Source organism: Bradyrhizobium sp. Arg237L (assembly GCF_029990105.1).
GTDB lineage: Bacteria > Pseudomonadota > Alphaproteobacteria > Rhizobiales > Xanthobacteraceae > Bradyrhizobium.
Genome location: NZ_JAQMIL010000006.1, coordinates 57,089 through 113,566 on the forward strand (window position 1 = coordinate 57,089; position 56,478 = coordinate 113,566).

Genomic DNA, 56,478 nt, shown 5'->3' on the forward strand with positions numbered 1-56,478 from the left:
GGTCGCTGGCTTGGGGCGACATCAAGAGGTGATCGATCCGCAGGCCCCAGTTCTTCTGCCAGGCCCCGGCCTGATAGTCCCAGAACGTGTACTGGCCGGGCGCGTCGGTGACGGCGCGCAGCGCGTCGGTCAGGCCGAGGCCGAGCAGGGACTGGAACGCTTCGCGGGTGGTCGGGCGGAACAGGGCGTCTTCCACCCAGGCCGGCGGGTTGTAGACGTCCGACGCCGCCGGGATCACGTTGAAGTCGCCGGCAAGGATCAGTGGCTCTTCCGCTTTAAGTCGCTCCCTCGAATACTCAAGAAGCCGCGACATCCATTTGAGCTTGTAGGGATATTTGTCGCTATTCGCCGGGTTGCCATTGGGCAGATAGAGGCAGGCGATCCTGAGCACGCCGTGCTTGTGGGTGACGACGCCTTCGAGGAAGCGGGCGTGGGCATCCTCATCATCGCCGGCGAGGCCCGACTTGGTCTCGTCGAACGGCAGCTTGGAGAGCAGGGCGACGCCGTTGAAGGTCTTTTGTCCGTGGGTGACGACGTTGTAGCCGAGCGATTCAATCTCCAGCCGCGGAAACGCTTCGTCGGTGCATTTGATTTCCTGCAGGCAGACGATGTCGGGGGAGCACTCCTTAAGCCAAGTGAGGAGGAGCTCGAGCCGCTGCCGGATCGAATTGACGTTCCACGTCGCGATGCGCATGAAGGGGACCTAAGTCGTAGCCACAATTTCGGCCGTTGGCATACCATGTGCCGCAGGGCTGTGATAACGATTTAAGAATTAATGGCGCAAAATGCGCCGTCGAGGGGCTGGCAGGGGCAGGATTGGGTCGTCACGGCCGTTGCGGGCCGGCGGACGAGCAAAAAGCATGAAGAAAAGAAATTTGATCCTCGTTGCAGGCGTCATCGGCATCGTTGCCGTGGCCGCCTACGCCACCCGCTCTTCGTGGCTCGCCGGTGGTGGCGCGAGCGCGCAGGCGCCGCAGCGGCCGCGCGCGGTTTCGGTCGAGCTCGCCAAGGCGGAGCGGCGTTCGGTGCCCGTCGATGTCGACGCCATCGGAACAGTGACGCCGATTGCCAGCGTGGCGCTGAAGTCACGGCTGGAGACCACGATCATTGGCGTGCATTTCGAGGACGGCGCCAAGGTCAATGAGGGCGACCTCTTGTTCACGCTCGACGCGCGGCAAATCGACGCCCAGATCGAGCAGGCGGAGGGTGTGCTGGCCAAGGACCAGGCCCAGCTCGAGGGCGCGCAGCGCGATCTCCGCCGCTACAACGATCTCGTCGCCAAGGGCGCGACCACCCAGGTCAATGTCGACAACGCCAAGACCCAGTCCGACATCCTGATCGGAACCATCAAGGCCGACCAGTCGGCACTGGAGAATTTGCGGGTCCAGAAAAGCTACACTGTCATCCGCGCGCCGTTCGCGGGCCGCATCAGCGCCGCCAATGTGAAGGTCGGCAATTTCGTGCGCCCCGCCGACACCCAGCCGCTCGCCACCATCAACCAGATGGCGCCGGTCTACGTCACCTTCGCGATTCCGCAGCGCGTGCTGGTCGACCTCCGCGACGCGATGGTGAAAAGCGATTCCAAGGTGATCGCGACCGTCCCCGGGCACAAGCGCTCGGAAGAGGGCAAGGTCGCGATGGTCGAGAACACGGTGGACTCGACCACGGGCATGGTGACCGTCCGCGGCATCATGGACAATGGAAATGAGACCCTGTGGCCGGGCATTCTGGTGCAGACCAAGCTGATCATCCGTAACGAGGATGCCGTGGTGGTTCCGACAGTCGCGGTCCAGCGCAGCCAGAACGGCAACTATGTCTTCGCCGTGAAGGACGGCGTGGCCAAGGTCATGCCGGTCAAGGTCGACCGCACCTTCGGCGGCTTCTCGGTGATCGCCGAGGGGCTCTCCGGCGGCGAGGACGTCGTCGTCGACGGCCAGTTGCTGTTGTCGGACGGCACGCGGGCCGAGCCGCGCGCCCGCAAGGCCGGGGCGTGAGCGATGTCGCTGCCCGAACTTTGCATCCGGCGACCGGTGATGACGACGCTGATCACCGCGGCGATCATCGCCTTTGGCATCTTCGGCTTCCGCCTGTTGCCGGTCTCGGCGCTGCCGAAAGTCGATTTCCCGACCATTGCGGTGACCGCGACGCTGCCGGGCGCGAGCGCCGACACCATGGCGGCCTCGGTCGCCGGCATCATCGAGCGGCAGCTCTCGACGATCGCGGGCATATCCTCGATGTCCTCGAACTCCTCGCAGGGCACGAGCGTCATCACCATCCAGTTCGATCTCAACCGCAACATCGATGCCGCGGCGCTCGACGTGCAGACCGCGCTGACGATCGCGCAGCGCCGGCTGCCGATCGAGATGACGACACCGCCGAGCTTCCGCAAGGTGAACCCTGCGGACTTCCCGATTCTCTTCATCTCGCTGAACTCGGCGACGCTGCCACTCTCGGCCGTCAACGAGTATGGCGACATCACCGTCGGCCAGGCGCTGTCGCAGCTTCCGGGCGTCGCCCAGGTCCTGATCTACGGCGCTCAGAAATTCGCGATCCGGGTCCAGGCCGACCCCGTGGCCGCGGCGGCGCGCGGGGTGTCGCTCGAGGACATCAGGACCGCGGTGTCGCGCGCGAATTCCTCGACCCCGGTCGGAACGCTGAACGGGCCGAAGCAGGACGTCGCGCTGCAGGCCTCCGGCCAGATGGACAAGGCAGCCGACTACCGGCAGATCTATGTCGCCTGGCGTAACGGCTCGCCGGTCAGACTCGATGAAATCGCAAAGGTCTATGACAGCGTCGAGAACGACAAGGTCGCGACCTGGCTGAACGACGAGCGTGCGATCGTGCTCGCGATCCAGAAGCAGCCCGACGCCAATACGGTTGCGGTGGTCGATTCCGTATTGGCGAAGCTGCCGGCGCTGCGCGCCTCGATCCCGCCCTCGGTGACCATGCAGGTGATGATGGACCGCTCGGTCTCGATCCGGCAGGCGGTCAGCGACGTCGAGGAAACCCTGTTGATCGCGATCGGGCTGGTCATCCTGGTGATCTTCCTGTTCCTGCGGTCGCTGTGGGCCACTTTCATTCCGGCGCTCGCGGTTCCGATCTCGCTGCTCGGCACCTTCGCGGCGATGTATGCGCTGGATTACTCCGTCAACAACATGACGCTGCTGGCGCTGACATTGTCGGTCGGCTTTGTGGTCGACGACGCCATCGTCATGCTGGAAAACATCGTCCGCCACATCGAGCGCGGCAGGCGACCGTTCGAGGCGGCACTGAAGGGCGCGCGCGAGATCGGCTTTACCATCATCTCGATCACCTTCTCGCTGATCGCCGTGTTCATCCCGGTGCTCCTGATGGGCGGCATCGTCGGCCGCGTATTCCGTGAATTCGCGGTGACGATCTCGATCGCGATCATCGTGTCCGGGTTCGTCTCGCTGACCTTGACGCCGATGCTGTGCGCGCGCGTGCTGCGCGCCCATGACGAGACCAAGCGCCCGAATGTCGTGCTGCGGGCGTTCGAGGCGATGTTCGACGCCTTGCTGCGGGCCTATGAATGGGCGCTCGACTGGGTGCTGACGAAAAAGGCGCTGATGCTCGCGGTCACCTTGGCGACGCTCGCCGGCACCTTCTATCTCTACATGATCGTGCCGAAGGGCTTCTTCCCGCAGGAGGACACCGGCTTCCTGATCGGCGTGACCGAGGCTGCGACCGACACGTCATTCGAAGCGATGAAGGTGCGCCAGCAGGCGCTGGTCGACGTGCTTCGGACCGACCCTGCGATCGACTACGTCAACTCGACCGTTGGTTCCGGCGGGCCCAACCCGACAGCGAATTACGGCCGCCTGTTCATCGCGCTGAAGCCGCAGAAGGAGCGCGACAACGCTAGCGTTGTGATCGGACGGCTGCGCCAGAAGGCCCGCGCCATCCCGGGCATGCAGGCATTCTTCCAGAGCGTCCAGAACCTCAACATCGGCGGCCGCGTTTCCAAGAGCCAGTATCAATATGTGCTGCAGAGCGGCGATACCGAGTCGCTATACCGGATCGCGCCTGAGATGCGCGACAAGATCGAGAAGATTCCGGGCCTGCTCGACGTCACCACCGATCTCTACATCAAGAATCCGCAGATGACGGTCGACATCGACCGCGAGAAGGCCGCGGTCTACGGCGTCACCGTCGATCAGGTGCGCAACCAGCTCTACAACGCCTATGGCGCACGCCAGGTCGGCACCATCTACATGCCCTCAAACGACTACCAGATCATCCTGGAGGTGCAGCCGGAGTTCCGGGTCGATCCGTCCAATCTGTCCAAGCTCTACATGAAGACCGGGAGCGGCCAGACCATTCCGCTCGATGCCGTCGCAAGACTGGTGCCGTCGGTCGGGCCGTTGCAGATCAACCACCAGGGCCAGCAGCCGGCGGTGACGATCTCGTTCAACCTCGCGCCCGGCACTTCGCTGGGTTATGCGGTCGACCAGATCACGGCGCTGGAGCAGAGCTCGAACCTGCCGGCGACGATCGCGACCGGCTTCTCCGGCACCGCGCAGGTGTTCCAGGATTCGCTGCGGGGGCAGGGCGTGCTGATCCTCGCCGCGGTGTTCGCGGCCTTCGTGATCCTCGGCATTCTCTACGAGAGCTTCATCCACCCAATCACGATCATCTCCGGCCTGCCGTCGGCCGGCATCGGCGCGATCCTCACCTTGATGCTGTTCAACATGGAGCTGTCGGTCATCGCGATGATCGGCATCGTGATGCTGGTCGGCATCGTCAAGAAGAACGCGATCATGATGGTCGACTTCGCGCTCGAGCGTCGTCGCGTCGGCCTGAGCGCCGAACACGCCATACGTGAGGCGGCGTTGCTGCGCTTCCGCCCGATCATGATGACGACGTTTGCCGCGATCTTCGGCACGCTGCCGATCGCACTCGGTGCCGGCGCCGGCGCCGAACTGCGCCAGCCGCTCGGCGTCGCCGTGGTCGGGGGGCTCTGCGTCTCGCAACTGCTGACGCTGTTCATCACGCCGGTGATCTATATCTATCTCGACCGCATCGACCGTCGGCTGCGCCGCAGGCTCGAGCCGCAGGAGGAGGGTGGCGAGGATCGGCCGCACGTGGTGGCGGCGGAGTGATGATGTCTCCCCGTGCAATGTGGGCGGCGGGATTTGCCGCCGTCGCGTGGCTCGCAACGATCGGCCCGCCCGCCCGCGCGGCCGAGCCGATCGAGATCTTCGACGCGCATCTGCACTACAATTGGGAGCCGACGCCCACCTACAAGCTCGATGAAGTGCTGGCGCTGTTCAAGAAGCACCGTATCACCGGCATCATTGCCACCAGCCGTCCCAATGCCGGGACGCATGTACTGGTCGATGCCAAGGCTGATGGCCTCGAGGTGGTGCCGTTCCTCCGGCCCTACCGCGTGCGTGCCGACATCCAGACCTGGTTTGGCGATCCCGCGATCTTCGACCTCGTGCAGCAGGAGTTCAAGCGCGGCTATTATCGCGGTATCGGCGAATTCCATTTGTCGGGCAAGGCGGCTGATACCGAGTGGGTGAAGAAGACCGTCGATTTCGCCGTCGACCACGATCTCTATTTGCACGCGCACGCCGATCAGGAAGCCGTCGAGATCCTGATGCGGCATAATCCGCGCGCCAGGATCATCTGGGCGCATACCGGCTTTGGCCTGCCGACCGATCGCGTCGCCGCCATGCTCGGCAAATATCCGAACCTGTGGGGCGAGCTGTCCTATCGCGGCGGTATTGTCGACGGGGCAGGCAAGCTGACGGCGGAGTGGCGCGCGCTGTTCGAGCGCTATCCGAACCGCTTCCTGCTGGGCTCCGACACCTGGGTGCCGGAACGCTGGGCAAGCTACGGCGACATCATGGCCGCCTACCGCGCCTGGCTCGATCAGCTACCGCCCGATATCGCCGCAAAGATCGCGCACGGCAATGCGCGGGCGTTGTTCGCCAGCCGCTGAGAGGAAAATCAGATCGAGAAGCTGGTGCCGCAGCCGCAGGAGGCGGTAGCGTTCGGATTCACGACGCGGAACGACGCGCCGATCAAATCGTCGACAAAATCCACCTCGGACCCCGCCAGGAATGGCGCAGAGGCTGAATCGACCAGCACCACCGCCTCCTCACGGGAGATCACGAGATCGTCTTCCGCCTTGGCGCGGTCGACGTCGAACTTATACTGGAAGCCGGAGCAGCCACCGCCTTCGACCGAAATGCGCAGCATCGCACCGTCACCCTCGCTCTTGAGGATTTGACCGATCCGGCGGGCGGCCCGCTCGGTGATGGTGACAGAATCAGTCATGGCAAGCTCCGAAGCCTTATCATTTGAGCATGATCTCCGCGCAGACGCTCCGCGTTTGTCGCGAGGGAAAACCGGTATCCACTTTTCCGGATCATGCTGGCAGCGTCATACCCAATTCATTTGGTATCCCGCACTCACCATAGTTAAGTGCGGAAGGAAGCGGAATCAAATGGATAAGGACTAAAATACCGTGTCGGTCGGAATGGCTGCCCCCCGCGCGCCCTATGCCTGCGACCCCGATCGCAGCCGCGGGCGGCTGTTCGCGGAGGCCCCGAGCAAGACCCGCAGCGCCTTCCGCCGGGATTGCGACCGGGTGATCCATTCCACTGCATTCCGGCGGCTGAAGTACAAGACCCAGGTCTTCGTGTTCCACGAGGGCGACCACTATCGCACGCGGCTGACCCATTCGCTGGAAGTTGCACAGATCGCCCGTGCGCTGGCTCGCCAGCTCGGGCTGGACGAGGACCTGACGGAGACCTTGGCGCTGGCGCATGACCTCGGACACCCGCCGTTCGGCCATGCCGGCGAGCGGGCGCTGGACAGGTGCCTGAAACCCCATGGCGGCTTCGATCACAACGCGCAGACGCTGCGCATGGTCACTGCGCTGGAGCACCGTTATCCGGAATTCGACGGGCTCAATCTCACCTGGGAATCGCTTGAGGGCATCGTCAAGCACAACGGCCCGCTGACCGAGCGCGACGGTGCGCCGGCCGGACGCTACCGCGAGACAGGCGGCATCCCTATCGGTATTTCCGACTACAACAAGACCTACGACCTGGAGCTGTGGAGCTTTGCCTCGCTCGAAGCCCAGGTCGCGGCCTTCGCCGACGACATCGCCTACGATGCCCACGACATCGATGACGGCCTGCGCGCGGGGCTGTTCAAGGTTGACGAACTCAAGGTGATGCCGTTGACCGCGGAGATCATCGCGGAAATCGACCGGCACTATCCGGCTCTGGACGAAGTCCGGCGTGGCGCGGAACTGGTGCGCGAGTTGATCTCGCATTTCATCAGCGCGGTATTCGCCGAGGCGAGCCGGCGGCTCGAGGCCGCACAGCCGCAATCCGCTCACGACGTGCGCCGTCACAATGGGCCGCTGATTGCGTTTCCGCCGGCCGTGGCCGAGGAGGAGGCGGAGATCAAGGCCTTCCTCTGGCAGCGGATGTACCGCCACCAGCGGGTGATGCGGGTGATGGACGACGCCGAACAGATCGTGTTCGACCTGTTCGCGCGCTACCGGCAATCTCCGGGCGACCTGCCGCCCGAGTGGGTGGAGGGCAGGGAGGCGGAGACCGAGGCGGAACGCGCCAGGCGGATCGGTAATTTCATTGCCGGGATGACCGACCGCTACGCCCTGATCGAGCATAACAGGCTTTTTGACTCGACCCCGGATTTGCGTTAGGCGGCGCCCATGGCCGACAAACCTGCTTCTTCGCACCTTTTTGCCGATGTGCTCGCGCGCGTGCGGGCGATCTGTGCCGCGCTCGCGGCTGAGGACCAATGGCCTGAAGGCACCGATTTTTCGCGCATTGTGGTCGAGCCGCCGCGGGAGGCCAGCCATGGCGACATGGCGACCAACGCCGCAATGGTGCTGGCAAAGGAGGCCAAGGCCAAGCCGCGCGATCTCGCCGAGAAGATCGCGGCGAAGCTGCGGGAAGACGAACTGGTGGCGTCCGTCGACGTCGCAGGTCCCGGCTTCATCAATCTCACCTTGAAGCCGCACGTCTGGATCGGCGAGCTGCGCACGATCCTGCGCGAGGGGGTGGGCTTTGGCTGCAGCGCGATGGGCGGCAACGAGAAGGTCAATGTCGAGTACGTCTCGGCGAACCCGACCGGACCGATGCACGTCGGCCATTGCCGCGGCGCGGTGTTCGGCGATGCGCTTTGCAGCCTGCTGGAGTTCGCAGGATTCGACGTCACGCGCGAATATTACGTCAACGACGCCGGCGCGCAGGTCGACGTGCTCGCGCGCTCGGCCTATCTCCGCTACCGCGAGGCGCTCGGCGAGGACATCGGCGCGATCCCGGAGGGGCTTTATCCCGGCGACTATTTGAAGCCGGTGGGGCAGGCGCTTGCCAGGGAATACGGCGACAAGCTGCTTTCGATGCGCGAGGCCGCCTGGCTGCCGATCGTGCGCGACAAGGCGATCGCGATGATGATGGCTGAGATCAAGGACGATCTCGCCGCGCTCAACATCAAGCACGACGTGTTCTTCTCCGAACGCTCGCTGATCGAGACCGGCAACAACAAGGTCGCCGAGACCATCGATTTCCTGCGTGACAAGGGTGACATCTACGAGGGACGTCTGCCGCCGCCGAAAGGCAAGCCGGTCGAGGATTACGAGGACCGCGAGCAGACGCTGTTCCGTGCCACCGCCTATGGCGACGATGTCGATCGTCCATTGATCAAGTCGGACGGTACCTACACCTATTTCGCGTCGGATATCGCCAACCATCGCAACAAGTTCGAGCGCGGCTTTAACAATCTGATCGATGTGTTCGGCGCCGACCATGGCGGCTACGTCAAGCGCATGCAGGCGGCGGTGAAGGCCGTGAGCGCCGGCAAGGCGGAGCTCGACGTGAAGATCGTGCAACTCGTCCGGCTGCTGCGCGACGGCGAGCCGGTGAAGATGTCGAAGCGCGCCGGCGAGTTCGTGACGCTGCGCGAAGTCGTCGACGAGGTCGGCTCGGACGCGGTGCGCTTCATGATGCTGTTCCGCAAGAACGACGCCGTGCTCGATTTCGACCTCGCCAAGGTGATCGAGCAGACCAAGGACAATGCCGTGTTCTACGTCCAGTATGGGCATGCCCGCGGCCATTCGGTCTTCCGTAACGCGCGGCAGGAGGTTTTGCCCGATCTGCCGGACGAGGACGGCGCGCGGCGGGATTATCTTTCGGGGGCGGCGCTCGAGCGGCTGTCCGATCCGGCAGAACTCAGCCTGCTCAAGCAGTTGGCGCTCTATCCGCGCATGATCGAGGCTGCGGCCGTCGCACACGAGCCGCACCGGATCGCCTTTTATCTGTATGATTTGGCCAGCGAGTTCCACGCGCTGTGGAACAAAGGGGGCGATCTGCCCTATTTACGCTTCATTATGAATAATGATGCAGAGATCACAAGGGCGCGACTGGCAATGGTTCAGGGCGTCGTCTCGGTTCTGGCATCGGGTCTAGCTGTTCTAGGCGTCCACGCCCCAACCGAGATGCGGTAGCAGCAGGGGCGAAGCCTCTCGCGATGGGGATCGTGGGGGTACTTGGCAGGGACCAACTCGTTCGCACCAGGAAGTTGCAGGCGACTTGGCGCTGTCCCGAAGGGGATGCAAGATCACGATGGCTGATCGATATCAAAACCGAACTTTTCCCGCCGATCTCGACTACGATCGCGGCACCAATGCCACGGGTCGGGCCGAAAACGACCCGCTGGCCGAACTGGCACGGCTGATCGGACAAGCCGATCCGTTTGCCACCACTCCGCCCAAGCCGCAGCCGGCGCCGCATCCGCTGCAGTCGCGGGCCAATGTCCGGCCGCAGACCTATCAGCCGCAGGCTGAGGATGAGGAGGTGGACCTGCCGGCCAGCCCACCGCCCTGGATGCAGCGCGCCCGCCATGAGGTCGCGCCGCCGCAGCAATATGCTGCGCCGTCGCAGGACTATGCTGCGCCATCGGAGGACTACGAAGAGCCGGATATTCAGCCGAGCGCCGTGCACCCGCTGCATCGCTACACCGCGCAACACGCGGCGGCGCCGGTGCCGACGCCCGAATATCGCGCGCCGGTGCCGGAATATCGCGAGGAGTTGCCGCTCGAGGAGCCGGCGCAGCAGCTTGATCCATCGCGTTACGACGATGCGCTTTATGGCCAGATCGAAGCCGGCGAGCAGGATTTTCAGCGCGAAGCGGCGTATCCCGACGATCCCTACGCCTATCAGAGCGCCGCTTACGAAGACGAGGAGCCTCCGCCGCGGAAGCGTAGCAGCGGACTGATGACGGTAGGGGCCGTGCTAGCGCTCGCGGTGGTGGGCACCGGCGCAGCCTTTGGCTACCGGACCTATGTGGGGTCGCCCCGCAGCGGCGAGCCGCCGATCATCAAGGCCGATAACAGCCCGACCAAGATCATGTCTCAGCCTGACGGTGCCGGCAAGGCGCCAGACCGCATGGCGTCCGGCAACGGCACGGAAAAGCTCATCTCGCGGGAGGAGACGCCGGTCGACGTCACCTCAAATACCGGACCCCGCGTGGTGTTTCCGCCGTTGAACCAGAATGCCAACCCGCCGCCGGTGGCGAGCGTCGCTCCCTCGGCAGCTTCGCCGCTGACCACGAGCGGTACGCTGCCGAACAATGAGCCGCGGCGGATCCGGACTCTTTCGGTCAAGGGCGATTCGGCAGATGCCGGCGTGCCGGCGTCGGCGCCGCCTCCGCCAGCCAAGTCAGCGCCTGTCATGCGGACTGCGTCGGTGACCCCGTCCCATGGCAACCCGCAATCGGCCAACGCGAGCACCAACACGCCGATGTCGCTGGCACCCGGGGCGCCGCAGCCCGATCCGGCGCCAACCCGTGTCGCTTCGACCAATCCCACCGCGAGCGTGAGCAGCGGAGGGTATGTGGTTCAGGTCTCCTCGCAACGGAACGAGGCGGATGCGCAGGCCTCCTACAAGGCGCTGCAGGGCAAGTATCCAAGCGTGCTCGGCTCGCAGTCGCTGCTCGTGAAGCGCGTCGATCTCGGCGAGAAGGGAGTGTACTACCGGGCGTTTGCCGGTCCGTTCAGCTCCCTGGATCAGGCGACGCAGGTTTGCAGCAGCCTGAAGGCTGCCGGCGGGCCGCAGTGCCTCATCCAAAGGAATTAACGGCGGTTTCCTTGACGCTCGGGATACATGCGGCCTAATCGGCCGCATGGTAAACCGAGCATTCATCACGGGCGTATCCGGGTTTGAGCTGACCGATGCCGAGCGCGAGTTCATTCGCGCCGAACGGCCGTGGGGCTTCATCCTGTTCAAACGGAACGTCGAAACCCCCGATCAAGTATCTGCACTTGTTCGTGAATGCCGTTCAGTCGTAGGTCAACCCGAGGCGCCGGTCCTGATCGACCAGGAGGGCGGCCGGGTTCAGCGGCTTGGACCGCCGCATTGGCCCGTCTATCCCGCCGGGGCGGCGTTTGGTGCGCTGTACGATCGCGATTCGCAGCTCGGGCTTGCCGCGGCGCGGCTCGGCGCGAGGCTGATTGCCGCCGATCTGGCGGATCTCGGGATCACCGTCGACTGCCTGCCGCTGGCGGACGTGCCGGTCGAAGGCGCCGACGCCGTGATCGGCAACCGCGCCTATGGAACCGATCCAGCCAAGGTGGCCGCCATTGCCCGCGCCGTGACGGACGGATTAGAGCAGGGTGGTATTTTACCGGTGCTGAAACATATACCAGGTCATGGACGGGCCACGGCGGACACCCATTTCCGGCTGCCGACCGTCGATACGGCCAGGCCCGAACTGGAACGGACCGACTTTGCGGCATTCCGGCCGCTTGCGGACCTGCCGATGGCGATGACTGCACATGTTGTGTTTAGTGCGCTGGACCCCGCCCAACCGGCGACGACTTCTGCGACAATCATTGAACAGGTGATTCGCGACGGTATCGGGTTCCAGGGTTTGTTAATGAGTGATGACGTGTCGATGAACGCGCTCTCGGGATCGATCGCCGAGCGGACCCGGGCGATCATCAGCGCAGGCTGCGACATGGTCCTGCACTGCAACGGCAAGCTCGACGAGATGCGCGAGGTTGCGCGCGAAACGCCGGAACTAACCGGCGAGGCGCTGGAGCGCGCCAAGCGCGCGCTGGCAGCACGGAAACCGCCGCTTCCGTTCGACCGGCTGGCGGCACGGGCCGAACTGGATGCCTTGATAGGACAAGTAGGTACGGCATGACCGCGGAAATTCTGTCGTTTGAGACCGGCCGGCCGGCTGAAATCAGCGAGGACGAACCGGCGCTGGTGGTCGACGTCGGCGGCTATGAGGGCCCACTCGACCTCCTGCTGACGCTCGCGCGGCAGCAGAAGGTCGACCTGTCCAAGATCTCGATCCTGGCGCTCGCGGACCAGTACCTGCAGTTCATCGAGGCGGCGCGGAAGATCCGGCTGGAGCTTGCCGCCGATTATCTGGTCATGGCGGCCTGGCTCGCCTACCTGAAATCGCGGCTGTTGTTGCCGGAGCCGCCGGCGGCGGAAGGGCCGAGCGCCGAGGAGATGGCGACCGCGCTCGCCAACCGGCTGCGGCGGCTCGAGGCGATCCGGGAAGCGGCGAACCGGCTGATGAACCGGCCGCAGTTCCAGCGCGATATCTTTCCGCGCGGCAATCCGGAGTCCATCGCCGAGATCAAGCATCCGAAATTCACCGCGACGCTCTACGACCTGCTCACGGCTTACGCCGTGCAGCGCCAGCAGCGGGTGCTGGCCAGCGTGCATCTGACCAAGCGCACGGTGTGGTCGCTTGCCGAAGCGCGCGCCTCGCTGGAACGCCTCGTCGGTGCGGCCGATAACGAGCACTGGAATTGCCTCGACGAATTCCTGATGGACTACGTCGTCGAACCGTCGCAGCGGGCGACCGTGTTCGCGTCGAGTTTCGCCGCCGCGCTGGAATTGGTGCGGGAAGGCGAGATGGAGCTGAACCAGAGCCGAGCGTTTGCGCCGCTCTATTTTCGTAAGCGTTTGCCGCAAGTGCCCGGTGCCACCGCGCCGGACATTACGGCTGAGTAAGTGGAAGAAGGAGACCGAGCCATGGCAAGCCTGGCGGAAAAGCGCATGGAAGATGCCGAGGAGCACGTCACCGATCCGCAGGCGCGGCCCGAGGAATTGCGGCTTCTGGAAGCCCTGCTGTTTGCCTCCGCCGAGCCGATCGACCAGGCAACCTTGGCCAAGCGCATGCCCGAGGGCGTCGATGTCAAGGCCGCGCTGGCGCAACTGCAGGCGGAATACGCCCCGCGCGGGGTCAATCTGGTGCGCGTCGCCAACAAATGGACCTTCCGCACCGCCGGCGATCTCGCTTGGCTGATGACGCGCGAGACCACGGAGACGAAAAAACTCTCGCGCGCGGCGATCGAGGTGCTGGCGATCGTCGCCTATCACCAGCCGGTGACCCGCGCCGAGATCGAGGAGATCCGCGGCGTGGTCACCTCCAAGGGCACGCTCGACGTGCTCCTGGAAACCGGCTGGATCCGCCCCCGCGGGCGTCGCAAGACGCCGGGACGGCCGCTCACCTTCGGCACGACGGAAGCGTTCCTCTCGCAGTTCAGCCTGGAGGCGCTCGGCGACCTGCCCGGTCTCGACGAGCTGAAGGGAACCGGTCTCTTGGATTCGCGCCTGCCGTCCGGCTTCAATGTCCCGACGCCATCGGACGATCCGACGCTTCGCGAGGATGAGGACCCGCTCGAGCCCGGCGACAATCTGGAACTGTTCCTGGCGCCGGTTGCCGAGCCCGAGGAGGGCGGCGGCAAGGATTCGGAGTCAGAGGGCGGTGGCCCTTCAGAGGGTGATGGCAAGGATTCAGCCTGACCCCCGCAGCCGGAACGCAGCAGGTTAACGGTAGCAATATTGCGTAGCCGCGACAGCGATTTGCCGCGGCTTGAGTCCTTGTTTTTGACGCCCTGCGGGCCTACTTTCCGCTCGAAGCTTCGGCCGGTGCGCCGGTCACGTTTGGAGGGTTTGCAGGATGGGTTCGCTTAGCATTTGGCACTGGATCGTCGTGATCGCAGTGGTCCTGCTGCTGTTTGGCCGCGGCAAGATTTCCGACCTGATGGGCGATGTCGCGCAGGGCATCAAGGCCTTCAAGAAGGGCATGCAGGACGATGACAAGACTGCGGAAAAGCCCGCCGAGCCGGTGAAGTCCATTGATCACAATGCGGCGCCGTCGGCAGCACGGTCGGACGTCGGCAGCAAGGCTGTCTAAGGCTTGTCTGACGCGTTTTCTTCACGCGAACCGGTGACCATGTCGCTTGAAAACGCTATGGACGTTCGTTGAGAAAAAACACGTGCGACCCCAAATCCTGTTACAAGGGCCGGGGTTGTTTGCGCGCGTGAGCGGAATCTTTCATGTTCGACATCGGGTGGAGTGAACTGGTCGTCATCGCGGTCGTCGCGCTGATCGCCATCGGCCCGAAAGAACTCCCCGGCGTGCTCCGGATGGTGGGCCAGTGGATGGGCAAGGCACGCCGGATGGCTGCTGAATTCCAGGGCCAGTTCCAGGAAGCCATGCGCGAGGCCGAGATGGCCGAGCTCAAGAAGGGCTTTGACGACGTCAGGGAAGCCGCCACGGGCATTACCAGCGGGAATGTCATGACGTCACTGCAGAAGGACGTGAACGACGCCCTGCAGATCGGCGACATCGAGAAGCCCGCGGAGGCCAAGCCTGCGGATGCGCCGGCCGCTCTGCCGCCGGCATCGGCGGGCGATACGCCGGTAATTCCAACGACGCCGGCCGCGCCTACGCCGGAGACCTTTGTCGAAGCCGAAGCGCACGCGGCGGCGAACGAGCCGCTCGCGATCGTCAAAGAGGCTGAGCCGCAACCGGCAGTGCCGCAGGACGCACCTGAGGCGCCCGACGTGCAAAAGAGCGCGAAAGCGTCATGAGCGCCGAAGACATCGAAGCCAGCAAGGCACCGTTGATGGACCACCTGATCGAGCTGCGCTCGCGGCTGATCAAGGCGCTGCTCGGATTCGGCGTGGCCTTCATCTTCTGCTTCTTCTTCGCCAAGCAGATCTACAACGTGCTGGTGTGGCCGTTCGTCTGGGTCGCCGGGCCTGAGAACTCGAAATTCATCTACACCGCGCTGCTGGAATATTTCATCACGCAGCTCAAGCTTGCGCTGTTCGGCGCCGGCTTCATCTCGTTCCCGATCGTCGCAACCCAGATCTACAAGTTCGTGGCGCCCGGGCTTTATCGGCACGAGCGCAACGCGTTCCTGCCATATCTGATCGCCACTCCCGTGTTCTTCGTGGCCGGCGCGATGCTGGTCTATTTCGTGGTGCTGCCGATGCTGGTGCGGTTCTCGCTGGGCATGCAGCAGATGGGCGGCGCGGAGACCGCGCAGATCCAGCTCCTGCCGAAGGTCGGCGAATATCTGTCGCTGATGATGTCGCTGATCTTCGCCTTCGGCATCGCCTTCCAGCTCCCGGTGATCCTGACGCTGCTTGGCCGCATCGGCATCGTGACCTCGCAGATGCTGCGCGAGAAGCGGCGCTATTTCATCGTCATCGCTTTCATCATTGCCGCGGTCCTGACCCCGCCGGACGTGCTGAGCCAGGCCTCGCTCGCGATCCCCTTGCTGGCGCTCTACGAGGGCGCCATCATCGCCGTGCGCGTGGTGGAGAAGAAGGCAGCCGCCGCCCGAACCTCGACCGGCGGCACGCCCAGCGCCACCAATCCGGCCGAGTAGGGCGTTATTCGTCATGCCCGGGCTTGTCCAGGGCATCCACGTCTTTTACAGACCGTGCAATCGAGGCGTGGATGGCCGGGACAAGCCCGGCCATGACGTAGGAATGTGGTCATGCACGACATCAAAGCGATCCGCGACAATCCCGAGGCTTTCGACGTCGGAATGAAACGGCGCGGGTTTGCGCCCCTGTCGCCGTCGCTGCTTGCGATCGACGAGAAACGCCGCGCGGCAATTCTGGCGTCCGAGCAGGCGCAGGCACGGCGCAATGCGGCGTCCAAGGAGATCGGCGAAGCCAAGAAAGCCAAGGACGAGGCGCGCGCGGCGAAGCTGATGGCTGAAGTCGCGGAGCTCAAGACCTCGCTGCCCGAGCTTGAGACCGCCGCGAAGGCGGCCGATGAGGAGCTGAACACGCAACTTGCCGCGCTTCCGAACTTGCCGGCGCAGGATGTGCCTGATGGCGTCGACGAGCACGGCAACGTGCAGCACCACGTATTCGGCGCGCCGCGTCAGTACGGTTTTGCGCCGAAGCCGCATGACGATCTCGGCGGCGCTCTCGGCTACATGGATTTCGAAGCGGCCGCGAAATTGTCGGGCGCACGCTTTGTCGTACTGAAGAAGGGATTGGCGCGGCTGGAGCGGGCGATCGGGCAATTCATGCTCGACCTGCATACCAATGAGCACGGCTACACCGAAATCAATCCGCCGCTCCTGGTGCGCAACGAGGTGATGTTCGGCACCGGGCAATTGCCGAAATTCGAGGACGATCAGTTCTGGGCGATCAAGGGCGAATTGCTGACTGCCGGTGAAGAGCGGCTGAAGAGCGAACGTCTCGGACTGATCCCGACCGCCGAGGTCTCGCTGACCAATCTCGTCCGCGAATCCATCGTCGACGAAAAAGAGCTGCCGATGCGGTTGACCGCGCTCACGCCCTGCTTCCGCGCCGAAGCGGGCGCCGCCGGCCGCGACACGCGCGGCATGATCCGCCAGCACCAGTTCACGAAGGTCGAGCTGGTCTCGATCACGACGCCGGAGACCAGCCGCGACGAACATGAGCGCATGCTGGCCTGCGCCGAGGAAGTGCTGCGCCAGCTCGACCTGCATTATCGCGTGATGACGCTGTGCGCCGGCGACATGGGCTTCTCCGCGCAGAAGACCTACGACATCGAAGTGTGGATGCCAGGACAATTTTCAGGTCAGGGCGACGGTGGCGCGTATCGTGAAATCTCGAGCTGTTCGGTCTGCGGCGATTTCCAGGCCCGGCGAATGGATGCGCGCTATCGTGCCGGCGACGGCAAGCCGCGCTTCGTGCATACGCTGAACGGCTCCGGCACCGCGGTCGGCCGAGCGCTGATCGCCGTGATGGAAAACTATCAGCAGCAGGACGGCTCGATTGCCGTTCCCGACGTGCTGCAGCCCTATATGGGCGGCTTGAAAGTGATCGAGCACGACACATGAAGTGAACCTGCAAGATGGCGCTGCATCGCGACATCTACTGGATCGGACGGCAGTGGGCCGTCACCGGTTTCGGGATGCAGCTCATCGATCAACGGCACGGCGGAAAGTTCGATATCGAGATCGCACGGCTCTGGGACGAGGGGCTCGCGGGCGATTTGGGTGCGCAGAAATGGTTCGATCCGGTCGATTTTGGCAAAGGGCTTTGGGTCGCGCGGCAGCGCCACACGAAACCGCTTGTAACCGCTGAGGTCGATTCGGCGCCCGAGCCGCTGGTCGTCGAGAAAGTGGACGTTGCGACGGCTGGAGCCATTGAGGCGCTACCGCCGAAAACCACAGGATTTCAGCTTCGGATCGCGGGCAGCGCCAAATTCCTGCGACCCTGGCGTGTCCGGATGAAGCGGTAAGAACCCGCAAATCGCCGGGGTTTGCCTCTGCGGCGTTTGCCGGTTAAGACCTTTGGCAAGACAGGCGATCGAACAGGGCATTTTGAACGGATGCGAATTCTCTGCACCAATGATGACGGCATCCACGCGCCCGGGTTGAAGGTCGTCGAGCAGATCGCGCGCACTTTGTCCGACGACGTCTGGATCGTGGCGCCGGAGCTCGACCAGTCTGGCGTGTCGCATTCGCTGTCCCTGAACGATCCCTTGCGGCTGCGCGAGATCGGCCCGCGCCACTTCGCCGTCCGGGGGACGCCGACGGACTGCGTGATCATGGGCGCGCGCCATATCCTCGGTCCGAAACTGCCGGATCTCGTGCTGTCGGGCGTCAACAAGGGCCGCAACGTCGCCGAGGACGTGGTCTATTCCGGCACCATCGCCGGCGCACTCGAGGGCACCATACTGGGCCTGCCGTCATTTGCGCTGTCGCAGGAATTCAGCCTCGAGACCCGTGAAAAGCCGCTCTGGGACACCGCGCTGCAATTCGGCCCCGACATCGTGCGCAAGGTGATGGATGCCGGCATCCCCAAGAACACCGTGATCAATGTCAATTTCCCGGCCTGCGTGCCGGAGGACGTCAAGGGCATCCGCGTCACCCGGCAGGGCAAGCGCAATCTCGGTTTCCTGAAGATCGATGAGCGCCGCGATGGCCGCGGCAATCCGTATTTCTGGATCGGTTTTGAGCGCACGGCGATGATGGACACGCCGGCGGAAGGCACCGATCTCGCGGCACTAGCGGCGCGCTATGTGTCGGTCACGCCGTTGCGGCTCGACCGCACCGATGAAGCGTTCTCGGAAACGCTGACGTCGACGCTGAAATAGGCTTCGTAGCCCGGATGGAGCGAAGCGCAATCCGGGTCCGGTGAATCCACACATGCACGCATAGTCCCGGATTACCGTTCGCTCCATCCGGGCTACGGATTCGACGCTAGACCGGCGCGCTCTTCAGCGTGCTGTCGATCAATTGGGCGAGCGTTTCAAGCTGGAATGGCTTCTGCAGCGCGGGCCGATCGCGATATTCCTCCGGCAGGCCCGAAGAGCCATAGCCGGTCGCGAAAATGAAGGGACGATTGCGCGCGTTGATCAGTTCGGCGACGGGCGTGATCACCTTGCCGTTGACATTGACATCGAGGATCGCGAGGTCGAACTCGGTCGATTGCGCGAGCTTGACCGCTTCTGAAATTTCCCCGGCCTCGGCCGCCACGCTGTGACCCAGTTCTTCCAGCATGTCGGCGACCATCATCCGGATCATGACCTCGTCTTCGACGAGAAACACAGAACAGCCCTCAGGCCGTGCGGTAGTCATGTCGGAATCCTTGCCTGTCCCCGCGCCACGTTCGCAAATATCTCCCGCAGGCGCAACGTAAACGTTCGCGCTCATGCTCGCCTCACAGAGCCTCGATCGTGCGTCGTCGCCGATCATATGGGGAATAAAATACTTGCTCGCCAACGCCGCGTCATGGCTATGGTTCCGGGGAGGGAACGCGATCGTGAGGGAAATTTTCCTCAACGCGGGATTTCGAGTTGGTGTGGCATTAATCGGCTAGGATCGTGCTCGGCAACCGTGCCGCGCAGCAAGCTTACGAGACCCGCTATGGCCAGCACATCTGAGCCGCCCGAGAAAATGATGTTTCAGCTCGCGCTGAGGCGGCGCGGCATCAGCGACCAGTCGGTGCTTCGTGCGATGGAGGAGGTGCCGCGCGAGCGCTTTGTCGCGGCCAATGACCGCGACCATGCCTACCGCGACAGCGCGCTCGGCATCGCCTGCGGGCAGACCATCAGCCAGCCCTTCGTCGTCGCCTACATGACCGAACAGCTCCAGCTCAACCGGGAGCACCGGGTGCTCGAGATCGGCACCGGCTCCGGCTACCATGCCGCGGTCCTCTCGCGGCTGTGCAAGCATGTGCTGACGATCGAGCGCTACCGGACATTGGCCGATACCGCCCGCCAGCGGCTGGAGAAGCTCGGCTACTACAATATCGAGGTCATGCTCGGCGATGGCTTCGACGTGCCCGCGGGCGCCGGCGATTTCGACCGCATCATCGTCACCGCCGCGATGGAGCAGATTCCGGAGAAGCTTTTGCAGCGGCTCGAGGTCGGCGGCATCCTGATCGCGCCGGTCGGCCCACACCATGGTACCCAGACGCTGGTCCGGGTGATCAGGACCGAGACCGGCTTCGAGCGCAAGGAATTGGTCGACGTGCGCTTCGTGCCGGCCCTGCCGGGGGTGGCGCGGGAACTGTAGAGTCTGGGGATTGCTGCCTCGCGCCAATACCTTATTCCGAAGGTTAAGCGCTTGTTTACTCGGTACGTGTTTACTCAAAACAGTATTTTGTTGCGTACGAGTGAGTAACCATGTCCGCTGTCGTCGAGTTGCTTCGCTCGCGCCGCGTCCCGCAGGTGGCGGTGCTGGCGCTGATGTCGGTCGGTTTTGCCGGGTGCAGCGGCGACATGTCGACGCGCTTCTCGCAAAACTCCTATTCCAACAATCCTTTCGCCTTCGAGCCCCAGGCGACCGGCTCGGTGCCGCAGCAGCCGGTCGAGCGGCGTGAGCTGCCGCAATATGCACGGCCGCAATCGCCGTATTCGCAGTCGCAGTCCTATCAATCCCAGCCGCTGCCGCCGCCGGTTGCTGCGCCGCAATCCTATCCGGTCTCCAACTCCGGCGTGTCAGGAGGCGGGCGGGGCGTGGCATCCTATGCTCCGCCACAACAACCGCCGCGCCTTGAGGCCACGGGGACCGTGCCGCAGTCGGTGGCGCGCGCGCCCGCAGGCCACGGCGGCACCACGATCATCGTCGGCACCAGCGATACGCTGGACGTGCTGTCGAAGCGCTACAACGTCTCGACCGCCGAAATCCTGCGCGCCAACGGCTACAAGGGGCCGCGCGCGCTGTCGCCCGGCCAGCAGCTTGTCATCCCGCGCCCGGCTGCGGTGGCGGCAGCGCCAGCACCTGCTGTCGCGCCGCCGGTGAGCAAGCCGGTCGCCGTCGCAGCCACTGCCGGAGGCGTCCATTACGTGAACAAGGGCGACACGCTGCACAGCATCGCGCGCCAGCATCACGTCTCGCCGGCCGAGCTTGCGAAGGCCAACCATCTCGATCAGTCGGCCAAGCTCAGCCTTGGCATGAAATTGACCGTCCCGGGCGCCAAGACGGCCGCGGCTGCGCCCGCAGCGCCGGCACCCGCATTGGCACCGGCTCCCGTGCCAGCTGCTCCGGCACCGAAGGTGGTTGCGACCGCGCAGCCGCAAAGCGCCCGGCTGGTCCAGCCCGCGGCGAATGTCGAACAGCCTGCTCCGGCCGCCGAACCGGTGGCGGTCAAGCCGAGCGAGACCACCAGCTCGTTGCCGACCTTCCGCTGGCCGGCCCGCGGCAAGGTGATCACCGGCTATGGCGCCAAGACCAACGGCAAGTCCAATGACGGCATCAACCTCGCAGTGCCCGAGGGCACGCCGGTGAAGGCCGCCGAGGATGGCGTCGTCGCCTATTCCGGCAACGAACTGAAGGGTTATGGCAATCTGGTCCTGGTGCGGCACTCCAACGGCTACGTCACCGCATATGCCCATGCGAGTGAGCTGCTCGTGAAGCGCGGCGATACGATCAAGCGCGGTCAGGTGATTGCCAAGTCGGGCCAGTCGGGAGAGGTGACTTCGCCGCAGCTTCACTTCGAGATCCGCAAGGGATCATCCCCGGTCGACCCGCTGCAATTCCTCAACGGGGCGTGAGGCGCGAGTTCGCGGGACTATCACTCTCCGCAGATGCGCTGTCATCGCCCGGCTTGACCGGGCGATCCAGTATTCCAGAGACAGTCGTAGTTGAGTCGAGAGGCCGCGGCGTACTGGATTCCCCGCCTTCGCGGGGAATGACGGCTGTTAGTGCCTCAAGACTTCCCGCTACTTGCCCGTCAGCCTCACGCCGAGCCGGCCGGCCAATTCCTGCGTGAACTGCCACGCGACGCGGCCGGAGCGGGAGCCGCGGGTGGTCGACCATTCCAGTGCCTCGCGCTCCAATTCCTCGCCATCGATCTTGATGCCGAAATGGTCGCAATAGCCTCTGACCATGGCGAGGTATTCATCCTGACTACAGCGGTGGAAGCCGAGCCACAGGCCGAAGCGGTCGGACAATGAGACCTTCTCCTCGACCGCTTCGCCGGGATTGATCGCGGTCGAGCGCTCGTTCTCGATCATCTCACGCGCGAGCAAATGCCTGCGGTTGGAAGTGGCATAAAGGATGACGTTCTCGGGACGTCCCTCGATGCCGCCCTCCAGCACTGCCTTCAGCGACTTGTACGAGGCGTCGTTGCCGTCGAAGGAGAGGTCGTCGCAGAACACGATGAAGCGGAAATCGGAGGCGCGCAGCACTTCCATCAGCATCGGCAGGCTCTCGATATCCTCGCGATGGATCTCGATCAGCTTCAACCGATCCGCAGGCTTGCGGTCGAGATTGATGCTGGCATGTGCGGCCTTCACGAGAGACGACTTCCCCATGCCGCGCGCGCCCCAGAGCAGCGCGTTATTGGCGGGCAGCCCATTGGCGAAGCGCTCGGTATTTTCGATCAGGATGTCGCGCATCCGGTCGATCCCCTTGAGCAGGAAGATCTCGACGCGGCTGACGCGGGCGACCTTCGAGAGCCGTCCGTCCGGATGCCAGACGAAGGCATCGGCCACGCCAAGCTGCTCGCTTGCATCCGCGTCCGGGGCGGCGGCGGAGAGGTGGCGCGAGATCGCCTCCAGGGCGTTTGCGATCCGCTCCGCGGTGTCGCCGTTGAGCTCGCTTGCCGGACCTTTTGTCGCGGTTTTGCGGGGGCCTTTGGAGGCCAGTTTGGGCATGGCGCGAGGCGCTGATTTTTTGGCTTTTTTCGACATTTGCGCAGTTCCTGACGGGGCAGGCTTTAACGGGCCTTGGCGGCTGCCGCAAGCGGCCTAAATGAGGGGCTGTTAACGTTGCAATTGGGCCGGCCGCCGCTATAGTCCGCGCGAATTTGCCCGGACCGGGCTTGACGCGCCAGGCGTCGCCGGTCCTTCTCCCGTCTCACGAGGATTGTCCGAATGCTGATTACTCCTGCGTTTGCCCAGGCCGGAGCCGGCGGCGATGCCAACAGCATGTTGATGTCGCTTTTGCCGTTCGCGCTGATCTTCGTGATCATGTACTTCCTGATTCTGCGCCCGCAGCAGAAGAAGGTGAAAGATCATGCCGAGCTAGTCAAAAACATCCGTCGCGGCGACACCATCGTGACGTCGGGCGGCCTCGTCGGCAAGGTGACCAAGGTGGTCGACGACGACCAGATCGAGTTCGAAATCTCCGATGGCGTCCGGGTGCGGCAGATGCGGCAGATGATCTCGGGCGTGCGCACCAAGGGCGAGCCGGCGAAGGAAAAGGCCGAGGCCAAGGACGAGACGTCAGCGAGCTGATTGTCGCGCCGCAATTTCCGATCTGACAGGTCAACCCGATGTTGTATTTCACGCGGTGGAAGGCGCTGGGAATCATTCTCACGGCGCTCGTGGTGTGCCTTTGCGCCGTGCCGAACTTCTTCCCGGAATCCCAGGTCAAGACCTGGCCGGGGTGGGCGCAGCGGCGCCTGGTGCTCGGCCTCGACCTGCAGGGCGGCTCCTATCTGCTGCTCGAGGTCGATTCCAACTATGTGAAGAAAGAGAAGCTCGACCAGATTCGCGACGACGCCCGGCGTGTGCTGCGCGACGCCAAGATCGGCTACACCGGTCTCAACGCGCGCAATGATGCCGTGGAAGTGCGGATCAGCCGCGATACCGACCTGCCGACCGCGCTCTCCAAGCTGCGTGAGCTCTCGCAGCCGCTCGGCGGCCTGCTCGGTTCCAGCGGCCAGCGCAGCCTCGAAGTGTCCGATGCCGGCGGCGGGCTGATCCGCCTGACCGTGCCGCAGGCCGCCATCACCGAGCGCATCCGCCAGACCATCGAGCAGTCGATCCAGATCGTCGAGCGCCGCGTCAACCAGCTCGGCACCGTCGAGCCCGTGATCCAGCGCCAGGGCACCGACCGCATCCTGGTGCAGGTGCCGGGTCTGCAGGACCCGACACGCCTGAAGGAACTGCTCGGCAAGACCGCGAAGATGGAATTCCGCATGGTCGACACCTCGGTGTCGCCCGATCAGGCCCAGCAGGGCAGGGTTCCGCCTGATTCCGAACTCCTGATGAGCGCGTCGACGCCGAAGGTCCCGTACGTCGTCAAGAAACAGGTGCTGGTCTCCGGCGGCGACCTGACCGACGCGCAGCCGGGATTCGACCAGCGCACCGGCGAGCCGATCGTCAGTTTCCGCTTCAACACCTCGGGCGCGCGGAAATTCGCCCAAGCCACGACCGAGAATGTCGGCCAGCCCTTCGCCATCATCCTCGACAATGAGGTGATCTCCGCGCCCGTGATCCGTGAGCCGATCACCGGCGGCCAGGGCCAGATCTCGGGCAGCTTCACGGTTCAGTCCGCCAACGATCTCGCGATCCTCTTGCGCGCCGGCGCGCTGCCGGCGCCGCTGACGGTGATCGAGGAGCGCACGGTCGGTCCCGGGCTCGGCCAGGATTCGATCGAGAAGGGCGAACTGGCGGCCTATGTCGGCTCGATCCTGGTCATCGTGTTCATGCTTCTGACGTATCGGCTGTTCGGCGTGTTCGCCAACATCGCCGTGGCCGTCAACGTCGCGATGATCTTTGGCCTGTTGTCGCTTCTGAACGCGACACTGACCCTGCCCGGCATCGCCGGCATCGTGCTCACGGTCGGCATCGCGGTGGACTCGAACGTGCTGATCTATGAGCGTATCCGCGAGGAATTGCGGGGCGGGCGCAACGCGATCTCGGCGATCGATGCCGGCTTCAAGCGCGCGCTCGCGACCATCCTCGACTCCAACATCACCACCTTCATCGCCGCCGCGGTGCTGTTCTACATCGGTACCGGTCCGGTGCGCGGCTTCGCCGTCACGCTCGGGATCGGCATCATTACCACGGTCTTCACCGCGTTTACGCTCACGCGGCTGATCGTCGCGTGGTGGGTGTGGTGGAAGCGGCCGCAAAAGACCGTGCCGATCTGAGAGGCCTGTTGTGACTCATTATGTTCTCATTGGCCTTGGCATCCTGATCGCCGTGCTGACCGTCGTCGCCGCGCTCGGCATCCTGCCGCCGCTGCGCATCGTCCCGGACAACACGCATTTCGATTTCACGCGCTTCCGCCGCATCAGCTTCCCGATCTCGGCGGTGCTCTCGATCATCGCGATCACGCTGTTCTTCACCCACGGCCTGAATTTCGGCATCGACTTCCGGGGCGGCACGCTGCTGGAAGTGCAGGCCAAATCGGGCAACGCCGATATCGCCGCGATGCGCGCCACGCTCAGCACTTTGAACCTCGGTGAGGTCCAGTTGCAGCAGTTCGGCGGTCCGGCCAACGTGTTGATCCGCGTCGCCGAGCAGCCCGGCGGCGACAGCGCGCAGCAGGAGGCCGTGCAGAAGGTCCGCGGCGCGCTGGGCGATTCCGTCGAGTATCGCCGTGTCGAGGTGGTGGGCCCGCGTGTCTCCGGCGAACTCCTGGCCTACGGCATGCTCGGCCTGATGCTCGCGATCGTCGGCATCCTGATCTATCTCTGGTTCCGCTTCGAATGGCAGTTCGCGCTCGGCGCCATGATCGCCAACGTCCACGATATCGTGCTGACGATCGGCTTCATGTCGATCTCGCAGGTTGATTTCGACCTCACCAGCATCGCGGCGCTGTTGACGATTCTCGGCTACTCGCTCAACGACACGGTCGTGATCTACGACCGTATCCGCGAGATGCTGCGGCGTTACAAGAAGATGCCGATGCCGCAGCTCCTCAACGAATCGATCAACTCGACGCTGTCGCGCTCGATCATCACCCACGTCACCGTGACGCTCGCGCTGCTGGCGCTGCTGCTGTTTGGTGGTAACGCCATCCACAGCTTCACCGCGGTGATGATGTTCGGCGTGGTGCTGGTCGGTACCTACACCTCGATCTTCATCGCGGCGCCGATCCTGATCTATCTCGGCGTGGGCACCGTACGTGGGGACGCGCCGGAGACGCCGGCCAAGAAGCCGGAAGCAGCGGCAAAGAAGTAGCTGGTCATGGCTCAATCCTCGGACGCTCCACATCTTCCGAGGTCGGCGCCGATCGAGGCTTATGGCAAAGGCGGCTTCGCCTTTGCCGACATGTCGCATCGCGGCTCGCTGCTCTGCCTGCCCGATGGGATCTGGGCCTGGCCGGTGACGACCCCGCAGCAGATCGACCGATACTCGCTCGAGCGTGTGTTCGCGAAGGCCAACATCATTGACACGCTGATCGTCGGCACCGGAACAGAAACATGGATAGCGCCCAAGGCGCTGCGCGACGCCTTGCGCGCGGTGCATGTGGTGCTGGATACGATGCAGACGGGACCTGCGATCCGCACCTACAACATCATGATGGGCGAGCGGCGGCGGGTGGCGGCGGCGCTGATCGCAGTGCCATGAGCGAGCCCGGCGGCACGGACGCCGCGGCGTTCTGCGCCGAGCTGGTGCGCACCCATGATTTCGCGCGCTATGCCTCCACGCTGTTCGTGCCGGCGGTCGAACGCCGCGCGCTGCTCGCGATCTACGCCTTCAACGCCGAAATTTCCCGCGTTCATGAGCTCGTCAGCCAACCCTTGCCCGGCGAGATACGCCTGCAATGGTGGACCGACATGCTCGCAGGCAGTGGCCATGGCAGCGTCGAAGGCAACCCGGTCGCTGCGGAGCTGTTGCTCGCGATCAGGAATTTCCGGCTCCCCGTCGAGCCGCTGTCGCGGTTGGTCGAGGAGCATCAGTTCGATCTCTACAACGATCCGATGCCGTCGATGGCAGCGCTCGAGGGCTATCTCAACGAGACCGCCTCGGCGCTGTTCTCGCTCGCTGCGCGCGTGATGGCGCGGCCGTCAGAAGAAATTGATCACCTCGCGCGGCACGCCGGGCTCGCGCAAGGTATCGCGCAAGTGATCGCCGCATTGCCGCGCGATGCTTCGCGGCGGCAATTGTTCCTGCCGCTGCAGTTCCTTGAGCAGCACGGCGGCGGAATCGAAGACGTATTCTCCGGCAAGCAGACGCCGCAACTGCGCGCTGCGATCGACCAGCTCATCGGCGAGGCGACGAGCCATTTGAAGACCGCGCTCTCGCTGTTGCCGACGGTTTCGCCGGCGATGCGGCCGATCTTCCTGCCATTGGCGCTCCTCGAGCGCGATCTCGCGCGGATGTCGCGGACCAGCACGGACCCGTTCGCCCCACAGGTCACATCGCGGCTGCGGGTGCTGTGGACGGTGTGGCGGGCGTCGCGGCGACGGGAGTTCGGCGGCTAGAGCATTTTCGGTTCTGATTGAATCAGAACCGAAGCTCTAGAGCGTGATGTTTTTATACGGAAACATATCCTGAGTTTTTGAGATAGTTGGCGCACTCCTGGCTTGAGAAGAGATCGAGGAGTTCGCCGACCTTTCGCCAGGTTGCCTCGACATCGCGAGGCTCCGCGGCTCGCATCAGGTGTTTGAGTTTGGCGAAGACCTGTTCGATCGGATTGAGGTCGGGACTGTAGGGCGGCAGGAAGAGCATATGCGCTCCCCTGGCGCGGATGGCGTTGCGGGCGAGCTTGCCTTTGTGACTGCCGAGATTGTCGAGAATGACGACCTCGCCCTTTGCCAGGGTGGGCGCCAATATCTTCTCGACATAGAGGGTGAAGAGTTCGCCATTGATAGGACCGTCGATAGTGCAAGGTGCGCTGATCCTATCGTGGCGCAGCGCGGCGATGAAGGTCATGGTCTTCCAATGGCCGAAAGGCGCCGATGCTTGGAGACGCTGTCCGCGCGGCCCCCAGCCGCGTAGCGGCGCCATGTTCGTTTTGATCCAGGTCTCATCGATGAAGACCAAGCGCGAGGCGTCAATCCTGCCTTGATGAGCCTTCCAGCGCGCCCGTTTACGGGCGATATCGGGGCGATCCTGTTCGGCCGGATGGATCGTTTTTTTTGAAGCTCAGCCCCTCAGCGTGAACAAAAGCCCACACCGCCCGCACGTCTGTCTTGATGCCACGCTCAGCCAGCTCCCTCGTCAGCTTCCGCAAGGTGAACGGTCCCGAGCAAATGCGCTTGCGCAGCCAGTCGGCGTTGGCGCCGGACAGAATCGGCTTCTTGTGACCACCGATCTTGCCGGGCGAAACGCCTCCGGTCTCTCGCCTCAGATTCTTCCACTTCGTCACACAGGACGGACTGATCTGAAGCGCCGCTGCAATCGAGCGAACGGTCTCGCCAGCATCAGCTCGCCTAAGCGCCAGTTCGCGGATGTCTTCCGAATAGGGTCGCGTCATCCATGCTGGCCCCGGTCCCCAGCATGGAGTTTGAATCAGAAATTCCTCCAATTGGGAATCCCGATTCCGCCAAAAAACAACATGCTCTAGATTCTTGCTTTGACGCGTTTTCTTCACGCGAACCGGCGTCCACTTCGCTCGAAAACGCTTTAGCCCGCGCGCTACTTGCCGATGTGCTTGGTAAAGATCCTGATCGTGCGGCCCTTCACGACCGGGCCGGCATCGAACAGGCCGGACGCGATTTTCTCGATCTCGTCGCGCAGCGACACAAACTGTCCCTGCCGCGCCATGCTTGGCGTGCCGCGCGTCCCGGCAAGCTCGTCCATCGCGGCGTCGCTGATCTGACACTCCACGGCTTCGCCATCGTTCAGCATCGTGAACGTGAACGCCAGTCGTTCGGAATCATGTCCGCCAATCTTGCCACGCGCCAGCGGCATCGAAACACTCTCCTTGGGGATGATTCCAAGACTGCTTCGCAACGATGGCTTTGTCGAGGTAACGAGTTGGGATGGTTAGAGCGCTTTCGAGCGAAGCATGCCCTCGGACTTGATCCGAGGGTGGACGCCGGTTCGCGTAAAGAAAACGCGTCAAAGCAAGAATCTAGAGCTTCGGTTCTGATTCCATCAGAACCGAAGCTCTAGCGCGTGAGCCGGTCCATCTCGGCGACTTCGAAATTGAAACGGTCGCGAAGATTCTTGCGCTGCTCAAGGATGTCCTTGAGGAAGGCGCGGTCGGCCTCGTTCTGCATCATCGGCTCGATCAGGTCGATCTGGTTCATCGCCACGAGCTGCAATATCTCCGTGCGCGGCTTGCCCGCGGCATCGCGCGGCAGCGCATGGACGACTTGGATATGCTCGGGCGGCTTGACACCCTTGGCTGAGGCAAGCGTGTTGCGCAGCTTCATCTCCAGCGCGACCTCGTCGGCTTCCACGAAGGCATAGAGCCCGACGCCGACCCGGCGGTCTGCGAAGGCGACGATCGCGGTGTCGCGGACTTCCGGGTTCTTCCGGATCAGATCGATCAGGACCGGCGCGTCATTGACCAGCCGCCGGCCGCCGCCTTCGCGATCGGTGAAATTGAAGAGTCCACGGGTGATCGCCTGATAGACCTTTTTGCCGGTCTTGAGCCAGACGCTGGCGACGACTGACTTGCGAGCGAGGATCTTGCGTTCCTTCGGGGTCAGCGCATCGGGCGCATAGCTGCGCTTGTGCTTCAGCAGATGCCGCAAATCCTCATAGGCCGCGATGCGGAACAGGCGGCTGCGGCGCTTGAAGCAGGCGGCGAGCTGGAAATCGGTGAGATAGGCGCGGCCGTTGCGGCCGACCAGCCAGTTCTGCTCCTTGGCGAGATCGTTGTGGCAGATGCCGGCACGATGCAGTCTGCGCAGCGCATCCTTGGCCGAACGGAAATAGGCGACATCGCCATGCGGCTTCGCCAGGTGCAGCGCCACGCCGTCGATGAACCCGCGCACCAGCGCGCGTTGTCCCGCCCAGAGCAGCTTCGGTCCGACGTCGAGGTCGCGCGCCAGCGACAGCGCGCGGCGCTCGCGCGAAAACAGGTGCAGCGCCAGTGGAAACGACCAGAACGGCACCAGGTCGAGCCGGCGCAGCACCGCATCGGTCTCGCCGGTCTCGATGCGGAAACGTCCGCGCTCGACGGTCGAGAACACGTCGCGCTTGAGCAGGACTCCTTCGCGCCATCGCGCCGACAGGGTGGCGGCGTCGTCTTTCGGCAAGCTCATGGCTTAAGCCGCCGCCGCGACGTGCAAATGGTCCGATATCCAGCGGTCAAGATCGGCAAGCGCGCGGGCTGATATCGCCTGCTTCTTCGCTACCGTCTTCTCGTTGCCGCGGAGCCGCGTGCCGTCGGGCTTCTTCGTTGGCGGGCTGGCCAGCGGCGGGAACAGGCCGAAATTGATGTTCATCGGCTGGAACGAGCGCGGACCCGTGTCGACGGTCTCGATATGGCCGCCGGTGATGTGGCCCAGCAGCGCGCCTAGCGCCGTGGTCGAAGGCGGCGGCGCCAGCGAATGGCCGCGAGCGTCCGCCGCGGCATAGAGGCCGGTGAGCAGGCCGATGCTGGCGGACTCCACATAACCTTCGCAGCCGGTCATCTGGCCGGCGAAGCGCAATCGCGGCTCGGCGCGCAGCCGTAGTTGTGAATCCAGAAGCTTGGGCGAGTTCAGGAAGGTGTTGCGATGCAATCCGCCGAGCCTCGCGAATTCGGCGTGCTCGAGACCCGGAATGGTGCGGAACACGCGCTGCTGCGCGCCATGCTTCAGCTTGGTCTGGAAGCCGACCATGTTGTAGAGCGTGCCGAGCTTGTTGTCCTGGCGAAGTTGTACGATCGCGTAGGGCTTGGTGGTGGGATCGTTCGGATTGGTGAGGCCGACCGGCTTCATCGGCCCGTGCCGCAGGGTCTCGCGACCGCGTTCGGCCATCACCTCGACGGGCAGGCAGCCGTCGAAATAGGGCGTGTTGGTCTCCCAGTCCTTGAAGTCCACCTTCTCGCCGGCCAGCAGCGCGTCGACGAACGCGTCGTACTGCTCCTTTGTCATCGGGCAATTGATGTAGTCGGCTCCGGTGCCCCCCGGCCCAACCTTGTCATAGCGCGACTGGAACCACGCCACGCTCATGTCGATGGAATCCTTGTGCACGATCGGCGCGATCGCATCGAAGAAGGCGAGCGCGCTTTCGTCGGTCAGCTCACGGATGGCATCTGCCAGCGGCGCCGAGGTGAGGGGGCCTGTCGCAACGATGACGTTGCGCCACTCGACGGGCGGTAGGCCCGCGATCTCCTCGCGGCGAATCTCGATCAGGGGGTGCTCGTTGAGCGCCTTGGTGACCGCGGCGGAAAACCCCTCGCGGTCGACCGCCAGCGCCCCGCCGGCGGGCACCTGGTTGGCGTCGGCGGCGCGCATGATCAGCGAGCCGAGCCGGCGCATTTCGGCGTGCAGCAGGCCGACTGCATTGTTGGCAGCATCATCGGAGCGGAAGGAATTGGAGCAAACGAGTTCGGCAAGGCCATCGGTGCGATGGGCCTCGGTCATCCGCTGTGGGCGCATCTCGTGCAGCACCACGCGCCGGCCGGCATTTGCCACCTGCCAGACGGCTTCAGAACCGGCAAGGCCGGCGCCGATGATGTGGACAGGATCAGGAGAAGGCTTGGTCGCGGTCATCGCGCAGGGTTAGCGCGTTTTTCGCGCGAGCGCATCTGAAACCGGGCAGAGAAACTGGGGAGAGAATACGAGAACGCCCGCGTAAAGGGGCGGGCGTTATCCGTTCATTGATGGGCTGACAAAGGATCAGCCGTTGAAGTGCCCAGAGGCCACGCGCGGAATATCAGAGCGATCAAGGCCGATGTCCGCCAGCTCGCGATCGCTAAGCTGGGACAGCTCGGCAACATTACGCTGATAATCACGGAACGCCCGGATCATGCGGATGAGCGAGAGTAACATGGTAGTCTCCTAGAAATTACGATTCAGCTCTATGGGAAGCGTCATCGTCGATAGAATGAATATAGGTTGAGTTGATGCAGTGCGGTAGTTCCTATGTTGCGGTGCAGCTAAGTGAAAAATGCATGACGTCGGTAAGGCCTGATTAACCCATCAGCGGAGCGGCCCGACGAGGCGTCAGCGGGTTGGTGAGAACGCGTGCCGGTATTGGAAAAGGTCCGTAAAATCACGGGCTTGCGATGAGGGCGGCACTTCCGTCGACGCTTGGCATATGGGTGCGCACGGACGTGAAATCAAATGCTCGGCCTTGAGCCCCGCCCGGCGCGACGCCGGAGACCGATTCGGGGTGGCTAGCTTCTCATGCGTGATTCGCATGCGCCTTGACCCTTAGAAATGAAATTAAATTCATTTCTTCTGAGGTCGATCTAGAAGAATATTCCTCGTGGTCCCAGGATTTGGTGCGGAATGCCGAGTCCGCGAAGCCGGGCCAAGATCGACGGATCACTGAAGCATGTTTGCAGTCCGAAGGCTGCCTGCGGCCGATGCCGCTGCCGAACCTTCAACTCCCTATCCTCCGGGGTACGGTTCGCGAGCGGAGGGGACCGGATACCGCAGTAGCGGCAACGATGCTTCGCGCGGCTTGCCCTTCCTTACCAAGCTGTAATGAAAAATAGATGCAACGCATGCGTGCTTTGCTCGCAGCGTCGATCACATCTCTATCGCGCGGAATTCATTCTGAACTTTTCGATGATGAGCGAACAATGGTTGTCACGGATTCCGGCAATCACGTCGGCTTCCGTTCAAATAATACGGAAAATGGGGAAAAAACCGATGCGCAACAAACTGATTGCAGCGACTGCGATGGCTTTCATTGCTTATGCCGCCATTCCCGCCCACGCGGCTAAGGTCACCGTCGGCTGCAGCGGCGACAATCTCGCCAAGACCGAATCCGCAGTCGAGACAATGGCGGACGGTCCAGGCAAAATCGTGGCGCAAAAGGAGATTGCGCAAGCGCAGGACGCTCTGCTCGGTGGCAAGATGGGCGTGTGCGCGGCGCATCTGAACAAGGCGATGCACGCCGGCGAGGCGAAGTAAGGAGCAACGCTTCTCATAGGCGCCGATCGTCCCGCGGCGATCGGCTCCTTAAAGCGAGAGGGAGGGAAGCGCTACGGTACGCGGGTGAGTTGGGTGGCAAAATAGGCGACGGTGCGCGCATAAACCTCGCTCTTGTTCCATTGCTGGATTACCGCGAAGTTCGGATTGCCTGGCTCCCAATTCTTGCCGCGTTGCCAGCCATGGTTCGCGAAGAAATTCGCGGTCGAGGCCAGCACATCGGGCGCGCTGTGCAGGAGATCGCGGCGGCCATTGCCGTCGAAATCGACTGCGAATTTGATGTAGTTCGACGGCATGAACTGGGTTTGGCCGATCTCGCCGGCCCATGCGCCGCGCAGTTCCTGTGGAGGGACATCGCCGCGTTCAATGATGCGGAGCGCATCCAGAAGCTCGGCCCTGAACATATCGGAGCGGCGGCAATCATAGGCGAGCGTCGCCAGCGCCCGCAGAGTTGGGAATTTGCCGATGTTGACGCCGAAATCGGTCTCCAATCCCCAGATCGCCACCAGCACTTCGCCCGGTACGCCATAGGTCTCCTCGATGCGGGACAGCACCGAGCCGTACTGCTTCATCATGTTTGCGCCGCGGGTCAGGCGGGGCGGCACCATGCGTCCTGAGAATTCCTCGAAGGTCTGACTGAACACCTTCTGCGACTGGTCGCGCGTGAGCACGTTCTTGTCGAGGGTGACGCCGTTCAGGCCGACCTGGATCGCGGACTGCGAAATCCCCTTCGATGCCGCTTCCTTCTTGAAGTCGTCCAGCCACGTATCGAACGAGCCGCTGCCGCAGGTCGCGGCGAACGAAGGCGTGCTGAGGGTCAGGAGCAGGGCTCCCAGTGCAGTCCGGAGGGAAAAGCGAAAGCCCATGAAATCACTCACTCCGTGTCGACGACATCATCGACACTAATCTGGAAACGCTACCAAAATGTTTGCGGCAAGAGCGGCCAAAACAAGGCTTGTCGGCGTTGCACGCGCAAGTCAATCCACCATGCCGGGGCGATGTCACGTGCCGGAGCTCGGACGAACCCCAGTCTGATGCTGGCGCGCCAGACCGGGATGATGGAACAGATTTGCCGAAGATCTACGCGCTGTTTTTCCGACGCCACGGGAACAGGTTAGCGGGGAAGTCGGCAGCAGGCTTGCGCTCGCGCGGACGTGGCGGGAGCGGCTGCACATTGGGGTCGGGAACGATGATCTGCCGGTAGAGATGCCAAGTGGCGTGGCCGAGCAGGGGAATGACGATGGCGAGGCCGAGGAAGAAAGGCAGCGTTCCCAGCACCAGCAATGCTGCGACGATCAGGCCCCAGGCGGCCATCGGCACCGGATTACACGCGACCGCGCGAAGCGAGGTGACCATGGCTTCACCGGTCGTAGCGTGACGGTCGAGCATCATCGGGAACGACACCACGCTGATGCAAAGCGCGAGCAGGGCGAAGAGGAAGCCGACGCCGCAGCCGACCAGGATCAACCACCAACCCTGCGATGTCGTCAGCACCTGCGTGAGGAAATCGGGGATCCCCGCCGCCGTCGCGTAACCGAATGCCGAGACATAGATGGCCTGCGCCGTGGCGATCCAGGTCACGAACAGCGCGAACAGCAGCGTGCCTAGTCCAAGCATGGCGCCGAATGACGGCGAGCGGACGATCTCGATTGCGCCCCATGCAGAAGGCTCTTCGCCATTCTCGCGGCGGCGGCTGAGTTCATAGAGACCGATCGCCGCGAACGGGCCGAGCAGGGCGAAGCCCGCGGCCAACGGGAACAATAACGGCAGCACGGAATAGCCGTGCACGACGCGGGCAAGCACCAGGCCCAACACCGGATAGACCACGCACAGGATGACGGCGTGGCTCGGGACCGCCTTGAAATCCTCCCAGCCGAGCTGCAAGGCGCGATGCAGATCGCCGAGACTGATGGTACGAATCTCGGGCGCAGCCGCGACTTCCTGTCCGCTCTGCGTCAGTGATGTGACATTGTCGTGATAGGTGGCCATAGTCGTTGTCTCCCTGCGCGGCCGCATTTCTGTGCCCGCCAGCGAGGGGCACAACGTGCCGTCTCCTAAGCGATCACGAACAGGCCAGACGCGAAGACACCCAAGCGGCCATGTCGCGAACTGAGATGTCACGGTACTCCCAAACCGGGACAGACGCACTCACGCTTCGGTGAATGTCGCATTGGCAACCTTGGCTGGTCCGGGTAAAATCATTTTGCGACCCCGGCGGGTGCTGCCGGTCGAAAAGAGCCCCGAGAGAACCACCTGACACCACATCTCAAGTCCTTTGGAGTGAACGATGAGCATTTTCGGAAAAATCATGAGCTCGATCTTCGGCAGCAGCACAGCGACTGCAGCGCCGGCTAGCGGTGCGCCTGCGGGGAGCGCGCCCGCCGCCGGGGCCTCGCCGACCGCTCCGGCTGCCGCGCCTGCGCAGAGCGTCGACGTCGCTCCGATTTTGGATGCAGCCGTCGCCGCGAAGAAGGAGAAGCTCGAGTGGCGCACATCGATCGTCGACCTGATGAAGGCGCTCGACATCGATTCGAGCCTGTCCGCGCGCAAGGAGCTTGCCAAGGAACTCGGCTACACCGGCGACACCAATGATTCCGCGAGCATGAACATCTGGCTGCACAAGCAGGTGATGACCAAACTTGCGGCCAATGGCGGCAAGCTGCCGCCGGAAATCAAGCATTAAGGCGACGCTGGTACTTGAGCATTCGAAGGCCCGCGATCGTCGCGGGCCTTTTTTGTCGACCCCGCCAGATAATAACAACAACGAAGGAGAACGCCCATGAATACGATTGATCGCAGGACCATGCTCGCCACCGGCGCGCTCGCGCTGGCGGGAACGGCCGCGCAGGTTACGTCCGCCGACGCGCAGGTCGGGCCGAAGGCGATGTTTCCGGTAGCAGCGACGACGATCCCGATTGTCGGCGAGACCGAGGTATTCCAGGTCCGCCGCATCTATTGCATCGGCCGCAACTATGCCGCGCATGCGATCGAGCGCGGCTCCGATCCGACGCGCGAGCCGCCGTTCTTCTTCCAGAAGCCGACCGATGCGATCCAGAACGTTGCGATCGGGACGGTTGCCGATCATCCCTATCCGTCGCTGACGAAAAATTATCATCACGAGGTCGAACTCGTCGCCGCGCTGAAATCCGGCGGCGCCAACATTCCCGCCGATAAGGCGCTCGATCACGTCTATGGCTATGCGCTCGGTCTCGACATGACGCGCCGCGACCTGCAGAACGGCATGGCCGCGGAGAAGAAGCCGTGGGAGATCGGCAAGAGCTTTGACCATGCCGCCGTGATCGGTCCGATCCATCCGGCTTCCAAGACCGGACATTTCACCCAGGGCGCGATTTCGCTCGCGGTCAACGGCACCATCAGGCAGAACTCGGACCTGCGGAACATGATCTGGAGCGTCGCCGAGCAGATCGCAAAACTGTCGGAAGCCTTCGAGCTGAAGGCTGGCGACATCATCTATTCCGGCACACCGGAAAATGTCGGCCCGGTGGTCAAGGGCGACGTGCTGTTGTGCAAGCTCGAGGGCCTGCCGGACATGTCGATCCGGATCGTGTAGCAGGCCGCCCGACTCTCACGCCACGAGATCCCGGTATTCGGGATGCTTGCTGAGATAGTCGACGACAAAACCGCAGCCGGCGATCACCTTGTGGCCGTCGGCGCGGATCAATTCCAGCGCGCCCTTGACGAGTTCGGAGGCGATACCGCGGCCGCGCAGTGCACGCGGCGTTTCTGTGTGGGTGATGATGATAGCCGACGGCGTCGCGCGGTAGTTTGCGAACGCGATGCGGCCTTCCACGTCGAGTTCGAAGCGGCTTTGTGCCGTGTTGTTGCGGACCGATGTCATGTCTGATGTCTGCGCTTTCAGTGTTTCAGCAGATCCTGGTAATCCGCATGTTTCTCGATGAAGGCCTTCACGAACGGGCATTGCGCGATCACCTTCAGGCCCTCGGCGCGCACCTGGTCCAGCGCGCCGCGGACCAGCTTTGAGCCGATCCCCTTGCCGCCAAGCTCGGCCGGCACCTCCGTGTGGACGAAGGTGATCACACCATCCGCTTTCTCGTAGTAGGCCGCGGCAATATGTCCATCGACCGCGAGCTCGTAGCGCTTGCGCCCGGGGTTGTTGACGACTGCTTCGTTCACACGTCCATCCATCATCTCATTCCCGTTGTTTGCATCGCCGCAATCGCCCGCGGTTGTTCGCAAGTTGGCGATCGGCCGGCCTTGCAAGCCGATCATAACCGGCCTACGTTTTTTTCAAGACATACGCCCCGAAGCGGCCAGACGGTCGTTTGGTACTGCAATGTCATGATCGCTGGCTGCTGACGTATGCCTCTTTTCCAGGGAGGTCTACCATGTCGGATAAGCGTTTCTTTAGCACCCATAGACCTTGGGAGGACTGGTTCGGCATGTTGCTCGGCGTGCTGATCGTGGTCTCGCCGTGGTTTCCGATGCAGGCCGGCCGCGACGTCGTCGATGCTGACCGCAGCATCATGATCCTCAACACCTTCGTGATCGGCATGCTGGTGTTCGGACTGGCCCAGCTCGAATATGTCGCCCTGCAGCGCTGGGAGGAGGTGGCAGCGATCGTGCTCGGCTGCTGGCTGATCGCTTCGCCGTTCCTGTTCGGCTATTCCGGCGACACCCTGCTGCAGGTCTGGCACGGCATCCTCGGCGCGCTGGTGGTCTTGCTGGGTGCGCTGCAGCTCTGGCAGGACTGGGGCAGGAGCGACCAGGAACTCGCCAACCATCCGCAGTGACCCGCCCACGTCGCGGAGCGGTGGCTGGGCGGCCGCAGGCGCCGGGTCCGCCCTTGCCGAACCCCGTGCGGAGACGATAAACCGCAGAGGGGCAGCCAGAAGCCCCGCATGATGAAACTCCCGATGGGACGGAAATGAGCGGAGAGACGGGTAGCGTGGCCGCGCCGCGCGGCGATCAGTTGCGGATGTCGCGCCGGGTGATGAACCTGGCGCATATCGTGACCCAGAATGCGCGCCGGCATGGCGATCGCGCGGGATTCATTTGGCGGGACCGGAGCTGGACCTGGCGCGAGATCGATGGCCTCGTCTCCGCACTTGCCGCCGCGCTGGCGGCGCGGGGCATCGTCAGGGGCGACCGCATCCTCGTCCACTCCAAGAACTGCGACGAGATGTTCTGGTCGATGTTCGCCGCCTTCCGCCTCGGCGCGGTCTGGGTGCCGACCAATTTTCGCCTGATGCCCGACGAGGTCGCCTATCTCGCCGCAGCCTCCGGCGCCAAGGCCTTCCTCTGCCACGGCGACTTTCCCGAGCATGCCGCGGCCGCCGCCAATCCCGCGCTGCAATTCACCTGGCGGATCGGCGAGGAGGGGAGTTTTGGCGAGCGGACCGTCACTGAAGCGATCGCGGCGCACGCCGGCGCGAAGGTCGACAATGTCGCGGTCGAGCATGACGATCCCTGCTGGTTCTTCTTCACCTCCGGCACCACCGGCCGCTCCAAGGCCGCCGTGCTGACCCATGGCCAGATGGCCTTCGTGGTAACCAACCATCTCGCCGACCTGACGCCCGGCGTGAGCGAGCAGAATGCCTCGATCGTGGTCGCGCCGCTGTCGCATGGCGCCGGCATCCACCAGCTCATGCAGGCCGCGCGCGGGGTGCCGACCATCCTGCTGCCTTCGGAGAAATTCGATATCGCCGAAACATTCCGGCTGATCGAGCAGCACCGCGTCAGCAACCTCTTCACGGTGCCGACGATCCTGAAGATGATGGTCGAACATCCCGCCGTCGAGCAGTTCGATCATTCCTCGCTGCGCCACGTGATTTATGCGGGGGCGCCGATGTACCGCGAGGACCAGAAGCTTGCGATGCGAAAGCTCGGCGCCGTGCTGGTGCAGTATTTCGGCCTCGGCGAGGTCACCGGCAACATCACCGTGCTGCCGCCGGCGCTGCACGATCCCGAGGACGGCCCGCATGCGCGGATCGGCACCTGCGGCTTCGAGCGCGTCGGCATGCAGGTCTCGATCCAGGACGACCAGGGCCGCGAACTGAAGCCGTTCGAGACCGGGGAGATCTGCGTGATCGGCCCCGCGGTGTTCGCGGGCTACTACGACAACCCCGAGGCCAATGCGAAGGCGTTTCGCGACGGCTGGTTTCGCACCGGCGATCTCGGCCACATGGACGAAGAGGGCTTTGTCTACATCACCGGCCGCGCATCCGACATGTACATCTCCGGCGGCTCCAACATCTATCCGCGCGAGATCGAGGAGAAGATCCTGACGCATCCTGCTGTCGGCGAGGTCGCCGTGCTCGGCGTGCCCGATCCCTTCTGGGGCGAGGTTGGCGTTGCCGTCTGCGTCGCGCGCGAGGGCGCCGGCGCGGTCGGCGAGGCGGAGCTTGCCGCGTACCTTGCGCCGAAGGTGCCGCGCTACAAGATGCCGAAGCGCTTCTTCTTCTGGGATGCGCTGCCGAAGTCGGGCTACGGCAAGATACCCAAGCGCCTGATCCGCGATGAGCTGGAAGCGCGCGGGCTGCTCGACGTCTCCACCAAGCAGACCGGGTGATGCGCAGCATCGCCCAACCTGGTCCCTCTGCGCGCGAGCGCATTCAATGGGTGGAAGCGCGCGGGCGCGCATTTTCCTTCACGCTGCAGGCCGGCATTCCGCTGCTTGAAGCTGCACGCCGCGGCTTTGCGGCGGAAGGATTTTCGAGCGGCGTCTTGAGCGTAAGCGGCGGCGCGCTCGGCCCGTTCGCCTACGTGATGCCGGCGCTGTCGAAGACCGGCGCCAACGCCGCATTCTACAGCGAGACGTTTCGTCCCGACGGCATCACCCGGCTCAAGCTCGCCACGATGACGCTGGGCGAGCGTGATGGTGCACCGTTCTTCCACTGCCACGGATTGTGGACCGAGGCTGACGGCCGTTTCAACGGCGGCCATATGCTGCCGGAAGAGACTGTGGTCGCCGAGCCCTTCGAGGTGCAGGCCTTCGGTCTCGACGGCGCGACGTTTGTCGCCGAGCCCGATGCCGAGACCAATTTCAAACTGTTCGGCCCGATGCCGCGCCAGGCGACGAATGCGGAGACCACCAGCCGGGCCTTTGCGCTGCGGCTCCGCCCGAACCAGGATTTTGCCTGCGCGCTCGAGAAGTTTTGCCGCCAGCACGGCATTTTGCACGCGCGCCTGCATGGCGGCGTCGGCTCGACCATTGGCGCCTGCTTCGCCGATGGCCGCACGGTGGTGCCGTTCGCGACCGAACTCGCGGTCCGAGCGGGGACGATCGCTCCCGATGCCGATGGCCAGCTCGAAGCCGAGCTCGAGATCGCGCTCGTCGACTATCTCGGAGGCATCGCCGAAGGGAAATTGGTGCGCGGCGACAACCCGGTGCTGATGACGATGGAGCTCGTGCTCGAAGTGCTGGACGAGGAGGGGTAGGCTGTTGTCCCGGCCTTGATCCGGGACGACATCGTCATTACGGATGCAGTTCTCTCCGTCGTCATTGCGAGCGTAGCGAAGCAATCCACCCCTCCACGCGCGGAAGCATGGATTGCTTCGCTGCGCTCGCAATGACGGGGATGTTGCTGATTCATTTGTCAAACAGCGGAGAGGATACACGTTCTCATTCTCGCGGCGCATTGCGCCCGAGGTTTGCGTCGCTTCTGACCCTCTCATTGAGCAGAGGGCGCAGGGAAAGCCGGGCGCCGATTGCACCCATGGGTCCCGTGCAACAAAAAGCACGGGGGTAGGACCACAGGTTCAACCGGAATCACACCGGCTTTCCCTGCGCGACGGCTTTACGGCTTACTTCGTGCTCTCCCCGGTGACCGGGCTTTCTTGCCACCGTCACCTCAAGCGCGAACTTGTTCGCGCGAAAAGCTTAGCGCCAGCGTCGGGGCGCCAGGACCACACGACTTCGCCGTACGCAGCCACGCCATTCGTCTGGCGCTATTCGCGCCTGACATAGCCACGTCCATCGCATCCCGCTTCCAACGTCCGTGACGATCGCGATACGCCCCTCCAAGTGGAGGCGGGACGGCGCGGTTTCTAAGGTGATTTGCGGTGAGAACGAAGCGGAATGTTTTTCGCGGGCCGACTGGACGAGGCAAATCACGTTGATGTTGCGAGGGAATTTTCGCTCAGGCGGCATCCAGCGCTGGGCGGAGCCGCCAGTTCAATCCTTATCCTGAGGAGCCTGCGCAGCGGGGGTCTCGAAGGATGGGCCGCGGGCGAGATCGGGGCCCCATGGTTCGAGACGCGCTTCGCGCTCCTCACCATGAGGGTCTGGCATCGGCGGGTGCGAGAGGGCGCAAACACCCTCACCGCCGCTTGCGGACGTGGATGTTGATGTCGAGATCGATGTTGCTGACGCAGGTCTGCTCGGTGCGGTGCGAGCCGCCTTCGTGCCAGCGGCCTTTGCGCAGGCGGGCATCGCGCACATTGGCGAGCCGCAGGCAGCGCCATTGCGGGAGCCTGCCTGAACTCTCGCCGGCGAACTGCCAGGCCAGCACGACCTCTTCGCCTGCCTTGTTGGTGCCGATGATGTGCGGGCAAAGCTCGCGCGGCCGGCCCTCGTAGGTGCAGACGACCTGCTGCTCGCCGTGAATGGCATCACGGAAGAGAGCGTAGGTGGCGCTCGGCGCGGGGCGGACGCTCATAGTCAGGATCGTTCTTGTTGTGTTCCGTGATCTATGCCAGATAGTTCAGGATGTGACCAAAGCCCTGAACTGCGCCGGTTGTTAGGTACGCGCATGGCCGCACGAAAGAACAGAACGATCAATCTGCCGGCGCCTTACCTCAAGCGCATCTGGCTCGATCCGACCCGCATCACGGACCGGGACGCGTATCCGTTCTGCCTGCCATTGCTGCGGGATGACTTCGAGCTGAGCTTCGATCGTGCGATCACCATCATCGTCGGCGAGAACGGCACCGGCAAGTCGACGCTCTTGGAAGGTATAGCGGTGCTGGCCGGCTTCGACGAGGCTGGCGGCAGAAATGGTTACATGCCGGTCGATCACTCGAAGGCGATCGAGAAGATGGGCGGGCAACTGTCGCGCGCGCTTCGCGCAAGCTGGTTGCCGAAAATCACCAATGGCTGGTTCTTCCGGGCGGAAAGCTTCTTTTCGGTTGCGAGATATCTGGACGAGGTCAACAACGAATTTATTCCGGGAGTTGGTCGCGGCATCCCTCCAGACTTCCTCTCCCACTCTCATGGCGAAGGCTTTTTGCGTTTCTTTAACGAGCAGTGCCAGCGCCAGGGCATCTTCATATTCGACGAGCCGGAATCGGCGCTGTCACCTGCGCGCCAGATCGAATTCCTGAAACTGCTGCGCCGCATGGACGATACAGGACATTGCCAGGTGCTGATGGCCACGCATTCGCCGGTGCTGATGGCCTATCCCAACGCAACGCTGCTGCGGCTGACGAAATACGGCCTTGAGCCCATTACCGTCGAGCAGACAGACCACTACAAGGTGATGCGCGAGTTCTACGCGGACCCGGTGGGCTTCGTGACTGCGGCGATCGAGGAATAGAGTGGGGCGGGGACATGGGCCGAAAACGAAACCGAACGATCAACCTGCCGGCGCCGTATTTGAAGCGGGTCTGGCTGGATCGGTCCCTCGTTCCGGATTGGGAAGCCTATCCATTCTGTCTTCCCATTTTCAGGGACGAGTTCGATCTCAGTTTCGAGTCAGCCATCACCATCATCGCCGGCGAGAACGGTACCGGTAAATCGACCATCCTCGAAGGCATTGCGGCGCTTGCCGGGTTCGATAGCGGTGGCGGCGGCAAGGGACACAGGTTGATCGATCATTCCGACGCGATCGAAGTGACAGGGGAAGATCTATCGGTTGCCCTGCGCGCCGGCTGGTTACCCAAGGTCAACTACGGCTGGTTTTTCCGGGCAGAGACGTTCTTTTCGGTCGCGAGACACTTGGATCGCGCTGCGCAGGAGGCCGAACAACTGCTTGGCGGGCAGGCCAGGCAGTCGGCACCCGACTATCTTTCGTACTCCCACGCGGAGGGCTTCCTCTACTTCTTCGAAGAACGCTGCCAGCGGCAGGGCATCTTCATCTTCGATGAACCGGAATCCGCGCTGTCGCCTTCGCGCCAGATCGAATTCCTGAAGCTGATGCGCCGGATGGACGAGAGCGGCCAATGCCAGATCATCATGGCCACGCATTCGCCGATCCTGATGGCCTATCCAAATGCGACTCTGTTGCGATTGTCAAAATACGGATTGGAGCCGGTGAACGTGACGGATATGGATCATTACAGGGTCATGCGCGAATTCTGCGATGATCCCAAGAGCTTCGTTGAAGCGGCGATCGGGGACTAAGACGAGCAGGGCGCTGACCGCGGGCGATCGCCTTTCTGGTCCAGCGCCGCTCCCGCCCGCGCCACAAACCAGCCGCCTTTGGTCTGAAAATGCCTTACGATATAGCAGCCCGCGCGCCTGCCCGGGCTGCCAAGATAGAAGATAAGTGAGGAAACGACATGAGAGTGACGATCGCGAAGGTGGGGGCCGTGGTGGCGGTGCTAGCTGTGATGGGGGCGGCTTGGGCCCATGGACCGACCCGGCAAAAGGTGCGGGAATCGATCGAGATCAGCGCGCCGCCTGCAAAGGTGTGGGCGGTGATCGGGAATTTTCAGGACATGAGCTGGTTGCAGCCGGTCAGCAAGACCGAAGGTGAGAAGGGCAACGAGATCGGCGCCACCCGGCGGCTGACGCTTGCGAGCGGCGGCACGATGGACGAGGAGCTCTACAAATACGACGCCGAGAAGTTGAGCGATTCGTACCGGATTACGGCGGTCGACGTGAAGGTGCTGCCGGTCACCAACTATTCCTCGACCTTGACGATATCGCCAGGGGCCGACGGCAAGGGCAGCGTTCTGGAGTGGGCCGGCGCCTTCTATCGCGGCTATCCCAATAACGACCCGCCACCTGAGTTGAACGATGAGGCCGCGGTGAAGGCGGTGAGCGGGCTTTATCGTTCAGGGCTTGAGGCGCTGAAGAAGAAGGTCGAGAGCGGAAGCTGATCGTGCGGGCCATCGTTCTGGCGGCTGTGGTCGCTCGCATCGGCTCAGCCTCGGCCGAGGAGGCGTTCGTCACCAATCAGCTCAGCGAAAACCTGACGGTCGTGGACCTCGCAACGGTGCAGCCGGTCGCGACCATCGCGATTGGCGGCAAGCCGGCCGGCGTTGCCGTCACGCTGGATGGACGCTTCGCCTATGTGACGAGCCCCGAGGCCAAGGCGCTCACGGTGGTGGATGCCGCCGCGCGCCAGGTCGTCGGGCAGGTCAAAGTTGGCGGCGGTCCGCTCGGTGTCGCGGTATCGCCTGATGGCGCGGCGGTCTATGTTGCGGACTGGCATGCCGCAGCGGTGCGGGTGATCGATCCGCGGGAGCTGCGCGTTGTCGCCGATATCGCGGTCGGCGCATCGCCGTCGGGCCTCGCGGTGACGCCCGACGGCCGGCTCTTGCTCTCGGCGGACCGCGACGACAACACTGTGTCCGTCATCGATACCGCAACGCGCGACCGGCGGGCGGTCATCAAGGTCGGGATGCACCCGTTCGGAGTCACCATCGATGCGGAAGGCCGGCGCGCCTACACCGCCAATGTCGAATCGAACGACGTGTCGGTCATCGATATCGCAGAGGGCCGTGAGATCGGTCGTGTGAAGGCCGGCCTGCGCCCCTATGCGGTTGCGCTAGCGCAGGGCCGTGGCTTCGTTACCGACCAATATGACGGCACCGTCAGCGTGTTCGATCTCGCGACGCTGGCGCCGATCAAGCGCATCAGCATCGGCGACTATCCGGAAGGGATCGCCGCGACGGCCGATGCGCGGCGCATCATCGTGGCAAACTGGGAGAGCAACACGCTCAGCGTCATCGATGCGGCCGAGCTTAAGGTGATCGGTGAGACCAAGGTCGGCGACGGTCCGCGCGCGTTCGGAGCTTTTCTGCGGCGCTGAAGGGCGGATTACGCTTCGCCAATCCGCCCTTCGGCGCCGCCGCAAAGGGACGAAGCAATATCCTCCATTCGCTCGAACATCAGGTCGGGCCCGAGCGCCCGCAGCTTGGCGGGCGCCGCATAGCCCCACGACACGGCGCCGCAGGCGATGCCGATGGCGCGCGCGGCTTCGATGTCGCGGGTTTCATCGCCGATCGAAATCACCTGTGACGGCGCTAGGTCGGCGCGCTTGAGGACGCGGCTGAATTTAGCGGCCTTGCCAAAGATCGACGCGCCGCAATCGAACGAGGAGAACAGCGCCGTAGTCTCGCCGAGCAGCCGGCGTGCGTTCGCCTCGTTGTCCGAACTGACCAGCGCCAGTTGCATGCCGCCGTCCTTGAGTGTCCGCAGCATGGTCTCGGTGCCTGGAAACAGCGTGATGTCGGCCAGGTGCTCCGCCTTCAGGCGCCGCATGTGCCGGGCGATCACGGGTATCTTCCACATCGGCACTTCAAGCCGCGCGACGATCTCACGCGAGCCAGCATGCCGCAGCTCTTCGACGTCCTCATCCGCGACGCGGCGGAAACCGAAGCGGTCGGCAACATCGTTTACGTTGCGCAGGAACCAGGGAAAGCTGTCTGCAAGCGTGCCGTCGAGGTCGAAGATGACAAGGGAGTAGGGCATTCGGCGGGAGAAGAGATAGCACGCGCCGAGACAATTGCGAAATTAACAAATGGAAAAGCGGTCGCAAAACTGCGATCGGCATTGGCTGTTGCCGCATGCCGCCGGAGGGCAGTTGCACTAATGTCTCTCGGCTTCGGCCTCCTGCTCGAGCTGCAGGATATGAGCCCGCAGCGCATCGAACCTGGCTTCCGTGGCGTCGCTGAACAGCGGGTCCTTGTGGGGGGACAAGGCTGACGCGATTTCGGTCCAATCCTCGGACTGCAATGCCTTCAGCGCGGCCGGAAAGAAATCACGATCCTCCATCCTGATGTGACGCCGCTCATGCTCCAGGAAATCGCGAACGATGCGGTCCACGTCCTGACGAAGGAACTCGCGATCGGCAAGCACGCCGTCGACGGCTTTGGCGACGAGGTGCAATCGCTTGGCGCCTTCCCGGTGCTCATGCGCGAGATCGCCGATCTTCGCTGCAGCGGCGGGATCGCGAATTTTCAGGTTGGCGAAGAGACGGTCTTCCTGAGCATGATGGTACATCTCAGTATAGACTTCGAAATACGCGATGATGGCGCGGATGACCTCGTAGTCCGGCCGGCCTGAGCGATCGAAAATATCCAATTCGTGCTTGAGGACGGCAAGCAGCCGTTCAATATTGCGATGCTCTTGGCTTAGCAGCTCGATGATCATTGCGGTGATCCACAAGGGGGGTGAACCATAGCAGAAAAGTAGACGCTCAAATCAGATCAAGGTCGGAACCGATTTGCACCGGAACTGCGACCGAAGCGTCGGAAAACCCTCACTCCGCTGCTTCGCTCGCGCTGCTCTTGCGTGGCTTGCTGTTCGCCTTCTTCAGCACCGGCGCCAGGAATTTGCCGGTGTAGCTGCGCGGCGCTTTGGCGATGTCCTCAGGCGGACCCCAGGCGATGATGAAAAAAAACCAATTCTTCGATAGCGCGCTACGCCTTTCTGAAACTCCTTGAGCCGTTTGCCGATGGGATCGTCAGTCGCAGAATCTAGATATTCGAATAAGCTGGGATCGTGATGTGGATTCAATCCGGTATGACAGGTATGGCAAAGAGTAATGAGGTTGGAATGATCCGTGATACCGCCTTTCTCCCAAGGACGAATGTGATGAACGTGAAGCACCAAGTCCAGATTATCATCCGGACGTCGTCCACAAATACGACATCGACGGCCATCGCGCTTCAGAACTTCCATTCGTATTCTTGGTGTTGGAACGCGACGAAACGCTGTCTCGTCCAATAGTGATGGCGATATAAACCCGGCTCGGCCGCGCGGAACTGACGGATCAGAACGAAGCAGTCGTGGAAAAATATCTTCCGCTAAAGCCTGCTCAACGAGTGCGTTTCCTCCGCCGATCAAAAATAGCATCGCTTCATCAACCGTGTGAATAATGGCGTACGGTTGACGCGCGACTTGCCAGAGTTCGACGAACTTGGGATAAACAAGTCGAGCTTGGCGGAGCTCGGTCCGTCTATGCCCATCAGCCCACCCCACCCATTTCGATTGGGTACAAAACTCAACCTTGTTATTCTCGTCGGCGACTAGAGTAATAGCGTAGTATAATGACCCCGAGCGTGGCTGATTGAGCGCACTAAGTCGGAGGTCTAGGTCCTTTACTCGTTCCTGTGGTTGTGCGGTCATGGTTGGTTGAGCGCAATCAAGCTGTACTTGCGTCTCCATTCAAGCAGAGTGCGATCTAAAATGCGCACCGCAGCCGTTATTTCCGGATCATCAGGCTGTAGGAGCTTTAGAAGATGGATGCAGGCCCACTGCATGTGCTTGACGAGTTCCTGAAACAAAGCAGCTAGATTGGCCTCTGACGGAAAGGGGCCGATCTGAGTCATGTTGCCTGGCGAAATTATCTGAAATCCATCAAGGTCGACGTGACTGGCATGAATCGACAGAAGCGAATACGCTTTTTCGCGCTTTCTTGTTGTCAAGCCGTCAAGCTTGTCGAGCGTGTCACGCACGATTACTGGTTTGAACTCTTTCTTACGCGTTTTTCTGTCAATCTGTATCCAGCGCGAGAGATACTTGTTGTCGCGTGTAAATAAGTCGGCAAGGAATTCAATCTCCACGATATCTCTAACCATCGCAAAAGCTGGTTGAAAATAGCCGGCGCGTCCAAGCTTCAGGCATGCGCCTGCAGAATTGAAAACTCGCGCAATCAACCGAAGCACAACGAGGGCTGCGGTATTTCCAACGTAAGGGTGCCTTCTAAGACATCGGTGCAAGACTTCAAAACTGTCGTGAAATACTTTCAGATGGTCACGGAGTTCAGGGGTGCTTGCAACGATCGTATCGTGCGTGCGCTCAATAATTGACTCGTCGAACCACGGAAATGGCTGTGGTTCTTTCAGCATGTTGTTTGCTCACTCCGCCGCTTCGCTGGCGCTGCTCTTCCTCGGCTTGCTGTTTGCCTTCTTCAGCACGGGCGCCAGGAATTTGCCGGTGTAGCTCCGCGGCGCTTTCGCGATATCCTCCGGCGGGCCCCAGGCGACGATCTCGCCGCCGCCGTCGCCGCCTTCGGGGCCGAGGTCGATGACCCAGTCGGCGGTCTTGATGACCTCGAGGTTGTGCTCGATGACGACGACGGTGTTGCCCTGGGCGACCAGTTCGTGCAGCACCTCCAGCAGTTTGGCGACGTCGTGGAAGTGCAGGCCGGTGGTGGGCTCGTCCAGGATGTAGAGCGTGCGGCCGGTGGCGCGCTTTGACAGCTCCTTTGCCAGCTTGACGCGTTGGGCTTCACCGCCGGACAGCGTGGTCGCCTGCTGGCCCACGTGGATGTAGTCGAGGCCGACGCGGTGCAGGGTCTGGAAGGTTTCGCGCACGCGCGGCACCGCCTTGAAGAATTCGGCGGCTTCTTCCACGGTCATGTCGAGCACGTCGGCGATCGACTTGCCCTTGAACAGCACTTCCAGCGTCTCGCGGTTGTAGCGCTTGCCCTTGCAGACGTCGCAGGTGACGTAGACGTCGGGCAGGAAGTGCATCTCGATCTTGATGACGCCGTCGCCCTGGCAGGCCTCGCAGCGGCCGCCCTTGACGTTGAAGGAGAAGCGGCCGGGCTCGTAGCCGCGCGCCTTGGCTTCGGGCAGGCCGGCGAACCATTCGCGGATCGGCGTGAAGGCGCCGGTATAGGTCGCGGGGTTCGAGCGCGGGGTGCGGCCGATCGGCGACTGGTCGATGTCGATGATCTTGTCGATATGCTCGAGGCCCTCGATGCGGTCGTGCGGTGCGGCGGCTTCGCTCGCATTGTTGAGCTTGCGGGCGATCGCCTTGTAGAGCGTGTCGATCAGGAGCGTCGACTTGCCGCCGCCGGAGACGCCGGTGATGCAGGTGAACAGCCCCAGCGGGATCTCCGCCGTGACGTTCTTCAGGTTATTGCCGCGCGCGTTGACGACCTTGATGGTGCGGCGATGGTTCGGCGGCCGCCGGTCGGGGATCGGCACCGAAAGCTCGCCGGTCAGATATTTGCCGGTCAGCGATTTCGGATTGCGCATGATGTCGGATGGCGTGCCCTGGGCGACGATATGGCCGCCATGCATGCCGGCGCCGGGGCCGATGTCGAGCACGTAATCGGCCAGCCGGATCGCGTCCTCGTCATGCTCGACCACGACCACGGTGTTGCCGAGGTCGCGCAGCCGCTTCAGCGTATCCAGGAGGCGTGCGTTGTCGCGCTGATGCAGGCCGATCGAGGGCTCGTCCAGCACATAGAGCACGCCTGTGAGACCCGAGCCGATCTGGGAAGCCAGGCGGATGCGCTGGCTTTCACCGCCGGACAATGTCCCGGAGGAGCGGGACAGCGTGAGATAGTTGAGGCCGACGTCGAGCAGGAAGGTCAACCGCTCGCGGATCTCCTTCAGGACGCGGGCGGCGATCTCGTTCTGCTGCGTGTTCAGTGCTTCCGGCACGCTCTCGAACCACTCGCCGGCGCGCTTCACCGAGAGCTCGGAGATCTCGCCGATATGCTTGCCCCCGATCTTGACGCACAGCGCTTCCGGCTTGAGGCGATGGCCGTTGCAGGCGGCGCAGGGGATATCGGTGAAGTACTTCGCCAGCTCTTCGCGCGCCCACTCGCTCTCGGTCTCGCGGTAGCGGCGGTTGATGTTGGTGATCACGCCCTCGAACGGCTTCTTGGTGTCGTAGGAGCGGACGCCGTCCTCATAGGAGAACTTGATCTCGTCATCGCCGGAGCCGTGCAGGATCGCGTTTTGCGTTTTCTTCGACAGCTCCTTCCACTTGGTGTCGAGCGTGAACTTGTAGTGCTTGCCGAGCGCGGTCAGCGTCTGCAGGTAATAGGGCGAGGAGGACTTGGCCCACGGTGCGATCGCGCCCTTGCGCAGCGACAGATCCTTGTCGGGAATGACGAGATCCTCGTCGACATGCTGCTCGACGCCGAGGCCGCCGCAGGCGGGGCAGGCGCCATAGGGATTGTTGAACGAGAACAGCCGCGGCTCGATCTCGGGAATGGTGAAGCCGGAGACCGGGCAGGCGAATTTTTCCGAGAACAGGATGCGCTCGGGCCCGCTCTTGTCGTGGATCTTTGCGGTCTTCTTCTTTTCTTCGGCGGGCGCCGCGGTCGGGGCATCGGCGAACTCGATCACGGCGAGGCCCTCGGCGAGCTTGAGCGCGGTCTCGAAGCTTTCCGCGAGCCGCTGGCCGATGTCGGGGCGCACCACGATGCGGTCGACGACGACATCGATGTCGTGCGGAAACTTCTTGTCGAGGGTCGGCGCTTCGGCGAGCTCATGGAAGGTGCCGTCGATCTTGACGCGCTGAAAACCCTTCTTGAGATATTCGGCGAGCTCCTTCCTGTACTCGCCCTTGCGGCCGCGCACGACCGGCGCCAGCAGATAGAGGCGGGTGCCTTCCGGCAGCGCCAGCACGCGGTCGACCATCTGCGAGACGGTCTGGCTCTCGATCGGCAGCCCCGTGGCCGGCGAATAGGGCACGCCGACGCGGGCCCAGAGCAGGCGCATGTAGTCGTAGATCTCGGTGACAGTGCCGACGGTGGAGCGCGGGTTCTTCGAGGTGGTTTTCTGCTCGATGGAGATGGCGGGCGAGAGGCCGTCGATCTGATCGACGTCCGGCTTCTGCATCATCTCCAGGAACTGGCGGGCATAGGCCGAGAGCGATTCGACATAGCGGCGCTGGCCCTCGGCATAGATGGTGTCGAAGGCGAGCGACGACTTGCCGGAGCCGGACAGGCCGGTGAACACGACCAGCCTGTCGCGGGGAATCTCGACGTCGATGTTCTTGAGGTTGTGCTCCCGCGCGCCGCGGATCGTGATGGCACGCGTTGAGGAGCCGGCGGTCGGTTGGCGCTTCGCCCTGAGCACTTCATCCATATCGGCATTTCCAGGCGCTTGTAAGCGCGCCACGTTATGGGCGCGCGTCGTCGGAAATCCGTACCACGGCGCCGATGGGGTGATGCCGGAACATAGGAAGAACGAGTGATGATTTCCAGTGCTCAGGACGAATCATCAACGATTTGTTTTCAGGTCGCATTTCTTGCGTGCAGATTTGGCAGTAGCTGGCAGCAAGAGGATGCTCGCGCAAGCGGAGCTTCGCAGATGAGCGGCTCGGAACTAACGACACGCAAACAAAAAGGCCGGCGCAAGGCCGGCCTTTTCTTAAGATTGATATCCGATCGTGCGATCAGTACCGCCCGATGAGCGGAGCGCCGCCGAAGCCGAACTTGTAGTTCACGCGGACGGTGACGAGGTCGATGTCCTGCTTGATATTCTCGGTGGCGAAGAGGCTGCCGGCCGGGCCGGCGAAGCCATTGTTGATGAAATCGTAGGAGCGATTGCCCAGGAAGATGTGATTGTACTCGGCGCCGACCGACCAGTTCGGAGCGAAGCCGTATTCGATGCCAGCGCCAACCGAGGCTCCCCAGCGGGTGTCGTTGATGTCGTTGGTGATCGGGAAACCGGTGAAGGCGTCACGCACGCGGTAGCGATCGGCGACCACGGCCGCGCCGCCCTTGACATAGAACAACACATTGTTGGCGGCATAGCCGATCTGGCCAGTGATCAGGCCGAAGGCGTCGACCCTCGTCTCGTTGGTGTCGATGCCCGTCAGCAGGCTGATGTTGCTGCCCTTGAAGTCGGCCCAGTTGCCCTGGCCTTCGACGCCGAACACCCAGGTGCCCATCTGCCAGCGATAGCCGATCTGGCCACCAGCAGTGCCGCCGTCGGCGTTATGGGAGCCGTCACTGAAACCAAGGACGTCCCAGCGGTTGCGGCTCGTTCCCCAGCCGCCGTTGCCGCCGATATAGAACCCGGTCCAGTCATAGACGACTGCGACCGGCGCCGGCGGGGCCTTCACATAGGGACGTGCGGCAAGATCGGCAGCCGAGGCCGGCGCAGCCAGCGCAACCAAGGCAACCGTTCCAAGCAAAAACTTCTTCATCGTAGCTCTCCAGCCTTTGTTCGCTTCAATTGGGTCCCGAAGCGTTACGGTATTAAAGACGCGAGCGCCGCGCCGTCGTTTTAGGCATACCCTGATTCAACCGGAAATACCGTCGCCCAAACGCAACAGTTAGGGGCGAAGTGCGGATAACATAAGTTAATGATTTGTTTGAGGTTTTCTGGAACCCGACGGTTGGTTTCGGGTTCCATTCCCGCTGCACCAAAATTGGGCCACAATGTCACCATGTTTACGGCAAGTTGCATGGAACAAAACTGGAACAATGGCGCGGCTGGTGCTATATGTGGATAAATGCGGAATGGACGGGGAATGGCTGCGCCCGACGGTGTCGGCGAGCGTATAGGGTCCGTCAGCAATGTAAGATGTGGTTAGCGAAGACTGAATGTGGCCGCCGTGCAACCGGCCGGCCCAGTGATCGAGTGGAGAGCGGCGATGGCGGGAAGCGTAAATAAGGTCATTCTGGTGGGCAATCTCGGCAAGGACCCGGAAATCCGGCGGACCCAGGACGGTCGTCCGATCGCCAATCTGAGCGTCGCGACCTCCGAGACTTGGCGCGACCGGGCCACCGGCGAGCGCAAGGAAAAGACCGAGTGGCACCGTGTCGTCATCTTCAATGAAGGGCTCGCCAAGGTCGCCGAGCAATATCTGAAGAAGGGCGCCAAGGTGTATGTCGAGGGCCAGCTCCAGACCCGGAAGTGGACCGATCAGAGCGGGGTCGAGAAATATTCGACCGAAGTGGTGCTGCAGGGCTTCAACTCCAACCTCACGATGCTGGACGGCAAGGGCGGTGGCGGCAGCTTCTCCGACGACATGGGCGGCGGTGGCGGCGATTTCGGCGTCAGCGGCCCCTCGAGTTCCGCCCCACGCCGCGCCGTGCCGGCCGGCGCCCGCAACAACGACATGGACGACGATATTCCGTTCTGATCGAGCGGTACGTTGCCGGAAAGATCGCGTGAGGATGAAAAATATCCCTCGCGCGATACGGCTTGCGTCGAACTTATCCTCTTCAATGATTGCAGGATATAAGCGTCAAGCAATTGATGTTGCTCGATGTGTCGTGGCCGGGTTCCTCGTGGTTCCGGTTAATGTGAACTGTGAGGAAATCGATCTAACCGACAGGGCGGAGCGATGCAGCCGCCGCCGACGGCCCGCGGGCAGTCTCCTTACCTGGGACGGCGCCCTTGCCGCACCCCGCCAGGGTGTTCCCGCGGCGCGCCCGTCAAGCCCGTAAGTCTATGAAAAAACGAAGGGAAAAACCGGTCGCCTAGACCGTTCCGGGGTGGTGATCGAGCCCCTGATACGCTATATGATTCTACAGTAGAACCGACCCGGATTCCCCCTTTGTCAGAACCTGAAGACGACAAGCCCGGCGAGCCGTCGGGGCCCTCCGACATTCGTCCCGTTTCCATCCTCGACGAGATGAAGAAGTCCTACCTCGACTACGCCATGAGCGTGATCGTGGCACGGGCGCTCCCCGATGCGCGCGACGGGCTGAAGCCGGTCCACCGCCGCATCCTGTATTCGATGTACGACCAGGGGCACACGCCGGACAAGAAGTACGTCAAGTCCGCGCGCGTGGTCGGCGACGTCATCGGTAAGTATCACCCGCACGGCGACCAATCGATTTACGACGCCATGGTGCGCATGGCGCAGGATTTTTCGATGCGCGTGCCGCTGATCGACGGCCAGGGCAATTTCGGCTCGGTCGACGGTGATCCGCCGGCAGCCTACCGATACACCGAAGCGCGCCTGACGCGGGCGGCAGAGGCTGTGCTGGCGGACATCGAGAAGGACACGGTCGACTTCCAGGCCAACTACGACAACAGCGAGCAAGAGCCGTCGGTCTTGCCGACGCGGTTTCCGAACCTGCTGGTCAATGGCGCGGGCGGCATCGCCGTCGGCATGGCCACCAACATCCCGCCGCACAATCTCGGCGAGGTCGTCGACGCCTGTGTGGCGCTGATCGATAATCCGGCGCTCACCATCGACGAACTCATCAACATCATTCCGGGGCCGGATTTCCCCACCGGCGGCATCATCCTCGGTCGAGCGGGTATCCGAGCATCCTATCATCTCGGCCGCGGTTCGATCGTGATGCGCGGCAAGGTCGCGATCGATACCCTGCGAAAGGATCGCGAGGCGATCATCATCACGGAGATCCCGTTCCAGGTTAACAAGGCGAACATGGTCGAGCGGATCGGCGAGCTGATCCGCGAGAAGAAGATCGAGGGGATTTCCGACCTGCGCGACGAATCCGATCGCGAAGGTTTCCGCGTCGTGATCGAACTGAAGCGCGAGGCGATGCCGGATGTGGTGCTGAATCAGCTCTACCGCTTCACGCCGCTGCAGACCAACTTCCCGGCCAACATCTTGGCACTCGATTCCGGCCGACCGCAGACGATGAACCTGAAGGATCTGCTCACGATCTTCGTCAACTTCCGCGAGCAGGTGGTGACCCGGCGCACCAAATACCTGCTCGGCAAGGCACGCGACCGCGCCCACCTCCAGGTGGGCCTTGCCATCGCGGTTGCCAATATCGATGAGGTCATCCGCGTCATTCGCTCTTCGCCGAATCCGGCGGCCGCGCGCGAAACCCTGATGTCGCGCGATTGGCCGGCGCGGGACGTCGAAGACATGATCACGCTGATCGACGATCCGCGCCACCGCATCAATCCGGATGGCACCATCCGCCTTTCGCTGGAGCAGGCGAGGGAAATCCTCGACCTCCGGCTGCAGCGCCTGACCGCGCTCGGCCGCGACGAGATCGGCGAGGAGCTCACCAAGCTTGCGGCCGAGATATCCGACTATCTCGACATCCTGCGCTCGCGCGCCCGGGTGCAGGCGATCGTCAAGACCGAGCTTGCGGAGGTGAAGGCCCAGTTCGCCACGCCGCGCAGGACTGTTATCGCCGAGCAGGAAGGCGAGGTCGAGGACGAGGACCTGATCCAGCGCGAGGACATGGTCGTGACGGTGTCGCACGCCGGCTATGTCAAGCGCGTGCCGCTGTCGACCTATCGCTCCCAGCGCCGCGGCGGCAAGGGCCGCGCCGGCATGCAGACGCGCGACGAGGATTTCGTCAGCCGCGTGTTCGTGGCCTCCACCCACACGCCGGTCCTGTTCTTCTCCTCACGTGGCCAGGTCTACAAGGAGAAGGTCTGGCGATTGCCGATGGCCGCGCCGAATGCGCGCGGCAAGGCGCTGATCAACATCCTGCCGTTGGAGCAGGGCGAGCGCATCACCACCATCATGCCGCTGCCGGAGGACGAATCCTCCTGGAGCAATCTCGACGTGATGTTCGCCACCACCGGCGGCAATGTCCGTCGCAACAAGCTGTCCGACTTCGTCGACGTCCGCCGTTCCGGCATCATCGCCATGAAGCTGGAGGAGGGCGAGGCGATCGTCGACGTGCAGATCTGCACCGAGCGTGACGACGTGTTGCTGACCGCCGCCGGCGGCCAGTGCATCCGTTTCGCCGTCACCGACGTGCGCGTCTTCACCGGCCGCACCTCGATGGGCGTGCGCGGCATTTCGCTTGCGGAAGGCGACAAGCTGATCTCGCTCGCGATCCTGCGCCATGTCGAGACGACCTCGGACGAGCGCTCGGCGTACTTGAAGATGCGCCGCGCGGTCGCGGGCGAAGCGGCCGCCGAGGAGCCGTCGGAGACCGAGGCCGAGGAGGCCACGGGCGCGATCCAGCTCTCCCAGGAGCGCTATGTCGACATGTCGGCGCAGGAGCAGGTGGTGCTGACGGTGTCCGAGAATGGCTACGGCAAGCGGACCTCGTCCTACGAGTACCGCACCACTGGCCGCGGCGGCAAAGGCATCGTCGCCATGAGCGTCAACAGCCGCAACGGCAAGCTGATAGCCTCGTTCCCGGTCGAGGAGGCCGACCAGATCATGCTGGTCACCGACAAGGGCCAGCTCATCCGCTGCCCCGTCGGCGACATCCGCATCGCCGGCCGCTCGACCCAGGGCGTCATCGTGTTCGACACCGCCGACGACGAGCATGTCGTCTCGGTCGAGCATATCGGCGACGACAGCGAGAATGGCGAGAACGGCAACGGCGGCTAGAGCATGATCCGGAAAAGTGGAGACCGGTTTTCCGAAAAAGATCATGCTCAAACAAAGAGCTAAAGCGGGATGACGATTCGAAGAAAAGTCATCGCGCTTTAGTGCCGCCGACTGCCCCCGATCAATCTAGATCACCAGCCGGTCAGATCTCGATTTCTGTCCCGAATTCCACCACCTGTCCGGTCGGCACGCCGAAGAACGCCGCAGTGCGTTCGGCGTTGCGTTGCAGGAATGCGAAGATTGATTCCCGCCAGACCCACATGCCCGGAACGTCCTCGCGCGGGATGATGGTCTCGCGGCCGATATAGTAGGTGACGTCGGAGAGATCGATACCGGGCAGCTTGCCCTGCCGGCAGGCGAGTTGCAGGCCCTCATAGATGGTCGGGTATTGCATGAAGCCGTAGTGCAGGATGACGCGCGTGATGCCCGGGATGATGTCGATGATCTCGGCGCGGTCGCCCTCGGAAATGCGCGGGGATTCCTCGATCTGCACGGTGACCAAAAGCACGCGTTCGTGCAGGACGTGGTTGTGCTTGACGAATTGCGTCAGCGCGAGCGGCACGCCAGTCGGCGCGGCGGCGAGGAACACGGCAGTGCCCGGAAGGCGGGCACGGCACTTATTGATGGCGGTCTCGATCAAATCTTCCTCTGGTTGCCGCAGTTTTGCGCGGGCACGCTCGACCAGCTTCACGCCAGCGCGCCAGGTGAGCATCAGGAACGCGATCAAGCCTGCCAGCAGCAGCGGAAACCAGCCGCCTTCGTGCAGCTTGGTCGAGTTGGCCGCGAAGAAGATGAGGTCGATAACAAGGAAGAAACCGTTGACGGCGAGCA

At 63.1% G+C, this 56,478-nt stretch carries 54 protein-coding genes (2 of these 54 only partly in view); 34 read left to right on the forward strand and 20 right to left on the reverse strand.

From position 1 onward, the window contains the following. Positions 1-694, reverse strand: the 5' portion of a protein-coding gene (xth, locus tag OZ411_RS05140; RefSeq protein ID WP_130579143.1) for an exodeoxyribonuclease III. The gene continues 98 nt to the left of window position 1, outside the view; only the first 694 of its 792 coding nucleotides appear in the window; its start codon is at positions 692-694; its stop codon lies off the left edge, out of view. Positions 695-860: 166 nt separating this feature from the next. Here xth and OZ411_RS05145 point away from each other — a divergent pair, with 166 nt between their 5' ends. Genes OZ411_RS05145 through OZ411_RS05155 form a run of 3 tightly spaced genes read left to right on the forward strand, consistent with a single transcriptional unit; the run spans position 861 to position 5,965 of the window. Next, entirely contained in the window at positions 861-1,994 is a 1,134-nt protein-coding gene (locus OZ411_RS05145) for an efflux RND transporter periplasmic adaptor subunit (protein WP_282527080.1), read from the forward strand. Between the two features lie 3 nt (positions 1,995-1,997). Beyond that, positions 1,998-5,120 (forward strand): efflux RND transporter permease subunit, encoded by a 3,123-nt coding sequence (locus OZ411_RS05150; RefSeq protein ID WP_282527081.1) that lies wholly within the window; start codon positions 1,998-2,000, stop codon positions 5,118-5,120. A gap of 2 nt (positions 5,121-5,122) precedes the next feature. Beyond that, positions 5,123-5,965, forward strand: a complete 843-nt coding sequence (locus OZ411_RS05155; RefSeq protein WP_282527082.1) for an amidohydrolase family protein — start codon at positions 5,123-5,125, stop codon at positions 5,963-5,965. Positions 5,966-5,973: 8 nt separating this feature from the next. Here OZ411_RS05155 and erpA read toward each other — a convergent pair whose 3' ends face one another. Beyond that, the gene (gene erpA, locus OZ411_RS05160; RefSeq protein WP_130579149.1) at positions 5,974-6,303 is read right to left on the reverse strand and encodes an iron-sulfur cluster insertion protein ErpA; all 330 of its coding nucleotides are present in this window, start codon (positions 6,301-6,303) and stop codon (positions 5,974-5,976) included. Between the two features lie 190 nt (positions 6,304-6,493). Here erpA and OZ411_RS05165 point away from each other — a divergent pair, with 190 nt between their 5' ends. From OZ411_RS05165 to surE, 12 genes are all read left to right on the forward strand, one after another. Beyond that, on the forward strand, positions 6,494-7,705 hold the full coding sequence (locus tag OZ411_RS05165) for a deoxyguanosinetriphosphate triphosphohydrolase (RefSeq protein ID WP_282527083.1): 1,212 nt from the start codon (positions 6,494-6,496) through the stop codon (positions 7,703-7,705). Positions 7,706-7,714: 9 nt separating this feature from the next. Next, positions 7,715-9,511 (forward strand): arginine--tRNA ligase, encoded by a 1,797-nt coding sequence (gene argS, locus OZ411_RS05170; RefSeq protein WP_282527084.1) that lies wholly within the window; start codon positions 7,715-7,717, stop codon positions 9,509-9,511. A 118-nt stretch (positions 9,512-9,629) separates the two neighbouring features. Then, positions 9,630-11,141: an SPOR domain-containing protein gene (locus tag OZ411_RS05175; RefSeq protein WP_282527085.1), complete on the forward strand. Its 1,512-nt coding sequence runs from the start codon at positions 9,630-9,632 to the stop codon at positions 11,139-11,141. Positions 11,142-11,187: 46 nt separating this feature from the next. After that, entirely contained in the window at positions 11,188-12,210 is a 1,023-nt protein-coding gene (nagZ, locus tag OZ411_RS05180) for a beta-N-acetylhexosaminidase (protein ID WP_282527086.1), read from the forward strand. Continuing rightward, on the forward strand, positions 12,207-13,037 hold the full coding sequence (locus tag OZ411_RS05185) for a ScpA family protein (protein WP_130579157.1): 831 nt from the start codon (positions 12,207-12,209) through the stop codon (positions 13,035-13,037). The genes nagZ and OZ411_RS05185 overlap by 4 nt, the downstream gene beginning before the upstream one ends. A 21-nt stretch (positions 13,038-13,058) precedes the next feature. Continuing rightward, entirely contained in the window at positions 13,059-13,832 is a 774-nt protein-coding gene (gene scpB, locus OZ411_RS05190) for an SMC-Scp complex subunit ScpB (protein ID WP_282527087.1), read from the forward strand. 157 nt (positions 13,833-13,989) lie between these two features. Next, on the forward strand, positions 13,990-14,226 hold the full coding sequence (locus OZ411_RS05195) for a twin-arginine translocase TatA/TatE family subunit (RefSeq protein WP_130579159.1): 237 nt from the start codon (positions 13,990-13,992) through the stop codon (positions 14,224-14,226). Between the two features lie 143 nt (positions 14,227-14,369). Beyond that, positions 14,370-14,906 carry a Sec-independent protein translocase protein TatB gene (tatB, locus tag OZ411_RS05200; protein WP_282527088.1) on the forward strand — a complete coding sequence of 179 codons (537 nt, stop codon included), beginning with the start codon at positions 14,370-14,372 and terminating at the stop codon, positions 14,904-14,906. Further along, a complete protein-coding gene (gene tatC, locus OZ411_RS05205) occupies positions 14,903-15,712 on the forward strand; it encodes a twin-arginine translocase subunit TatC (protein ID WP_282527089.1) in 810 nt (269 codons plus the stop codon). The genes tatB and tatC overlap by 4 nt, the downstream gene beginning before the upstream one ends. 111 nt (positions 15,713-15,823) lie before the next feature. Continuing rightward, positions 15,824-17,167, forward strand: a complete 1,344-nt coding sequence (gene serS / locus OZ411_RS05210; protein WP_282527090.1) for a serine--tRNA ligase — start codon at positions 15,824-15,826, stop codon at positions 17,165-17,167. 14 nt (positions 17,168-17,181) lie between these two features. Beyond that, positions 17,182-17,571 (forward strand): hypothetical protein, encoded by a 390-nt coding sequence (locus OZ411_RS05215; protein WP_282527091.1) that lies wholly within the window; start codon positions 17,182-17,184, stop codon positions 17,569-17,571. Positions 17,572-17,661: 90 nt separating this feature from the next. Continuing rightward, on the forward strand, positions 17,662-18,429 hold the full coding sequence (gene surE / locus OZ411_RS05220; protein WP_282527092.1) for a 5'/3'-nucleotidase SurE: 768 nt from the start codon (positions 17,662-17,664) through the stop codon (positions 18,427-18,429). Between the two features lie 106 nt (positions 18,430-18,535). Here the strand turns inward: surE and OZ411_RS05225 are convergent, their stop codons facing one another. Further along, positions 18,536-18,913, reverse strand: coding sequence for a response regulator (locus tag OZ411_RS05225; protein WP_028165592.1), 378 nt, complete (start codon positions 18,911-18,913; stop codon positions 18,536-18,538). Positions 18,914-19,201: 288 nt separating this feature from the next. On the opposite strand from OZ411_RS05225, the gene OZ411_RS05230 reads away from it, so the two are divergent. Together OZ411_RS05230 and OZ411_RS05235 are read left to right on the forward strand one after the other, a co-directional pair. Further along, positions 19,202-19,852: a protein-L-isoaspartate(D-aspartate) O-methyltransferase gene (locus tag OZ411_RS05230; RefSeq protein ID WP_282527093.1), complete on the forward strand. Its 651-nt coding sequence runs from the start codon at positions 19,202-19,204 to the stop codon at positions 19,850-19,852. Positions 19,853-19,962: 110 nt separating this feature from the next. Then, positions 19,963-21,333, forward strand: a complete 1,371-nt coding sequence (locus OZ411_RS05235) for a peptidoglycan DD-metalloendopeptidase family protein (RefSeq protein ID WP_282527094.1) — start codon at positions 19,963-19,965, stop codon at positions 21,331-21,333. Between the two features lie 168 nt (positions 21,334-21,501). On the opposite strand, the gene OZ411_RS05240 is transcribed toward OZ411_RS05235, so the two are convergent. Next, positions 21,502-22,473, reverse strand: coding sequence for an ATP-binding protein (locus OZ411_RS05240; protein WP_282527095.1), 972 nt, complete (start codon positions 22,471-22,473; stop codon positions 21,502-21,504). A 183-nt stretch (positions 22,474-22,656) separates the two neighbouring features. On the opposite strand from OZ411_RS05240, the gene yajC reads away from it, so the two are divergent. From yajC to OZ411_RS05265, 5 genes are read left to right on the forward strand one after another with little or no spacing between them, the layout of a single operon-like run. Next, positions 22,657-23,019: a preprotein translocase subunit YajC gene (yajC, locus tag OZ411_RS05245; RefSeq protein ID WP_130581289.1), complete on the forward strand. Its 363-nt coding sequence runs from the start codon at positions 22,657-22,659 to the stop codon at positions 23,017-23,019. Positions 23,020-23,057: 38 nt separating this feature from the next. Further along, complete coding sequence (gene secD / locus OZ411_RS05250) at positions 23,058-24,662, forward strand: protein translocase subunit SecD (protein WP_282527096.1); 1,605 nt, start codon at positions 23,058-23,060, stop codon at positions 24,660-24,662. Between the two features lie 10 nt (positions 24,663-24,672). Further along, positions 24,673-25,698 (forward strand): protein translocase subunit SecF, encoded by a 1,026-nt coding sequence (gene secF, locus OZ411_RS05255; protein ID WP_130581291.1) that lies wholly within the window; start codon positions 24,673-24,675, stop codon positions 25,696-25,698. Positions 25,699-25,704: 6 nt separating this feature from the next. Beyond that, the gene (locus OZ411_RS05260; RefSeq protein ID WP_027579068.1) at positions 25,705-26,088 is read left to right on the forward strand and encodes an Mth938-like domain-containing protein; all 384 of its coding nucleotides are present in this window, start codon (positions 25,705-25,707) and stop codon (positions 26,086-26,088) included. Continuing rightward, complete coding sequence (locus OZ411_RS05265; RefSeq protein WP_282527097.1) at positions 26,085-26,945, forward strand: phytoene/squalene synthase family protein; 861 nt, start codon at positions 26,085-26,087, stop codon at positions 26,943-26,945. The genes OZ411_RS05260 and OZ411_RS05265 overlap by 4 nt, the downstream gene beginning before the upstream one ends. A gap of 52 nt (positions 26,946-26,997) precedes the next feature. Here OZ411_RS05265 and OZ411_RS05270 read toward each other — a convergent pair. From OZ411_RS05270 to OZ411_RS05290, 5 genes are all read right to left on the reverse strand, one after another. After that, positions 26,998-27,940, reverse strand: a protein-coding gene (locus tag OZ411_RS05270) for an IS630 family transposase (RefSeq protein WP_282527155.1) whose coding sequence is annotated in 2 segments (ribosomal slippage) — positions 26,998-27,603 and positions 27,605-27,940 — 942 coding nt in all. Because the reading frame shifts where the segments join, the coding sequence is not laid out codon by codon here. A gap of 161 nt (positions 27,941-28,101) precedes the next feature. Then, complete coding sequence (locus OZ411_RS05275) at positions 28,102-28,377, reverse strand: DUF1488 family protein (RefSeq protein ID WP_282527098.1); 276 nt, start codon at positions 28,375-28,377, stop codon at positions 28,102-28,104. A gap of 200 nt (positions 28,378-28,577) precedes the next feature. Then, complete coding sequence (locus tag OZ411_RS05280) at positions 28,578-29,681, reverse strand: serine/threonine protein kinase (protein WP_282527099.1); 1,104 nt, start codon at positions 29,679-29,681, stop codon at positions 28,578-28,580. Between the two features lie 3 nt (positions 29,682-29,684). Then, positions 29,685-31,118, reverse strand: coding sequence for a methylenetetrahydrofolate--tRNA-(uracil(54)-C(5))-methyltransferase (FADH(2)-oxidizing) TrmFO (gene trmFO, locus OZ411_RS05285; RefSeq protein WP_282527100.1), 1,434 nt, complete (start codon positions 31,116-31,118; stop codon positions 29,685-29,687). A 126-nt stretch (positions 31,119-31,244) separates the two neighbouring features. Then, a complete protein-coding gene (locus OZ411_RS05290) occupies positions 31,245-31,397 on the reverse strand; it encodes a DUF1127 domain-containing protein (protein WP_130581297.1) in 153 nt (50 codons plus the stop codon). Between the two features lie 744 nt (positions 31,398-32,141). Between OZ411_RS05290 and OZ411_RS05295 the strand changes: the two genes are divergently transcribed. Next, positions 32,142-32,489 (forward strand): hypothetical protein, encoded by a 348-nt coding sequence (locus OZ411_RS05295; RefSeq protein ID WP_349016978.1) that lies wholly within the window; start codon positions 32,142-32,144, stop codon positions 32,487-32,489. Positions 32,490-32,560: 71 nt separating this feature from the next. Here OZ411_RS05295 and OZ411_RS05300 read toward each other — a convergent pair whose 3' ends face one another. Together OZ411_RS05300 and OZ411_RS05305 are read right to left on the reverse strand one after the other, a co-directional pair. Next, positions 32,561-33,373, reverse strand: coding sequence for a lytic murein transglycosylase (locus OZ411_RS05300; RefSeq protein ID WP_282527101.1), 813 nt, complete (start codon positions 33,371-33,373; stop codon positions 32,561-32,563). A gap of 214 nt (positions 33,374-33,587) precedes the next feature. Beyond that, positions 33,588-34,496, reverse strand: coding sequence for a DUF2189 domain-containing protein (locus OZ411_RS05305; RefSeq protein WP_282527102.1), 909 nt, complete (start codon positions 34,494-34,496; stop codon positions 33,588-33,590). A gap of 298 nt (positions 34,497-34,794) precedes the next feature. Between OZ411_RS05305 and OZ411_RS05310 the strand changes: the two genes are divergently transcribed. Both OZ411_RS05310 and OZ411_RS05315 read left to right on the forward strand, forming a co-directional pair. After that, positions 34,795-35,190: a DUF3597 domain-containing protein gene (locus tag OZ411_RS05310; protein WP_282527103.1), complete on the forward strand. Its 396-nt coding sequence runs from the start codon at positions 34,795-34,797 to the stop codon at positions 35,188-35,190. Positions 35,191-35,310: 120 nt separating this feature from the next. Next, the gene (locus OZ411_RS05315; protein ID WP_245476510.1) at positions 35,311-36,078 is read left to right on the forward strand and encodes a fumarylacetoacetate hydrolase family protein; all 768 of its coding nucleotides are present in this window, start codon (positions 35,311-35,313) and stop codon (positions 36,076-36,078) included. A gap of 15 nt (positions 36,079-36,093) precedes the next feature. Here the strand turns inward: OZ411_RS05315 and OZ411_RS05320 are convergent, their stop codons facing one another. Further along, on the reverse strand, positions 36,094-36,366 hold the full coding sequence (locus OZ411_RS05320; RefSeq protein ID WP_130581302.1) for a GNAT family N-acetyltransferase: 273 nt from the start codon (positions 36,364-36,366) through the stop codon (positions 36,094-36,096). A gap of 17 nt (positions 36,367-36,383) precedes the next feature. Next, entirely contained in the window at positions 36,384-36,674 is a 291-nt protein-coding gene (locus tag OZ411_RS05325; protein WP_130581303.1) for a GNAT family N-acetyltransferase, read from the reverse strand. A gap of 200 nt (positions 36,675-36,874) precedes the next feature. Between OZ411_RS05325 and OZ411_RS05330 the strand changes: the two genes are divergently transcribed. The 3 genes from OZ411_RS05330 to OZ411_RS05340 all read left to right on the forward strand — a co-directional run bounded on the left by OZ411_RS05330 (position 36,875) and on the right by OZ411_RS05340 (position 39,926). After that, positions 36,875-37,279, forward strand: coding sequence for an SPW repeat protein (locus tag OZ411_RS05330; RefSeq protein ID WP_027579056.1), 405 nt, complete (start codon positions 36,875-36,877; stop codon positions 37,277-37,279). Between the two features lie 134 nt (positions 37,280-37,413). Then, complete coding sequence (locus OZ411_RS05335) at positions 37,414-39,057, forward strand: acyl-CoA synthetase (RefSeq protein WP_282527104.1); 1,644 nt, start codon at positions 37,414-37,416, stop codon at positions 39,055-39,057. Then, positions 39,057-39,926 carry a DUF296 domain-containing protein gene (locus tag OZ411_RS05340; protein ID WP_282527105.1) on the forward strand — a complete coding sequence of 290 codons (870 nt, stop codon included), beginning with the start codon at positions 39,057-39,059 and terminating at the stop codon, positions 39,924-39,926. The genes OZ411_RS05335 and OZ411_RS05340 overlap by 1 nt, the downstream gene beginning before the upstream one ends. A gap of 881 nt (positions 39,927-40,807) precedes the next feature. On the opposite strand, the gene OZ411_RS05345 is transcribed toward OZ411_RS05340, so the two are convergent. Further along, the gene (locus OZ411_RS05345) at positions 40,808-41,146 is read right to left on the reverse strand and encodes a hypothetical protein (protein ID WP_282527106.1); all 339 of its coding nucleotides are present in this window, start codon (positions 41,144-41,146) and stop codon (positions 40,808-40,810) included. Between the two features lie 93 nt (positions 41,147-41,239). Here OZ411_RS05345 and OZ411_RS05350 point away from each other — a divergent pair, with 93 nt between their 5' ends. From OZ411_RS05350 to OZ411_RS05365, 4 genes are all read left to right on the forward strand, one after another. Continuing rightward, entirely contained in the window at positions 41,240-42,022 is a 783-nt protein-coding gene (locus OZ411_RS05350) for an AAA family ATPase (RefSeq protein ID WP_282527107.1), read from the forward strand. 14 nt (positions 42,023-42,036) lie between these two features. Beyond that, positions 42,037-42,828, forward strand: a complete 792-nt coding sequence (locus OZ411_RS05355; RefSeq protein ID WP_282527108.1) for an AAA family ATPase — start codon at positions 42,037-42,039, stop codon at positions 42,826-42,828. A gap of 158 nt (positions 42,829-42,986) precedes the next feature. After that, positions 42,987-43,529 carry an SRPBCC family protein gene (locus OZ411_RS05360; protein ID WP_282527109.1) on the forward strand — a complete coding sequence of 181 codons (543 nt, stop codon included), beginning with the start codon at positions 42,987-42,989 and terminating at the stop codon, positions 43,527-43,529. A 2-nt stretch (positions 43,530-43,531) separates the two neighbouring features. Beyond that, a complete protein-coding gene (locus OZ411_RS05365) occupies positions 43,532-44,464 on the forward strand; it encodes a cytochrome D1 domain-containing protein (RefSeq protein WP_282527110.1) in 933 nt (310 codons plus the stop codon). 8 nt (positions 44,465-44,472) lie between these two features. Here OZ411_RS05365 and OZ411_RS05370 read toward each other — a convergent pair whose 3' ends face one another. The 5 genes from OZ411_RS05370 to OZ411_RS05390 form a co-directional block, all read right to left on the reverse strand. Further along, positions 44,473-45,126, reverse strand: a complete 654-nt coding sequence (locus OZ411_RS05370; RefSeq protein WP_282527111.1) for an HAD-IA family hydrolase — start codon at positions 45,124-45,126, stop codon at positions 44,473-44,475. A 117-nt stretch (positions 45,127-45,243) separates the two neighbouring features. After that, complete coding sequence (locus tag OZ411_RS05375; protein WP_282527112.1) at positions 45,244-45,807, reverse strand: hemerythrin domain-containing protein; 564 nt, start codon at positions 45,805-45,807, stop codon at positions 45,244-45,246. 974 nt (positions 45,808-46,781) lie between these two features. Further along, a complete protein-coding gene (locus OZ411_RS05380) occupies positions 46,782-47,507 on the reverse strand; it encodes a hypothetical protein (RefSeq protein WP_282527113.1) in 726 nt (241 codons plus the stop codon). A 9-nt stretch (positions 47,508-47,516) separates the two neighbouring features. Continuing rightward, positions 47,517-50,492 (reverse strand): excinuclease ABC subunit UvrA, encoded by a 2,976-nt coding sequence (uvrA, locus tag OZ411_RS05385; RefSeq protein ID WP_282527114.1) that lies wholly within the window; start codon positions 50,490-50,492, stop codon positions 47,517-47,519. Positions 50,493-50,802: 310 nt separating this feature from the next. Continuing rightward, positions 50,803-51,558 (reverse strand): outer membrane beta-barrel protein, encoded by a 756-nt coding sequence (locus OZ411_RS05390; protein ID WP_130580985.1) that lies wholly within the window; start codon positions 51,556-51,558, stop codon positions 50,803-50,805. Positions 51,559-52,008: 450 nt separating this feature from the next. Here OZ411_RS05390 and OZ411_RS05395 point away from each other — a divergent pair, with 450 nt between their 5' ends. Beyond that, positions 52,009-52,500, forward strand: coding sequence for a single-stranded DNA-binding protein (locus OZ411_RS05395; RefSeq protein ID WP_130580986.1), 492 nt, complete (start codon positions 52,009-52,011; stop codon positions 52,498-52,500). Between the two features lie 417 nt (positions 52,501-52,917). Beyond that, positions 52,918-55,647 (forward strand): DNA gyrase subunit A, encoded by a 2,730-nt coding sequence (gyrA, locus tag OZ411_RS05400; RefSeq protein WP_282527115.1) that lies wholly within the window; start codon positions 52,918-52,920, stop codon positions 55,645-55,647. Between the two features lie 142 nt (positions 55,648-55,789). Here the strand turns inward: gyrA and OZ411_RS05405 are convergent, their stop codons facing one another. Further along, positions 55,790-56,478 carry the final stretch of a KUP/HAK/KT family potassium transporter gene (locus OZ411_RS05405; RefSeq protein ID WP_282527116.1) on the reverse strand. 1,222 nt of this gene lie beyond the right edge of the window, so the window shows 689 of its 1,911 coding nt (coding positions 1,223-1,911); the start codon falls outside the window, past its right edge — the gene reads right to left on this strand; its stop codon occupies positions 55,790-55,792.

Bases quoted from the DNA above. Each gene is read 5' to 3' on its own strand.
- argS (WP_282527084.1), top strand. From the start codon at position 7,715: ATGGCCGACAAACCTGCTTCTTCGCACCTTTTTGCCGATGTGCTCGCG.
- OZ411_RS05310 (WP_282527103.1), top strand. From the start codon at position 34,795: ATGAGCATTTTCGGAAAAATCATGAGCTCGATCTTCGGCAGCAGCACA.
- OZ411_RS05155 (WP_282527082.1), top strand. From the start codon at position 5,123: ATGTCTCCCCGTGCAATGTGGGCGGCGGGATTTGCCGCCGTCGCGTGG.
- OZ411_RS05260 (WP_027579068.1), top strand. From the start codon at position 25,705: ATGGCTCAATCCTCGGACGCTCCACATCTTCCGAGGTCGGCGCCGATC.
- scpB (WP_282527087.1), top strand. From the start codon at position 13,059: ATGGCAAGCCTGGCGGAAAAGCGCATGGAAGATGCCGAGGAGCACGTC.
- OZ411_RS05360 (WP_282527109.1), top strand. From the start codon at position 42,987: ATGAGAGTGACGATCGCGAAGGTGGGGGCCGTGGTGGCGGTGCTAGCT.
- tatC (WP_282527089.1), top strand. From the start codon at position 14,903: ATGAGCGCCGAAGACATCGAAGCCAGCAAGGCACCGTTGATGGACCAC.
- OZ411_RS05350 (WP_282527107.1), top strand. From the start codon at position 41,240: ATGGCCGCACGAAAGAACAGAACGATCAATCTGCCGGCGCCTTACCTC.
- OZ411_RS05215 (WP_282527091.1), top strand. From the start codon at position 17,182: ATGGCGCTGCATCGCGACATCTACTGGATCGGACGGCAGTGGGCCGTC.
- OZ411_RS05370 (WP_282527111.1), bottom strand. From the start codon at position 45,126: ATGCCCTACTCCCTTGTCATCTTCGACCTCGACGGCACGCTTGCAGAC.
- OZ411_RS05390 (WP_130580985.1), bottom strand. From the start codon at position 51,558: ATGAAGAAGTTTTTGCTTGGAACGGTTGCCTTGGTTGCGCTGGCTGCG.
- tatB (WP_282527088.1), top strand. From the start codon at position 14,370: ATGTTCGACATCGGGTGGAGTGAACTGGTCGTCATCGCGGTCGTCGCG.
- surE (WP_282527092.1), top strand. From the start codon at position 17,662: ATGCGAATTCTCTGCACCAATGATGACGGCATCCACGCGCCCGGGTTG.
- OZ411_RS05240 (WP_282527095.1), bottom strand. From the start codon at position 22,473: ATGTCGAAAAAAGCCAAAAAATCAGCGCCTCGCGCCATGCCCAAACTG.
- OZ411_RS05295 (WP_349016978.1), top strand. From the start codon at position 32,142: ATGATGAGCGAACAATGGTTGTCACGGATTCCGGCAATCACGTCGGCT.
- OZ411_RS05315 (WP_245476510.1), top strand. From the start codon at position 35,311: ATGCTCGCCACCGGCGCGCTCGCGCTGGCGGGAACGGCCGCGCAGGTT.
- OZ411_RS05325 (WP_130581303.1), bottom strand. From the start codon at position 36,674: ATGGATGGACGTGTGAACGAAGCAGTCGTCAACAACCCCGGGCGCAAG.
- OZ411_RS05375 (WP_282527112.1), bottom strand. From the start codon at position 45,807: ATGATCATCGAGCTGCTAAGCCAAGAGCATCGCAATATTGAACGGCTG.
- OZ411_RS05235 (WP_282527094.1), top strand. From the start codon at position 19,963: ATGTCCGCTGTCGTCGAGTTGCTTCGCTCGCGCCGCGTCCCGCAGGTG.
- OZ411_RS05300 (WP_282527101.1), bottom strand. From the start codon at position 33,373: ATGGGCTTTCGCTTTTCCCTCCGGACTGCACTGGGAGCCCTGCTCCTG.
- OZ411_RS05275 (WP_282527098.1), bottom strand. From the start codon at position 28,377: ATGCCGCTGGCGCGTGGCAAGATTGGCGGACATGATTCCGAACGACTG.
- OZ411_RS05330 (WP_027579056.1), top strand. From the start codon at position 36,875: ATGTCGGATAAGCGTTTCTTTAGCACCCATAGACCTTGGGAGGACTGG.
- OZ411_RS05340 (WP_282527105.1), top strand. From the start codon at position 39,057: ATGCGCAGCATCGCCCAACCTGGTCCCTCTGCGCGCGAGCGCATTCAA.
- OZ411_RS05335 (WP_282527104.1), top strand. From the start codon at position 37,414: ATGAGCGGAGAGACGGGTAGCGTGGCCGCGCCGCGCGGCGATCAGTTG.
- OZ411_RS05225 (WP_028165592.1), bottom strand. From the start codon at position 18,913: ATGACTACCGCACGGCCTGAGGGCTGTTCTGTGTTTCTCGTCGAAGAC.
- OZ411_RS05175 (WP_282527085.1), top strand. From the start codon at position 9,630: ATGGCTGATCGATATCAAAACCGAACTTTTCCCGCCGATCTCGACTAC.
- yajC (WP_130581289.1), top strand. From the start codon at position 22,657: ATGCTGATTACTCCTGCGTTTGCCCAGGCCGGAGCCGGCGGCGATGCC.
- OZ411_RS05290 (WP_130581297.1), bottom strand. From the start codon at position 31,397: ATGTTACTCTCGCTCATCCGCATGATCCGGGCGTTCCGTGATTATCAG.
- erpA (WP_130579149.1), bottom strand. From the start codon at position 6,303: ATGACTGATTCTGTCACCATCACCGAGCGGGCCGCCCGCCGGATCGGT.
- OZ411_RS05320 (WP_130581302.1), bottom strand. From the start codon at position 36,366: ATGACATCGGTCCGCAACAACACGGCACAAAGCCGCTTCGAACTCGAC.
- OZ411_RS05345 (WP_282527106.1), bottom strand. From the start codon at position 41,146: ATGAGCGTCCGCCCCGCGCCGAGCGCCACCTACGCTCTCTTCCGTGAT.
- serS (WP_282527090.1), top strand. From the start codon at position 15,824: ATGCACGACATCAAAGCGATCCGCGACAATCCCGAGGCTTTCGACGTC.
- OZ411_RS05355 (WP_282527108.1), top strand. From the start codon at position 42,037: ATGGGCCGAAAACGAAACCGAACGATCAACCTGCCGGCGCCGTATTTG.
- OZ411_RS05185 (WP_130579157.1), top strand. From the start codon at position 12,207: ATGACCGCGGAAATTCTGTCGTTTGAGACCGGCCGGCCGGCTGAAATC.
- secD (WP_282527096.1), top strand. From the start codon at position 23,058: ATGTTGTATTTCACGCGGTGGAAGGCGCTGGGAATCATTCTCACGGCG.
- OZ411_RS05195 (WP_130579159.1), top strand. From the start codon at position 13,990: ATGGGTTCGCTTAGCATTTGGCACTGGATCGTCGTGATCGCAGTGGTC.
- OZ411_RS05145 (WP_282527080.1), top strand. From the start codon at position 861: ATGAAGAAAAGAAATTTGATCCTCGTTGCAGGCGTCATCGGCATCGTT.
- OZ411_RS05230 (WP_282527093.1), top strand. From the start codon at position 19,202: ATGGCCAGCACATCTGAGCCGCCCGAGAAAATGATGTTTCAGCTCGCG.
- OZ411_RS05150 (WP_282527081.1), top strand. From the start codon at position 1,998: ATGTCGCTGCCCGAACTTTGCATCCGGCGACCGGTGATGACGACGCTG.
- uvrA (WP_282527114.1), bottom strand. From the start codon at position 50,492: ATGGATGAAGTGCTCAGGGCGAAGCGCCAACCGACCGCCGGCTCCTCA.
- nagZ (WP_282527086.1), top strand. From the start codon at position 11,188: ATGGTAAACCGAGCATTCATCACGGGCGTATCCGGGTTTGAGCTGACC.
- OZ411_RS05305 (WP_282527102.1), bottom strand. From the start codon at position 34,496: ATGGCCACCTATCACGACAATGTCACATCACTGACGCAGAGCGGACAG.
- OZ411_RS05380 (WP_282527113.1), bottom strand. From the start codon at position 47,507: ATGCTGAAAGAACCACAGCCATTTCCGTGGTTCGACGAGTCAATTATT.
- OZ411_RS05395 (WP_130580986.1), top strand. From the start codon at position 52,009: ATGGCGGGAAGCGTAAATAAGGTCATTCTGGTGGGCAATCTCGGCAAG.
- OZ411_RS05280 (WP_282527099.1), bottom strand. From the start codon at position 29,681: ATGAGCTTGCCGAAAGACGACGCCGCCACCCTGTCGGCGCGATGGCGC.
- OZ411_RS05265 (WP_282527097.1), top strand. From the start codon at position 26,085: ATGAGCGAGCCCGGCGGCACGGACGCCGCGGCGTTCTGCGCCGAGCTG.
- trmFO (WP_282527100.1), bottom strand. From the start codon at position 31,118: ATGACCGCGACCAAGCCTTCTCCTGATCCTGTCCACATCATCGGCGCC.